General features: G+C 40.2%; 53 protein-coding genes and 2 riboswitches. Of the genes, 28 read left to right on the forward strand and 25 right to left on the reverse strand.

Annotation, left to right across the window (positions count from 1 at the left end; translation table 11 throughout):
- Positions 1-674 precede the first annotated feature (674 nt).
- Both KO525_RS14875 and KO525_RS14880 read left to right on the forward strand, forming a co-directional pair.
- Positions 675-2552, forward strand: coding sequence for a tetratricopeptide repeat-containing diguanylate cyclase (locus tag KO525_RS14875; protein ID WP_215964630.1), 1878 nt, complete (start codon positions 675-677; stop codon positions 2550-2552).
- Positions 2553-2630: 78 nt separating this feature from the next.
- The gene (locus KO525_RS14880) at positions 2631-3035 is read left to right on the forward strand and encodes an HIT domain-containing protein (protein ID WP_215964631.1); all 405 of its coding nucleotides are present in this window, start codon (positions 2631-2633) and stop codon (positions 3033-3035) included.
- 3 nt (positions 3036-3038) lie between these two features.
- Here KO525_RS14880 and trxA read toward each other — a convergent pair whose 3' ends face one another.
- On the reverse strand, positions 3039-3359 hold the full coding sequence (gene trxA, locus KO525_RS14885; RefSeq protein ID WP_215964632.1) for a thioredoxin TrxA: 321 nt from the start codon (positions 3357-3359) through the stop codon (positions 3039-3041).
- Between the two features lie 87 nt (positions 3360-3446).
- Between trxA and rhlB the strand changes: the two genes are divergently transcribed.
- Together rhlB and gppA are read left to right on the forward strand one after the other, a co-directional pair.
- A complete protein-coding gene (rhlB, locus tag KO525_RS14890; RefSeq protein ID WP_215964633.1) occupies positions 3447-4664 on the forward strand; it encodes an ATP-dependent RNA helicase RhlB in 1218 nt (405 codons plus the stop codon).
- Positions 4665-4683: 19 nt separating this feature from the next.
- Entirely contained in the window at positions 4684-6168 is a 1485-nt protein-coding gene (gene gppA, locus KO525_RS14895) for a guanosine-5'-triphosphate,3'-diphosphate diphosphatase (protein ID WP_215964634.1), read from the forward strand.
- A gap of 172 nt (positions 6169-6340) precedes the next feature.
- Here the strand turns inward: gppA and hemB are convergent, their stop codons facing one another.
- From hemB to tatA, 6 genes are all read right to left on the reverse strand, one after another.
- Positions 6341-7348: a porphobilinogen synthase gene (gene hemB, locus KO525_RS14900; protein ID WP_215964635.1), complete on the reverse strand. Its 1008-nt coding sequence runs from the start codon at positions 7346-7348 to the stop codon at positions 6341-6343.
- Positions 7335-8627: a GGDEF domain-containing protein gene (locus KO525_RS14905; RefSeq protein ID WP_215964636.1), complete on the reverse strand. Its 1293-nt coding sequence runs from the start codon at positions 8625-8627 to the stop codon at positions 7335-7337. The genes hemB and KO525_RS14905 overlap by 14 nt, the downstream gene beginning before the upstream one ends.
- Positions 8628-8803: 176 nt before the next feature.
- Positions 8804-9307, reverse strand: a complete 504-nt coding sequence (locus tag KO525_RS14910) for a hypothetical protein (protein WP_215964637.1) — start codon at positions 9305-9307, stop codon at positions 8804-8806.
- Positions 9294-10040 (reverse strand): twin-arginine translocase subunit TatC, encoded by a 747-nt coding sequence (gene tatC / locus KO525_RS14915; protein ID WP_215964638.1) that lies wholly within the window; start codon positions 10038-10040, stop codon positions 9294-9296. Before tatC ends, KO525_RS14910 begins: the two co-directional genes overlap by 14 nt.
- The gene (gene tatB, locus KO525_RS14920) at positions 10021-10347 is read right to left on the reverse strand and encodes a Sec-independent protein translocase protein TatB (RefSeq protein WP_215964639.1); all 327 of its coding nucleotides are present in this window, start codon (positions 10345-10347) and stop codon (positions 10021-10023) included. Before tatB ends, tatC begins: the two co-directional genes overlap by 20 nt.
- Positions 10347-10568 (reverse strand): twin-arginine translocase TatA/TatE family subunit, encoded by a 222-nt coding sequence (gene tatA, locus KO525_RS14925; protein WP_215964640.1) that lies wholly within the window; start codon positions 10566-10568, stop codon positions 10347-10349. The genes tatB and tatA overlap by 1 nt, the downstream gene beginning before the upstream one ends.
- A 113-nt stretch (positions 10569-10681) precedes the next feature.
- Between tatA and KO525_RS14930 the strand changes: the two genes are divergently transcribed.
- Positions 10682-11839 carry a hypothetical protein gene (locus tag KO525_RS14930; protein WP_215964641.1) on the forward strand — a complete coding sequence of 386 codons (1158 nt, stop codon included), beginning with the start codon at positions 10682-10684 and terminating at the stop codon, positions 11837-11839.
- A gap of 17 nt (positions 11840-11856) precedes the next feature.
- Here the strand turns inward: KO525_RS14930 and ubiB are convergent, their stop codons facing one another.
- Genes ubiB through ubiE form a run of 3 tightly spaced genes read right to left on the reverse strand, consistent with a single transcriptional unit; the run spans position 11857 to position 14878 of the window.
- Entirely contained in the window at positions 11857-13515 is a 1659-nt protein-coding gene (gene ubiB, locus KO525_RS14935; RefSeq protein ID WP_252736540.1) for a ubiquinone biosynthesis regulatory protein kinase UbiB, read from the reverse strand.
- Positions 13512-14114, reverse strand: coding sequence for an SCP2 domain-containing protein (locus KO525_RS14940; protein WP_215964642.1), 603 nt, complete (start codon positions 14112-14114; stop codon positions 13512-13514). The genes ubiB and KO525_RS14940 overlap by 4 nt, the downstream gene beginning before the upstream one ends.
- A gap of 2 nt (positions 14115-14116) precedes the next feature.
- Positions 14117-14878 (reverse strand): bifunctional demethylmenaquinone methyltransferase/2-methoxy-6-polyprenyl-1,4-benzoquinol methylase UbiE, encoded by a 762-nt coding sequence (gene ubiE / locus KO525_RS14945; RefSeq protein WP_215964643.1) that lies wholly within the window; start codon positions 14876-14878, stop codon positions 14117-14119.
- 156 nt (positions 14879-15034) lie between these two features.
- Between ubiE and KO525_RS14950 the strand changes: the two genes are divergently transcribed.
- Both KO525_RS14950 and KO525_RS14955 read left to right on the forward strand, forming a co-directional pair.
- Positions 15035-15538, forward strand: coding sequence for a hypothetical protein (locus tag KO525_RS14950; protein WP_215964644.1), 504 nt, complete (start codon positions 15035-15037; stop codon positions 15536-15538).
- Between the two features lie 48 nt (positions 15539-15586).
- Positions 15587-17527 (forward strand): EAL domain-containing protein, encoded by a 1941-nt coding sequence (locus KO525_RS14955; protein ID WP_215964645.1) that lies wholly within the window; start codon positions 15587-15589, stop codon positions 17525-17527.
- Between the two features lie 97 nt (positions 17528-17624).
- On the opposite strand, the gene KO525_RS14960 is transcribed toward KO525_RS14955, so the two are convergent.
- Complete coding sequence (locus KO525_RS14960; RefSeq protein ID WP_215964646.1) at positions 17625-18632, reverse strand: GGDEF domain-containing protein; 1008 nt, start codon at positions 18630-18632, stop codon at positions 17625-17627.
- Positions 18633-18881: 249 nt separating this feature from the next.
- On the opposite strand from KO525_RS14960, the gene KO525_RS14965 reads away from it, so the two are divergent.
- From KO525_RS14965 to tesB, 4 genes are read left to right on the forward strand one after another with little or no spacing between them, the layout of a single operon-like run.
- Entirely contained in the window at positions 18882-19550 is a 669-nt protein-coding gene (locus KO525_RS14965) for a TetR/AcrR family transcriptional regulator (RefSeq protein WP_215964647.1), read from the forward strand.
- Between the two features lie 5 nt (positions 19551-19555).
- On the forward strand, positions 19556-21313 hold the full coding sequence (locus KO525_RS14970; protein WP_215964648.1) for a DUF885 family protein: 1758 nt from the start codon (positions 19556-19558) through the stop codon (positions 21311-21313).
- Positions 21314-22387, forward strand: a complete 1074-nt coding sequence (locus KO525_RS14975; protein ID WP_215964649.1) for a potassium channel family protein — start codon at positions 21314-21316, stop codon at positions 22385-22387.
- Complete coding sequence (tesB, locus tag KO525_RS14980; RefSeq protein ID WP_215964650.1) at positions 22387-23259, forward strand: acyl-CoA thioesterase II; 873 nt, start codon at positions 22387-22389, stop codon at positions 23257-23259. The genes KO525_RS14975 and tesB overlap by 1 nt, the downstream gene beginning before the upstream one ends.
- Before the next feature lie 97 nt (positions 23260-23356).
- Here the strand turns inward: tesB and plsB are convergent, their stop codons facing one another.
- Positions 23357-25801 (reverse strand): glycerol-3-phosphate 1-O-acyltransferase PlsB, encoded by a 2445-nt coding sequence (plsB, locus tag KO525_RS14985; RefSeq protein ID WP_215964651.1) that lies wholly within the window; start codon positions 25799-25801, stop codon positions 23357-23359.
- A 151-nt stretch (positions 25802-25952) separates the two neighbouring features.
- On the opposite strand from plsB, the gene lexA reads away from it, so the two are divergent.
- A complete protein-coding gene (lexA, locus tag KO525_RS14990; RefSeq protein WP_215964652.1) occupies positions 25953-26570 on the forward strand; it encodes a transcriptional repressor LexA in 618 nt (205 codons plus the stop codon).
- 242 nt (positions 26571-26812) lie between these two features.
- Here the strand turns inward: lexA and maoP are convergent, their stop codons facing one another.
- From maoP to KO525_RS15010, 4 genes are all read right to left on the reverse strand, one after another.
- Entirely contained in the window at positions 26813-27157 is a 345-nt protein-coding gene (maoP, locus tag KO525_RS14995; RefSeq protein WP_215964653.1) for a DUF413 domain-containing protein, read from the reverse strand.
- Between the two features lie 631 nt (positions 27158-27788).
- Complete coding sequence (locus tag KO525_RS15000) at positions 27789-28109, reverse strand: gamma-glutamyltransferase (RefSeq protein WP_215964654.1); 321 nt, start codon at positions 28107-28109, stop codon at positions 27789-27791.
- A 21-nt stretch (positions 28110-28130) separates the two neighbouring features.
- Positions 28131-30017, reverse strand: coding sequence for a hypothetical protein (locus KO525_RS15005; protein ID WP_215964655.1), 1887 nt, complete (start codon positions 30015-30017; stop codon positions 28131-28133).
- Between the two features lie 272 nt (positions 30018-30289).
- Positions 30290-30682, reverse strand: a complete 393-nt coding sequence (locus KO525_RS15010) for an MmcQ/YjbR family DNA-binding protein (protein ID WP_368668240.1) — start codon at positions 30680-30682, stop codon at positions 30290-30292.
- A 298-nt stretch (positions 30683-30980) separates the two neighbouring features.
- On the opposite strand from KO525_RS15010, the gene KO525_RS15015 reads away from it, so the two are divergent.
- The gene (locus tag KO525_RS15015) at positions 30981-32342 is read left to right on the forward strand and encodes a DUF5610 domain-containing protein (RefSeq protein ID WP_215964656.1); all 1362 of its coding nucleotides are present in this window, start codon (positions 30981-30983) and stop codon (positions 32340-32342) included.
- A gap of 126 nt (positions 32343-32468) precedes the next feature.
- Here the strand turns inward: KO525_RS15015 and KO525_RS15020 are convergent, their stop codons facing one another.
- The 6 genes from KO525_RS15020 to fusA all read right to left on the reverse strand — a co-directional run bounded on the left by KO525_RS15020 (position 32469) and on the right by fusA (position 40484).
- Positions 32469-34691 (reverse strand): CHASE2 domain-containing protein, encoded by a 2223-nt coding sequence (locus tag KO525_RS15020; protein WP_215964657.1) that lies wholly within the window; start codon positions 34689-34691, stop codon positions 32469-32471.
- Positions 34692-34955: 264 nt separating this feature from the next.
- On the reverse strand, positions 34956-35180 hold the full coding sequence (locus KO525_RS15025) for a PGPGW domain-containing protein (RefSeq protein ID WP_215964658.1): 225 nt from the start codon (positions 35178-35180) through the stop codon (positions 34956-34958).
- Between the two features lie 11 nt (positions 35181-35191).
- Entirely contained in the window at positions 35192-35968 is a 777-nt protein-coding gene (locus tag KO525_RS15030) for a DUF4097 family beta strand repeat-containing protein (RefSeq protein ID WP_215964659.1), read from the reverse strand.
- Positions 35969-36158: 190 nt separating this feature from the next.
- Positions 36159-36899, reverse strand: a complete 741-nt coding sequence (gene rluF, locus KO525_RS15035; RefSeq protein ID WP_215964660.1) for a 23S rRNA pseudouridine(2604) synthase RluF — start codon at positions 36897-36899, stop codon at positions 36159-36161.
- 65 nt (positions 36900-36964) lie between these two features.
- Positions 36965-38170 carry an EAL and HDOD domain-containing protein gene (locus KO525_RS15040; protein ID WP_215964661.1) on the reverse strand — a complete coding sequence of 402 codons (1206 nt, stop codon included), beginning with the start codon at positions 38168-38170 and terminating at the stop codon, positions 36965-36967.
- A gap of 223 nt (positions 38171-38393) precedes the next feature.
- Positions 38394-40484 (reverse strand): elongation factor G, encoded by a 2091-nt coding sequence (gene fusA, locus KO525_RS15045; protein ID WP_215964662.1) that lies wholly within the window; start codon positions 40482-40484, stop codon positions 38394-38396.
- A gap of 172 nt (positions 40485-40656) precedes the next feature.
- Between fusA and KO525_RS15050 the strand changes: the two genes are divergently transcribed.
- From KO525_RS15050 to KO525_RS15090, 9 genes are all read left to right on the forward strand, one after another.
- Complete coding sequence (locus tag KO525_RS15050) at positions 40657-41250, forward strand: histidine phosphatase family protein (protein ID WP_215964663.1); 594 nt, start codon at positions 40657-40659, stop codon at positions 41248-41250.
- Between the two features lie 113 nt (positions 41251-41363).
- Positions 41364-41549, forward strand: a riboswitch (cobalamin riboswitch).
- Positions 41550-41652: 103 nt separating this feature from the next.
- Positions 41653-42471 (forward strand): ABC transporter ATP-binding protein, encoded by an 819-nt coding sequence (locus KO525_RS15055; RefSeq protein WP_215964664.1) that lies wholly within the window; start codon positions 41653-41655, stop codon positions 42469-42471.
- Complete coding sequence (locus KO525_RS15060) at positions 42461-43480, forward strand: FecCD family ABC transporter permease (protein ID WP_371744423.1); 1020 nt, start codon at positions 42461-42463, stop codon at positions 43478-43480. Before KO525_RS15055 ends, KO525_RS15060 begins: the two co-directional genes overlap by 11 nt.
- A 1-nt stretch (position 43481) precedes the next feature.
- Positions 43482-44552 carry a nicotinate-nucleotide--dimethylbenzimidazole phosphoribosyltransferase gene (cobT, locus tag KO525_RS15065; protein WP_215964665.1) on the forward strand — a complete coding sequence of 357 codons (1071 nt, stop codon included), beginning with the start codon at positions 43482-43484 and terminating at the stop codon, positions 44550-44552.
- On the forward strand, positions 44549-45376 hold the full coding sequence (locus tag KO525_RS15070; RefSeq protein WP_215964666.1) for an adenosylcobinamide-GDP ribazoletransferase: 828 nt from the start codon (positions 44549-44551) through the stop codon (positions 45374-45376). The genes cobT and KO525_RS15070 overlap by 4 nt, the downstream gene beginning before the upstream one ends.
- On the forward strand, positions 45376-45927 hold the full coding sequence (gene cobU / locus KO525_RS15075; protein ID WP_215964667.1) for a bifunctional adenosylcobinamide kinase/adenosylcobinamide-phosphate guanylyltransferase: 552 nt from the start codon (positions 45376-45378) through the stop codon (positions 45925-45927). The genes KO525_RS15070 and cobU overlap by 1 nt, the downstream gene beginning before the upstream one ends.
- Positions 45924-47417, forward strand: coding sequence for a cobyric acid synthase (locus KO525_RS15080; protein WP_215964668.1), 1494 nt, complete (start codon positions 45924-45926; stop codon positions 47415-47417). The genes cobU and KO525_RS15080 overlap by 4 nt, the downstream gene beginning before the upstream one ends.
- Positions 47404-48018: a cob(I)yrinic acid a,c-diamide adenosyltransferase gene (gene cobO / locus KO525_RS15085; RefSeq protein ID WP_215964669.1), complete on the forward strand. Its 615-nt coding sequence runs from the start codon at positions 47404-47406 to the stop codon at positions 48016-48018. Before KO525_RS15080 ends, cobO begins: the two co-directional genes overlap by 14 nt.
- Before the next feature lie 3 nt (positions 48019-48021).
- The gene (locus KO525_RS15090; protein ID WP_215964670.1) at positions 48022-48882 is read left to right on the forward strand and encodes a cobalamin-binding protein; all 861 of its coding nucleotides are present in this window, start codon (positions 48022-48024) and stop codon (positions 48880-48882) included.
- A gap of 175 nt (positions 48883-49057) precedes the next feature.
- Here KO525_RS15090 and KO525_RS15095 read toward each other — a convergent pair whose 3' ends face one another.
- Positions 49058-50275, reverse strand: a complete 1218-nt coding sequence (locus KO525_RS15095) for a cadherin repeat domain-containing protein (RefSeq protein ID WP_215964671.1) — start codon at positions 50273-50275, stop codon at positions 49058-49060.
- The gene (locus tag KO525_RS15100; RefSeq protein ID WP_215964672.1) at positions 50275-52272 is read right to left on the reverse strand and encodes a TonB-dependent receptor; all 1998 of its coding nucleotides are present in this window, start codon (positions 52270-52272) and stop codon (positions 50275-50277) included. The genes KO525_RS15095 and KO525_RS15100 overlap by 1 nt, the downstream gene beginning before the upstream one ends.
- Positions 52273-52371: 99 nt before the next feature.
- A riboswitch (cobalamin riboswitch) is annotated at positions 52372-52500 on the reverse strand.
- A 188-nt stretch (positions 52501-52688) separates the two neighbouring features.
- On the opposite strand from KO525_RS15100, the gene KO525_RS15105 reads away from it, so the two are divergent.
- Together KO525_RS15105 and KO525_RS15110 are read left to right on the forward strand one after the other, a co-directional pair.
- Positions 52689-53192 (forward strand): DUF6491 family protein, encoded by a 504-nt coding sequence (locus KO525_RS15105; protein ID WP_215964673.1) that lies wholly within the window; start codon positions 52689-52691, stop codon positions 53190-53192.
- A gap of 234 nt (positions 53193-53426) precedes the next feature.
- Positions 53427-54695, forward strand: a complete 1269-nt coding sequence (locus KO525_RS15110; RefSeq protein WP_215964674.1) for an amidohydrolase family protein — start codon at positions 53427-53429, stop codon at positions 54693-54695.
- Positions 54696-54818: 123 nt separating this feature from the next.
- Here KO525_RS15110 and KO525_RS15115 read toward each other — a convergent pair whose 3' ends face one another.
- On the reverse strand, positions 54819-55952 hold the full coding sequence (locus KO525_RS15115; protein ID WP_215964675.1) for a GGDEF domain-containing protein: 1134 nt from the start codon (positions 55950-55952) through the stop codon (positions 54819-54821).
- Between the two features lie 318 nt (positions 55953-56270).
- Between KO525_RS15115 and rpsF the strand changes: the two genes are divergently transcribed.
- From rpsF to rplI, 4 genes are read left to right on the forward strand one after another with little or no spacing between them, the layout of a single operon-like run.
- A complete protein-coding gene (rpsF, locus tag KO525_RS15120) occupies positions 56271-56606 on the forward strand; it encodes a 30S ribosomal protein S6 (RefSeq protein WP_215964676.1) in 336 nt (111 codons plus the stop codon).
- Between the two features lie 15 nt (positions 56607-56621).
- On the forward strand, positions 56622-56927 hold the full coding sequence (gene priB, locus KO525_RS15125; protein WP_215964677.1) for a primosomal replication protein N: 306 nt from the start codon (positions 56622-56624) through the stop codon (positions 56925-56927).
- A gap of 9 nt (positions 56928-56936) precedes the next feature.
- A complete protein-coding gene (gene rpsR, locus KO525_RS15130) occupies positions 56937-57164 on the forward strand; it encodes a 30S ribosomal protein S18 (protein ID WP_215964678.1) in 228 nt (75 codons plus the stop codon).
- A gap of 27 nt (positions 57165-57191) precedes the next feature.
- Positions 57192-57644 carry a 50S ribosomal protein L9 gene (gene rplI, locus KO525_RS15135; RefSeq protein ID WP_215964679.1) on the forward strand — a complete coding sequence of 151 codons (453 nt, stop codon included), beginning with the start codon at positions 57192-57194 and terminating at the stop codon, positions 57642-57644.
- The last annotated feature ends 27 nt before the right edge of the window (positions 57645-57671 follow it).

Genomic DNA, 57671 nt, shown 5'->3' on the forward strand with positions numbered 1-57671 from the left:
TAGTGACTGGGATGTATGAGCCAATTTTCGAATATTCCTCTATGATGAACCTAGCCATATTAGATCAGATATTTAACCAAAATGGTTTAACATGATTTGTATAGGTAAGGACTAGAATCAGTAGGTGGTTTTTCGTAGCTAATATTTACTAGGCTTTTGTTTACAAAGCTAATATTTACAAAGCTTTGTAAACAAAAGCTATGATTATAAAAAGCTGAGGTTTAAGTATTGGTGTTTTACGTTAAACGTTAGTTAAGAAATTTAGGCACTTTTTTGGCACAAGTAGAAGACACCGCCTTTGTTAATTAGGGTTTGTTAGTCAGAATTATTAAGCTGTTCAAACAAATAAAGTATTTTGACTTTTTATGCAAAATTGAATAAACGGACTAAGATTAGTGCGGTAGTAAAAGTGCGATTAGTTTGCCGTGATTATTAACTCAATAAATTCGACATTATTCCAAAGATTTACAATAGTACTAAAAATACTCTTATTGCTTATTATATTAGATAGTTGCGTCTTACCAGAAAGTTGGTAAATTGAGCATCTTGAATTACAGATAGAAGTATTTTTGCCGACTTCTAACGTGTAAGAGTTTAAATTTCATTTATGGCGAACTAGGTTATTTGGCTCTAAAATGAGAGAGACCGAAAATTTTGGAAGATGTAAGGGATAGATGTTTCATTTTTTAAAGCTGAGTTGGATTATTGCAGTTTTGCTATTTGCCAGTTGCGGCGTGACGGCTGATACGTATTCAAAAGATAAACTAATTTCGGAACTCGATAATTTAAAAATCAGCAAGATCGCTGTACTCGGTGTCGCCCTTGATAAATCAAAAGATCTGTTGGCTTCAGCCCAACTACATGCTGATAAACAATCGATAGTAAAAGCCGTATTAATACAAGCTGAGATTCTTAAAAAACTAGAAAGGTATCAAGAGGCGCAAGAATTACTTGATACCTACAGTAACAGAATTGAATCGCTAGATGATCCAACCTTTAACCTTAGAGCAGACTTGCTCCGCCTTGCTTTATTAGACAATGCAGCAGAGTTTGACAAGTCTAAGCAGTTAACTCAAAAAATTATTTCTAAAATTAAGAGAGCTTCACAAAATGAGCTTGTTGCTAGATCTTACCTTGAAGTTGGTTATAGTTATTATCTAGATACTGGAATGGACAAAGCGATAGAATTTTATAATAAGGCCTATGAGATATATTTTAGACTTAATGAAGAATCGGGCTTGGCTGACGTTTTTAATTCCTTATCATTGGTTTATGGCGAGCAAGGCGATAAAAATTTAGCGGTTAATTATTTGAAAAAAGCCCTCGCTATATACAGCAAGCTTGGTTACCGCCATGCAGCATCGTTAGCGCATTATAATTTAGGGTTTACCTACGTAGACATGGGGCTTCTAGAGGAAGCAAAGTCGCAGTTTAGTGCTTCAATTGAAATTAGCCTAGACATCGATGACAAGTTAAATTTGGCGTATTCGAAATCGGCACTAGCACGGATTTTTATTAAGCAATCACAATTTGTTAATGCGGCAAATCTTTACAAAGAATCCATAGCTATTTTCAAATATTTTGACGATGAAGTCACTTCATTCCGTATGAAGGTTGGCCTGCTAGAGTCGTATATCGGAAGCAAAGATAAAATTGCTGCCGGTAAGTTATTTAATAAGCTTCAAATAGATTACGCCAAATATGGGCAACCGGGTTACCCAAGTAAGTTCCTGTTAATCTCTGCGCGATATCACGAACTAATGATGGACTATAAACGCGCCTTTGAAACACAATTGGATTATAGCCAGCGACTACTAAAAAACTTTGACCGGGTTCAAGAACAGGACGTAGAGAAGCTAATGGTTGAGTTTGATAGTAAAATTAAGGAATCTGAAAACTTATTACTACTCAAAGACAATGAAGTAAAAAAACTTAGGTTAGAGCAACAAAATAGTCGGCTTTTCTTTTTAATCTTAGTGGCAGTTATGGCGATTTTAATAGTGGTTGTTATTGGCTTCTTGTTATATCGACAAACTCTACACCGGACTCGGTTTCAGAAAATGGCCTTACGTGATCATTTAACTAACGCCCCTAATCGACGTGCGGTTCTACAATATGCAAAAGAACGTTTCTCTGAAGCACGACAAACAAATATGAACTTTACCATTGCTTTAGTTGACTTAGATCACTTCAAAACCTTTAACGACCAATATGGCCATGACGTTGGCGACGAAGTTTTAAAATCTTTCTCTAATGCCTGTGCATCTGCGCTAAGAAAGCAAGACCGATATGGACGTTATGGTGGAGAAGAGTGGTTATTAGTGTTGGGTGATACAGATAAAAACGAAGTCACCCAGATATTTAACAGACTAAAAGCTAACTTAGAGAAAATAAGCATCAACGGTGTTGAAAAGCCTCTTACGGTTTTGTTTAGTATGGGTGTCGCTCAATATGATCCTGACACCGATAAAAACGTCCAAGACATGATCCGTCGCGCTGATAGTAACCTTTATGAAGCAAAAGGCATGGGAAGAGACCGAGTAATTCAATAACTGTCTTTTTGCCAGGCTCCTTTTTGCTTTAGGGCCAAATGTCTGCCTTCAATACTCATATAAGAAGTTAACTACACTATGTTTAAACTAAATCATCGATTCGAAGAAGACTCTATTTTTGTCACTAAACTCGAACTTTGCCAAGTTCGATTGCAAAACGATGCTCGCTTTCCCTGGTTTATTTTAATCCCCGAGGTTGAGGGGGTTGAAGAAGTTGATGCGTTGAGCGTTTCTCAACAGCACGTACTAATTGATGAAAGTTCTAAAGTGTCAGCTGCACTTAGGACCGTAGTTTCTGCTGATAAAATAAATGTCGCTAATCTTGGGAACATTGTTCGTCAACTGCATTGGCATGTGGTTGCGAGAACAGAAAATGACGTTGCCTGGCCAGGCCCTATTTGGGGGGTTGGTACAGCAGAAAAATATGAAGACAAAAAAAGAGTCGAATTAATCGACTCTTTTCTAACTGCATTAAACAAGTAAATGTTAAACGTTTTCGTTTAAAAACTCGACTAATTGCGTTTTGCTTAGTGCGCCAACTTTAGTAGCTGCAACTTCACCATTTTTAAACAACAATAGTGTTGGAATACCACGAACGCCAAATTTAGGTGGCGTGTTAGGGTTTTGGTCAATGTTCAATTTTGCAATTGTAACGCTGTCCATTTCTTCAGCTACTTCGTTCAAAATCGGAGCAATCATCTTACAAGGCCCGCACCATTCTGCCCAAAAATCTACTAATACAGGTTTGTCGCCGTTTACGACAGAGTCAAAGCTGTCATCGGTTACTGCAACTATTTTATCGCTCATTTTAAACTCCGAAATTATATAAAATTTATACGTCTATTTTGAATAATATGTTTCTTATTGCAAGTGTTAAGGTTATGCTTATCAGCTATGACTAAGACACATTTAACTGAAACAAAATTTACCGACTTTGATGTACATGAAAATGTACTAAAAGCCCTTTCTAAACTTGGCTTCGAGAATTGTACGCCTATCCAGGCTATGTGTATGCCGCTTATCGAAAAAGGTTCCGATATAGCAGGGCAAGCACAAACTGGTACGGGTAAAACGATAGCGTTTTTAACCGCTACATTTAACCGTCTTCTCAAGTCTGACACTAAACCTGGCCAGCCGAAAGCTATTATTTTGGCACCTACTCGCGAATTAGCAATACAAATTCATAAAGACGCTGTGGTATTCGCTGAGACAACTGGGTTATCTCTTGGACTTGTTTATGGGGGCGAAGGTTATGAATCTCAACGCCAACTTTTACAATCAGGAGTTGATGTAGTAATTGGCACGACTGGACGTGTAATTGATTACTTAAAACAAGACGTATATTCGCTTGAAAATATTCAAGCCGTGGTACTAGATGAAGCAGACAGAATGTTTGATTTAGGCTTTATTAAAGACATCCGTTATTTATTTAATAAAATGCCACCTAGTGACCAACGTCTAAACCTAATATTTTCTGCGACAATGAGCTTTAAAGTAAAAGAACTTGCTTTTGAACACATGAATGAACCAACTCATGTTCAAACTGAGCCTGAACAAATGACAGGCCACCGCATAGTAGAAGAGTTATTTTATCCTCAATCTGACCAGAAATTTTTATTGTTACTTTCACTAATCGAAGACGATTGGCCAGATAAAGCAATTATTTTTGCCAATACTAAACACGTTTGTGAAAAAATATATAACTGGATGAAAGCGGATAAACACCGTGTAGGTCTACTAACGGGTGACGTGAATCAGCGTAAACGCTTAAGTATTTTAGATGCGTTTGCAAAAGGTGATTTAGATTTCCTCGTTGCTACTGACGTAGCCGCTCGTGGACTTCATATCCCTGCGGTAACACACGTTTATAACTTTGATTTACCAGATGACCGTGAAGATTACGTGCATCGTATTGGTCGTACCGGCCGAGCGGGTGCTAGCGGGCATGCAATTAGTTTTGCATGTGAATCATATGTTTATAATCTACCAGCTATTGAAGAATATACTGGCCATGCGATACCTGTTTCGCATTATGACGAATCTGCGTTGTTGGACGATGTCCAAAAACCTCGTTATCAGAAACGACGTCATCATCAAAGACGCCGGAGTTAATTGGTAAGGTCAGATGTAAATGGAAAAAAACAGTAGTTATGCCGTAATTGACTTAGGGTCAAATAGCTTTCATATGATGATAGCTCAGGTGGTTGCTGGTAGTGTTCAGATTATTGGCCGGGTGAAACGTAAAGTTCGCCTAGCCTCTGGTCTAGACGAAAATCTCATTTTGTCTGACGAAGCAATGCTAAGAGGTTGGGAATGTCTCGACCTTTTTGCTGAGCGACTTCAAGATATCCCCATTAATAATATCCGCATTGCCGGAACTGCTACACTTAGACTCGCTACAAATGTTTCTGTTTTTTTAGATAAAGCCGAACAAATTTTAGGTTTGCCAATAGAAATTATATCTGGTGAACGCGAAGCGCAAATTATTTACAAAGGTGTTGCTTACACATCAAGTCGAAAAATACGCCGTTTGGTTATTGATATTGGTGGTGCTAGCACTGAGTTAATCGCAGGCGATGGAGATACTCCTGTAATATGTAAAAGTTTGAATGTCGGGTGTGTCACCTATTTAGAGCGTTACTTCCCGGGTGGTTACCTTTCAGAAACGAATTACACTAATGCTATTGCAGCGGCTGAATTAGAAATTTCGACGATTCGCGACCTCTATAAAGATTTTAACTGGAACGAAGAAGTTGGCGCGTCGGGTACGGTGCAAGCCATTCAAGAAATTCTAATCCATCAGGGGCACGACGAAATCATTACGCTGGAAAGGCTTGTGGCTATCATGCAGCAGTCTATCACCTACGGAATTATTGATAATCTGACGATCCCCGGTTTAGTTAAAGACCGTCGCATGGTATTTCCAAGTGGTGTATCGATATTGATCGCAATCTTTAGACAACTGAACTTGACCGGGATGACACTGGCCGGTGGGGCGTTGCGCGAAGGTCAATTGTATTCGATGTTACCTGAACTGACAAAAATGAATGTTCGCAATAGGACAATCGAAAGTGTCATGACACGTTATCATGTCGATAAAGAGCATGCTAAACGAGTTGCAGAGTTGTCGATAAATTTGGCTAAACAAACCGAACCCAGTTGGGATCTGCAACAATTCGAAGCGCTAGACATATTGCGAGCAGCAGCTATGGTCCATGAAGTGGGATTACAAGTCGCCTATAAAGGTCAACAACTGCACTCAAGTTACATACTGGCAAACACCAATTTACCAGGCTTTACCGAAGCGCAGAAAAAATTACTCACTTCTTTGGTGTTAAACCACAGGGAAGACATAGATAAAGACTCGCTTTATAAGCAAAGTTCAACGTCAGTGTTACTTGCATGTCGTTTAGCTCGTATATTGAGGTTAGCGGTTATTTTGGCGCTCAGACGAGCAGACGAAGTTTTACCTGCAGTTGAAATTGTTGTAACCAATGAAGATATCGCGCTCAAATTGCCTAAAAACTGGTTGGATAACAATCCACTAAGTAAAGCAGAACTGAACCAAGAAGCGGGTTCACAAGCTGAACTAGGATGGAAATTATTTCTGGATTAAAGACATATACATAAATGAGTACAAAAAAACCGAAATCAAATTTCTGACTTCGGTTTTTTTTTGGTTTTTAATTTGTTCTTAATAAACAGGATAAGCCCTAAATCGCACGTCCTTTTTGTTTAAGTGCATTGATTGAAGGCTAATCAATCAGGAATTAGGCTTATTGCCGAACTTATTCGTTTAACCAAATCGCGGCTCTTTTGGCAAAGTAGGTTAATATCCCGTCTGCGCCGGCGCGTTTAAATGCTAGTAAGGATTCCATCACAGTTTCTCGTTCAGACAACCAGCCATTTTGAATTGCCGCCATGTGCATGGCATATTCACCACTTACTTGATAAGCATAAGTTGGTACTTGGTACGTGTCTTTTACGGCTTTTACGATATCAAGATAAGGCATGCCCGGTTTAACCATAACCATATCAGCACCTTCTTCAAGGTCTTGGGCGACTTCACGCAAAGCTTCATTAGAATTAGCAGGGTCCATTTGATAGGTCTTTTTATCTGCACCTTTGAGATTACCAGCAGAACCTACGGCGTCTCTAAAGGGCCCGTAATAATTAGATGCGTATTTTGCCGAATACGCCAAAATAGAGGTGTTGTGATATCCGGCAATTTCTAATGCGTCTCTTATTTCCCCTATTCGACCATCCATCATATCGCTTGGTGCAACTACATCCGCTCCAGCTTCAGCATGCGACAGTGCTTGTTTGACTAAAATTTCAGTAGTAATGTCGTTAAGGACATAACCGTTGTCGTCGATGATGCCGTCTTGGCCATGGATTGTGAATGGATCTAATGCAACGTCGGTAATAACGCCTAGTTCAGGGCAGGCCGCTTTGACAGCGCGAACCGCTTTTTGAGCCAAACCCTCTGGATTATATGCCTCTTCAGCCATAACTGATTTTATAGATTGCGGTGTTACCGGAAAAATCGCAATGGCCGGTATGCCCAACGAAACTAATTCTTTTGCTTCATTAACGAGATGATCAATGGTCATGCGTTCTATGCCAGGCATCGAATCGATAGTTTCTTTTTTGTCTGTCCCATCCAATATAAACATCGGATATATTAAGTCATTTGTAGTTAATACGTGTTCACGCATAAGTCGACGTGAAAAATCATTTTTACGCATTCTGCGCATTCGCGTAAATGGAAATGCACCTAAATCATTGTGTGGCATTAATATTTTCCTCTGAATTAAATATGATAACTCGATTTCGCCCCGTTTCTTTGGCCTGATATAAGGCGTCATCGGCTTGACCAATAATATCCTTTGGGCTCATCGAATGAGTTGCATCGGTAAAACCTACGCCAAAACTTGCATTACAACTTACGGGGCCTTTTTCACTATTAATCGCAAGTTGAGAAATCTTTATTCTGATTTTTTCTGCAAGGGCAAATGCTCCCAGCTTTTCAGTATTTGGCAAAATGAGTGCAAACTCTTCGCCACCGTAGCGGAATACTTCGTCGGTTGAGCGCTGCAAGGTTTCTGCGGCGGTGAGCGCAACGCTTCTAATAACTTCATCGCCGATCAAATGCCCGTAGGTGTCGTTAACTTTTTTAAAGTGGTCTATGTCAAACATAACTAAAGATAGCGGCAGTTGTTCACGTCTGGAACGGCGTAGTTCCGCTAAAATGCGTTTATCAAAATGCCTGCGATTATGGATATTGGATAAAGCATCTAATGTATTTAGTTTTTCTAATTCGTGATTTTTCTCTTTCAGTTCACGTAGGGTAACTTGCATCTCAAAATTTTGGTCGGCTAGTGTTTTATTTAGTTGATCAACCGTTTCTTCATCCGGACCAGAGCCGTTTGAGGTTGTTTGCTGCCAGTAGTTTTCAACTACATAATAAATGATGGCAAACATCCAAAGAGTTTGCGGCGTTAAATTCGATTGCAGGTTTGCAGCGAGAAAAATAACCGTATAAAGCACAGAAACAATGAGTAAAGAAAGTGGAATGTAATGTGTTTTTGGTGTTTCAAAATGGATGTTGGCATTTTCAAAAGCAAATAAAAGATAGCTTAATAGAGACGTTAAAAAGACAAAGGTTAGTATCAACAGAAATACGCTTGGCGGCGCAATAAAAGTAGTAAGCGGAGTTAATATGGTAAAACTACAGGAAAGCTTAAGAAGCAAAGTTATGCGGGGGGAAATGTCCTGACCTAAAGATAAGTAGCAATACAAAGTAATTAAGTTAAATGCGAATAACGCCAAGGATGCATAAATAGTAATGACTTGAGCAATGGTATCAGACCCTAAACTCAGGGAATTATCGAGGTTCAAACTTAAAGTCATCAGCATTAGAGAAAGTAAAAAGCCGCTTTGTAAGCCATTTACTATTGATTTTTTCTGGATGGCGATGATGCCGTTAAATAACATGGAGCCGATGATAAGCCCCATCCAAATATACGCTAAAGGAGATAACTGATAAATTTCAAATATCGGGTTATTGAACATAAATTAAATTTGGTTCATTAAATTAGCTGAATTCCCTATGGATCCAAGTTGAGTCTACAGCGCAAAATATAAATATAACGCTAAACCGAATAACTTCCATCCCAATATTTTTGTTATCTTTTAACCTAACGCAAATTTTAACGATACGTCGACGCCACCAAGCATTTTATTTAATACTATTTTAGGCGTTTTATCTTGTATTGATTATTTGAATTTGCTTTTTTAAGGGTGAATGAGCCCAATATTGCACGTTCTATAACAATGACTTCGTTTGCCTTTAGCTTAAGCCTGTCCGTTGTGGTCTGTTTCCAAATTTGACCATTATCTAAATAAATCTTTAAATGGCCATATGCCGTTTTTTTGACTTTAGTTACGGTAGCGGTAATTTGTTCTGCAGATTGTTCGTCCAAATATTGCTTGTGTTCGAGGCCAAATTTACTGTTAGCTGACTTTTTAGGCGCTTGTTTTACTGCCTCGTCGCTGTGAGCTACTTTGCCTTTGCTAGAAAAAACACGATCTGCCAATTTGTCGTAACAATTGAGTCGTTTGATATCTGCTTTGATGCTGTTGCATGCGGCATAGTCTTTATTAGAAATACCCGCAGCATTAGCAGAAAATACTGAAGTTACTGCTATTAATGTGAGTAGGAAAATGAAAAACTGCGTTTTACTTGTTGTCATCTTGTTCTCGCTTTTTATTTACAATCGTCGCCATAATTAGCCCAAGCTCGAATAACATCCACATTGGAATTGCCAGTAATGTTTGGCTAATAACATCCGGAGGAGTGAGCAACATTCCAAGTATAAAGGCACCTACTACAACATAAGGTCGTTTTGTTTTTAGTGTTTCTACATCGGTGATCCCAGCCCAACAAAGGACAAAAACAACGATTGGAACTTCAAATGCAAAACCAAATGCGATAAATATTTTAAGAATAAAATCCAAGTAACTGCTTATATCGGTCGCTATCGTAATACCTTCTGGGGCTACACTGGTAAAGAATGCAAAGGCGAGCGGAAAGACAATAAAATAGGCAAATGCAATACCACTGTAAAAAAGAAAAACAGAGGAAAATAAGATAGGCGCAGCGAGTTTTTTTTCGTGACTATATAAACCCGGCGCAATAAATCCCCACATTTGATGCAGCAAATACGGGAACGCCGCAACGATGGATAACATGAAAGCAAGTTTAAATGGCGTTAAAAATGGTGCAGCAACATCGGTTGCAATCATGCTTGCACCCTCAGGCAAAACATCAATTAATGGCGCCGCTATTTGGGTATATATCTCGTTTGCAAACACAGCCAATACGGCAAAACACAAAAGAACGGCAACAACGCTGCGAATTAACCGTTGTCGAATTTCTATTAAGTGCTCAATGATTGGGGGTTTTTCAGTCTTTTCTGTTGTCATCAGACTTATCTTTTTGGTGCTCAACATTAAGCGGTTGGTTTACGCTTTCTGCCGCTTTGGTAAGCTCATCTACAGATTTCTGTAGCTCGGGGGATAGGCTTTCCAATCCTTGTTGTTCAGCCTTTTTGAGGTTTTCATGGAGCTCGTGCACTCGTAATTGCTCGTTTACTTCCGCACTAAAGCTCTGTGTCATCTGTGACAACTGCCGTTTGAACTGCACTACTTTACGCATAGCAGCTGGCAAGCGATCAGGCCCTAACACAATTGTGCCAACAACCGCGATGAGAATCAGCTCCCAGAATCCCACTAGTCTTTTTTCACTTTTTCTTTGTTGGTTTCAACAAACTCAGCATCTTTCTTTTCGTCAGTTTTATCTTCAACTACGGGTTCGTCAGAAACAGAATTTTTAAATCCTTTAACGGCAGAGCCAAGATCGCTTCCTAATGATTTCAATCTCTTAGTGCCAAATAATAAAATTACAATTACCAAAACGATCAGTAATTGCCAAATGCTAATTCCACCAAACATGTAACGCCCCTTTTTAAACAATTACTGCTATTATAAAGTCATAAGTGCTCAAATTCATACCCTTATATCACATTAAAACGATGCAATCGGTCGAGGAACAGGATGCCTACAAAATGTACGGGAAATTAATCACTAATATTTTAATATTTGTGAGTTTGATATTCGAAGTTATGGCTACGGAATTGCCTTCAAGTCCACAACAAGATATCTGCAAAGGCAGTGATGATACGGTCTCGTCGGTAAAAACTGAATCGAAAGAAAATACTAACGCTCCCAGTCCTCAATGCGTCAATCAATCACTACCTCCGCCGGTCGAAAATAAAACAGATAAAGATATAACCGAATTAGAAAAAGAGCTCGAAGAAAAACGACTAAAAGTATTGTTTGTCGATGTTAATACGGTGATGGAAACTGTCGGCGATACTATGGATTGGACGGCAAACTGGGTTGATGGTTATTTTGCAAATGGTAAGCCCGGTAGCGACAAAGCAAAAGCCTGGGGTCATGTTGTTATGGGCTGGGAACCACGTGATGGTGAGTGGGGAAATTTTCCCGTTAAATTTAAAGTAAGAGCCAAACTTCCTAATCTAAAGGATCGTGTCGAACTAATTTTAACTGACGATGAGCAAGATGATTTTAAAAATTTACCCTACGAATCTGTTCGTCCCGATGCGTACAAATCGAGTGAGCGTTCTTTAGGTGCCGCGATTCGTTTTCTACATTCAGTATCGGAGGATATCAGTACATCTTCTAGATTAGGGTGGGGTGACAACCAACTTTACGCCCGTTCGCAAATGTCCTATCGTAAGAAGTTTTTTAATGACAAAGTGTCATTAACGCTGCAACCCTCTTTAGAATATTATGTGAGTGACGGTTGGGGTAGTCGCTTTCTAATCGACACTGGATTAGAAGTCAGTCCCATTAATGAACTACGTTTAAACTATTCTATCCGTGACTTACAAACCTATGAAAGCCCAGAATGGCGTTCGGGTTTGTATTCAATTACGGCAGTGAGTGACAAGTCTGTCGTGATCGTTGGCTTATCTTCGGTTGGTGTTGTAAAGCCCAAATACGCTCCGGAGTTTTACAAATTTAGTGTTCGTTACCGCAGAAAAGCTATCCGGAGTTGGATATTTTTTGAAGTCGAACCGTTCCTAGAGTTTAGTCGTGAACCGGATGTTGATAGTTTAGTCTCTAAGCATGGTTATACCGAATTCCAACGAGACATCGGCATAACCCTTAGATTTGAAGTGCATTATGGATTTTTGTAATGAATGATCTGCAATGACTAGCGGTTTTTAATGAAAACCCGATAAGCAAAGTAGATAACTGCAAGGCCCAAAAATCCACTTAACCCAAACCACAGTTGATTGTCGAATTTGGCAAACAACGCTGTGAGTAACAAAGATAAACTCGATAGTGAAAATAACGTGAGGTCTTTCACAAATTGTTTGTGTCCATTTTGCGCTATCTGATATTCGCTAATGAGTTGTTGCTGTAATGTGGGTAACTGCTTAATGCTAGTTAAACTTGCGTGTACTAAATCTGGTAAACCTGGGGCCTTTTCAATCCAATAAGGCGCATTTGATTTAATTTGTTTCCACGCTGATTTAAAGCCAATTTGCTGATTAACCCAGTCTTCTAAAAATGGTTTTGCGGTTTGCCACAAATCAAGTTGCGGATAAAGTTGTCTTCCTAGCCCTTCAACATACAACAGTGTTTTTTGCAGCAATACGAGTTGTGGTTGTACTTCCATTTCAAACTGTCTTGCGGTGTCGAATAAACCGATTAACACTTGAGCAAAAGATATTTGGTCCAGAGGTTTATTAAAGATAGGTTCGCAAACCGTGCGTATTGCCATCTCAAATTGTTCGACATTCACATGCGCTGGAACCCAGCCAGATTCAACATGCAATTGAGCAACTTTTAGATAATCACGGTTAAAAAATGCGACAAAATTTTCAGCAAGATAGCGTTTGTCACCAGAATTTAAGGTGCCCATGATCCCAAAGTCGATTCCGATGTATTGTGGATTTTCAGGAGTTGTCTCAGCAACAAAAATATTACCAGGGTGCATATCGGCATGGAAAAAACTGTCCCGAAACACCTGAGTAAAAAATACGCTCACGCCTTTTTCTGCAAGTCGTTTTAAATCTGTATTTTGGCTTTTTAGTCGCTCAACATCAGAGACAGGGATGCCATAAATACGCTCCATAACCAGCATGTTTTTACGGCAATGTTCACTGTAAATTTCTGGAATATAGAGGTCATCAGATTGTTCAAAATTTCGTTTTAATTGCTGACCATTTGCGGCTTCTTGCGCGAGGTTTAATTCACTATGTATGGTTTTTTCGTATTCTTCTATGACTTCTAAAGGGCGTAAACGAACGCCGTCTTTTAAATAACGTTTAACAAGACCCGCAGCGAGTTTCATTAAGCTAATATCGGCTTCAATTTGCTGCGTAATACCGGGTCTAATGACCTTTATTACAATATCTTTTGGCTGTTGGTCAACGAGTAGTGTTGCGGCATGAACCTGAGCAATAGACGCTGTTGCTAACGGTGTGGTTTCAAAGGTTTCAAAGCGTTGGTGGATATCGTCGATGCCAAGTGCCTGACAAATGATGTGTTTTGCTTGTTCGCCGTCAAAGGGAGCGATTTGATCCTGCAGTTTTGATAACTCAACACTAAATTCGTCAGACAATAAATCTTTGCGAGTGGATAACATTTGCCCAAGCTTAATCCAAACTGGGCCAAGAGATTCAAGGGCCAGTCTAATATTGTATGCGTTGGCTGATTTTTGTTTGGTTTTTGGATACCAGAAAAACACCAAAAGAATTAGCTTGATATACCAAGGACGGAGATGCTTTGGAATGCCGCTAAACAAGCGATAGTACAAAGCGGTATGGAATATAAATGCCAAGCGGCTTAAGTTCGAGAGTTTCAAACTGACTTCCTAAATTGAGTGAACATTGAGAATAAACGCTCAGTTTGAGCATGCAAGTTGTCGACGTCTTCAATAAATTGGTTTATTTCAATGTTATCTGGCGTGACTTTGAGTTCGTCGGTCAAGGCGGAAGCAACTGTGTAATCAATATCGGCAAGCTTGCGGGCAAGTAATTGGTTTAATTTTATGATGACGCTTGCAATACGGTGTGCAAGTGCATCACCTAAATACGTCGACAACCACTCTTGCCAATCTATGTTGCTTTCAATTAACAAATTTGAATAGGCCTGTGCAATTCCAAGGTCGCCCTCAAGTTCGAGTTCATCCGATTTGATGAGTTTGGTCAGCACCGAGGCATCGGATAACGATTTTAATTTATCGAATTTTGTACGGACGGTGCAGTCGCTACCTTCAGCATTGGTCATTAACTTAATTTGGTTATTAATGACCAACAAACTCAGTGACAGTTTTAAATCGGTTAACGTGACAGTGAATTTTTTGTTTTCTAACTTAGCCAGTTTTTGCTTTGCATTGTAGTCGTAACCGAGTGCTTCGTTCAGCGCCGGTTCAATAATCATAAAGGCAGCATTTAACAGCATAGTTAGAATTTAAATCCTTTGTGTAACGCGACAATACCGCCGGTTAGGTTAGAATAGTTAACTTGGTCAAAGCCCGCGCTCTGCATCATCGTTTTAAGTGTTTCTTGATCCGGGTGCATTCGAATCGACTCAGATAGGTACAAATAGCTTTCTTTGTCATTGGCAATTAATTGGCCAACGTTAGGTAATATGTTAAACGAATAAAAGTCATATACCTTGCTTAACCACTCTTGGTTTGGCTTAGAGAACTCAAGTACTAATAATCGTCCACCAGGCTTTAATACGCGATAAATCGATTTAAGCGCTGCGTCTTTGTCAGTTACGTTACGTAAACCAAATGCAATAGTAACAATGTCGAATGTATTGTCGGCGAATGGTAATGCCTCTGCATTTGCTTGAATGTATTCTACGTTGCCAACAACGCCTAAGTTTTCAAGCTTTTCACGACCTACTTTTATCATTGAGTCGTTTATGTCGGCTAAAACGACTTGACCGTTTTCACCAACGATTTCGCTAAATTTACGCGTTAAGTCACCAGTACCACCGGCTAAATCGAGTACCTTGTTTCCGGGGCGCACTGCACTAGCATCAATTGTAAAGCGCTTCCAAACCCGATGAATTCCCATCGACATTAAATCGTTCATAATGTCGTATTTCGCCGCGACAGAATGAAAAACATTTGCGACTAGGTTTTGTTTGTCATTTTTGTCTACAGTTTGGTAACCAAAATGGGTTTTTTCTTCGGATTTAAATTCTGAGGTCATTGATTTTTGCGTACTGTTTTAATTGAATGAAGCTAGTTTACTGAATTGTGTAGGCGAAACCAAAGAAAAAATCAGAATATCGAATTGTAGAATACTTAACCAAATCTAATTTCTTTGCTAGACTGACAAAATAATAACAATAAAAAAAAGCACCTTATGCGCATACTTATTTTTATCGTGTCATTGATTTACACCATGAACCTTGCCGATGCCAGTCAGCAAGCGCTTTTGCGTGTTCAGTGGCAACAATTAGAATTGCAAAAACACACTTTAGATAAAAATCAAAAACTCAGTCGAGTTCAGGCGCTGACTGCTCAAATTCAATCCAATAACTTAAATGCTACTCATGTTTCGCAACTCTATAACGATGTTTTTGAAACGGGAACGGCGAATGACGCTGAATTAGCATTTATGAAATGGTCGATGTTATCTCAACTAGGCTTTGACTCATCTGCTTTTCGGTTGGTCTATTTAAATCAAAATAATCATAATCAAGTAGCCTTATTATTTAACAGTAGTGATGGCGCTCGTATTTTGCTTCGTGACCAAGTATTAGATAAAGCTGAATTTAATGAACATTTAAATTTACAACACTTGTCGGTGGTATCTGTAATCGACCCTGCGTCGGTGCATTTTAGTCGTGCTGGAACTCGAATTTAATAGTGAATTGTCGCTGAATTGTTATTTGTGATCTTTTGAGGTGTTGAATTGAAACTTTCCCGTCAGCTGTTTGTAATCCACAGTTTAATTATTACCCTCTTAGTCGCCGGATACGCGTGGCTTTCTTTGTTAAACGTAAGGCAACTTACGGTGCAAGAGTTAGTGAATCAATCGAATACTGCTGCCCAATATTTATCTGACCCCCTCCATTTGGCGTTAATGTCTGCAAACCAAGAACTCTATCAAGCCAAAATAGACAGTTTTTATGATGCGGGGAATTATTCACGTATTAGTTTGTTTGCAGCGGATGCCACTAAATCCGTTTTATATCAACGTACTGATCTCAGCGCTACCGCGGGGGTGCCGCTTTGGTTCCAAACGATATTGCCACTAGAAGTTATAATGGGAAGCCAAGAACTGTATCGCGGTATTGATAAAATTGGCGAGTTGGAAGTTGAAATACATCCATATGCGTTTTATCAGTTTATTTGGCGACAGTTTACCGACATGTTATCTATTACTATTTTTGTCGGACTTATCGCATGGGCTTTAGGGCTCGCTCTTTTTAATATTGTATTGCGCCCCATTAGCGCGGTTCAACGCCAGGCGGCAGCTGTTGCTAATAAACATTATCCACAAATAGAAACTCGGTCAGGTATTGCTGAGTTTGAGCAGTTGATTCAAGCCCACAATGATATGACCAAACAAATTAAAATTTTGTTTGATACGCAACAGGAACGGATGGATGAACTCAAACATAGCGTTTATCACGATACCGTGTCGGGATTACCTAACCGCGAATACTTTAACTCTGCCATAACCGATGTGATTAACACAGAAAATGACAAGGTTCATTGCGGCTTGGTGGTCGTGCATTTAACTAATTTGGGTAAGTTGAAACTCGAACAGGGTTTTCCTACCTATAAAACGGTACTTGAATTTGTAAAAAATAGCGTCGAACGAACCCATGGTTTAGGCAAAAACATTCAATTATTTCAATTGAACGAACAAGAAATGGGCGTTTTGTTATTGCATTTTGGGGCGCAGGAAATTGTTGATTTTACCAAAGACATTGCAAAGCAGATGGTCGATTGCACGCCTTTAAAAATATACGGCGGTGCCGTTTTAGGTGCAGTTGAGCTCTTAGAAACGGATACCAACAAATCACTGTTAAAACGAGTTGATACTGCGCTTAAACATGCGATTACCCAAGGTAAACGGTTTTATGTTGATAGCTCCGTTGTTAATGAGGCGGGCTCAACGGTTTATGGTTCTAAAGGAGAGTTATTAGCAGCGATGGAAACAGCACGAGTTGAGTTCTTTCTTCAACCTGTAGTTTCCACCAGTCAAAATACCTTGTTGTTTACCGAGCTATATACGAAGTTGACGGTCAACGATCAGCCTGTTTCACTTGGTACTGTTATTACAATGGCTGAAAAATTTGATGTAACTGCAGTGCTTGACCAACGGATCTTAGAAGAACTTCATAAACATTTTTTATTTGGCGCTGTCGCGGGCAAAATTTCTATCAATGTATCGGCATTTTCACTTAAGTCCGAAGAGTTTATGAAATGGTTAGTGGAAATGTTAGAAAGCTCACCGGGGTTGGCTAATAATTTGATCATGGAATTTGATGAAATAGATTTGTCTCACTGCCAAACTGCGCGCGAAGCCAGTTTTAGAATCGCCAATATGGGGGTGCAAATTGCAATCGACCACTTTGGTCGTGGCTCAAGTAGTTTGGCGAGATTTTCTGATATGAAAGTTCATTGGCTAAAACTCGATAGCCGGTATATTAACCATGAAGACTCGTCGGCAAACAAAGACTACTTAAGTATGATTTGTGATCTCGTTGATAAACTAGGTGTTAATGCGGTTATTCCTAATATAGAAACTCATACACAGCTAGACTTAGCAAAAGAAGTAGGTGCATACGGCGTTCAAGGATTCTTAATAGCAAAACCACTGTCAATTTATGAGCAAATCTAATTTGCAAGGTTTAGTAACCTGTATCCCATTTTGAGAAGGGGAGACAATAATTTAGTGCAGCAGTACTCTTAGGGCTATAAAATCGCTGTGTCGTTTACTAGCTGTCGGTAAATACTCGATTTCGTCCGGTTGCCTTAGCCATTCTCATTGCCGATGTGGCTTTTTGTAACGTACCTTCAATTCCGATTTTAGGATTATATGATGTTACACCGAGGGAAACGGTAACTTTGGGTAATCGTTGACGGTTTTTAGCATTAACAAATTGTAATTTTTCTACGCCTTGGCGCACTTTTTCGGCAATCTCACCTGCAGTATGTACATCAGCCTCAGGGATCATGATCAAAAATTCTTCACCACCGGTGCGAACCGGCAAGCCGCTATCCGCGACGTAACTTTTAACTTTCTGAGCAACTTTAGATAAAATTACGTTTCCTATCGTGACACCGTAGTTATCATTAAATTGTTTAAAGTGATCGAGGTTTATGGCAATCGCCGCGATGTTTTGAACATCGTTACTGACCCACATGTCGACAGTTTGGTTTAAAACCGAGCGATTAAATAGTCCAGTAAGTTGGTCGATTTGTTTACTTTCTTCATACTCATCTATTTGTTGTTGAAGTTCCGCTGTTTTCGCCTGTGCTTGGCGTAACGCTTTCAACAATACGGTCTGAGAATTTTTCATCGAGGAAGAAATCTTAATGAGTCGGTCGATGACCTGTTTCGACAACGTTGTGTCTTCACGGTCTAACATCGACATGCCTTCATCTAATATAGAGATATAGTTCGACGTGTCTTTATGTGCTTTTGTTGCATGTTTTTGCGTGGTGGATACGACATTGTGAACATCATCAACAATGGCTTCTTGCTTGGCGTCTTGTTGTAAAATGAAGTCTTTGTACAATGACTCCATCAAAAATGAATCTATGGTTTTGCCGGCCTTTAAATCACGGTCTAATGTTTTTGAAATGTCCTTATTTGTTTCAGCCATATACTCATATACAACCCCATAATTTATGGGATTGGCTGGCAAACGATGTTGTTTCAAAAAACCTAACGTTTTTTGTAACATGCCGTCAGCTTGCTCTATGGTATCAAGGTATTTCATGCCGCACAGACTCCAGGGCGATTTTCAACGCAAATAAAACTTGGACACATTGTACTGCTGCGCTACGGATAAGCAACAAGAACAAAATGTGATTATCGTGTTGTAAATTCACAACAGGGTTAATGAACATTCCCTTATATTCATGTTATAAACTAAGATTCTTTTATTTTAAGGTCAAGAAAATACTGTAATATTTACTGATGGACAGCAAAAGTGAACGATTACAGTAAGTAAATTTAGGTCATACGAATGGAAATGAAAAAAGCAAAAAGCCAGCAGCAAAAACTTGATCGAACAAATAGCATCATTGATGCCGCCGAGCAGTTATTTAAAACTAACAAAGGTGAACTGCCTTCTGCCAGTCAAATCGCTACCGCTGCAGGCATTGCCAAAGGTACGGTCTATATCTATTTTACGAGTAAAGAAGCTATCTTTTTAACGCTTCTTGAGCGCCATATTCAAAAGTGGTTACAGGATATTGCTCGTAAAATGCAACAATTTGAAGAAAACAACTTAGATGATATTTGTCAATTTTTGTTGGAGTACTGGCAGCAAGAACCGACCCTAGGTCAGTTGTATCGAATTAGTGACGCTATGTTAGAGCCAAAGGTTGATGACAAATTTCATTTTGGATTTCAAACTCGTAAAGTAAATGAATTTAAACGCTTAGTCCCTACTTTTAAAGAACTCAATCCGGATGTCACGGCAAAAGAATGGAATGCCTTGTTGCAACGTAGCTTGGCATTAATTGCTACCGCTTGGGTTTTATCAAAACCTCATAGTGATCTTGGGGCTGATAAACATGACTTCACAAAACTTGCGACGAGTCTATTAACTCCGTTTTGGGATGCAACATTAAGTAAAGTAGTGACTCTGGAAAAACCAAAATCCGGATGGCGTAAACTATTAGGGAATTAAGTGAAATGAAATTACTTTTGTTGGTTTTACCAATTTGTCTGCTGGCTGGTTGTGCCGCCACTCCGGATGCATCTAAAAACTTTAATCGTGTGTCGGACACTATTTGGGAATACCGCCAAGCTCAGTTACCTTTTTCTGCGGATCCCAATAGTGATGATCCGCGGGCTGGGCAATTGCCAGATCTTTCTGCAGAAAAGCTTCACGAAGAGTACGAACAAACATTAAAACAGTTACAACTATTAGCGGATATTGATGTTGCTTCTCTATCGGAACAAGAACAAATAAACCACGTTGTACTGACCCATAGATTACAAAACATTGCTGATGAATATCGATTTAAAAGTCATCAAATGCCATTAACCGCAGAAGGCGGTTTTCATACCTCATTGGCTTTTTTACCAAGTGGTGTGAATGTTAAATCTAAACAAAGTCTATTCAACTATATTGCTCGATTAAAAGCCTTTCCAAAATACTTTGACCAGCAAATAAAGTGGATGAACGAAGGGCTAAAAAAGGGGAATAGTCAACCCAAAGCAGTGCTTGCTGGATACGATGGCACCATAAAAGCCTTTATTACAAAAGTGCCAACAGAAAGTGTCTATTACCGTCCGTTTACTCAGATAGGCGATTTATATTCAGAGCCTGAAATAGCAGAGCTACAAAATGCCGCTCAACTTGCGATTAGCGATTTTGTTGTACCTTCTTATAAGCGTTACCTTAACTTCTTCAATCAACAGTATTTTCCGCAAGCTCGTGACACCATCGGGGTTAAGTACACACCAAATGGTAGCGAGTTTTATCAAAACCGAGCGCTGCATTACACAACGACAAATATGTCTGTGGAAGAAATTCATCAGAAAGGATTGCAGGAGGTGGCTCGAATAAGAGCAGAAATGCAGTCGATTATTGAGCAGGTAAATTTTTCTGGTTCATTTAGTGAGTTTTTAGCGTTTCTGCGAACCGACCCGCAGTTTTATGCCAAGACACCAGAAGAGCTATTGATGCGAGCGGCTTATCTATCTAAAAAAATGGATGCCAAACTGCCCCAGTTATTTAAGCATTTACCAAGAACACCTTATGGGGTTGCGCCGGTGCCAGATCATATTGCGCCAAAGTACACAACTGGGCGATATGTGGGCGCGTCTAAAGATACAGACGCCGGCTATTATTGGGTTAATACCTATGCACTTGAACGTCGACCTTTGTACGAATTAGAAGCACTAACGTTACACGAAGCAGTTCCGGGTCATCATTTGCAAATTTCGTTGTCCCGTGAAATGACTGATACGCCAGCTTATCGCTCAAATTATTATATGTCGACCTTTGGTGAAGGGTGGGGCCTGTATGCCGAAAAACTGGGACTAGAAGCAGGGTTTTATGAAGACCCATACTCTAATTTTGGACGTTTAACCTATGAAATGTGGCGCGCTTGTCGATTAGTCGTCGATACCGGTATGCACATGAAGGATTGGACAAGGCAACAATCTATCGATTATATGAAAGCTAATACCGCGCTTTCAGAGCATAATATTGAAACTGAAATAGATCGTTATATTTCATGGCCTGCTCAGGCGTTGTCTTATAAAATAGGTGAACTTACGATATCACGATTACGACAAGAAGCTGAGCGACAACTTGGCGATAAATTTGATATCCGTGAATTCCATTATACTGTGCTTAAGAATGGTTCTGTGCCGCTGTTGGTACTAGAAAAACAAATTCAAAAGTACATTTCAAATACTAAACAAAAGGAGAGTCTCTAGTTGGTCGTTAATCAATTAATACGATTCCTGAAAATACAATTTAGTCAGGTTACTTGGAATACTATCTTCCTGCTATTTATTGCCCACGCGGCGATAAGTTGGTTAGCGCTGGTGGGTGCTGGAGAGTCGGCACTAACTCGTTGGGATGCGTTTGTCTATTACTACGTCGTGACAACAAGTACGGTTGGTTTTGGCGATATGAGTCCAACTACAGAGGCGGGTAAATGGATAGTCGCGCTGGTGCAAATCCCATTAGGATTGGCAATTTTTGGGGCACTATTAGGTAAATTAGGACAATCAGTAACAAAAGTATTAAGGCAAGTTATGACAGGCGAAAAAGATTTTAGTCACTTAGATACGCACATTTTAATTTTTGGCTGGCATGAAACTCGTACCGCAAAAATTATCGAACACATACTTGGCGACAAACGCCGCATGCAACGCACAATATTATTGTGTGTTTTTGAAGATATGGAGCATCCATTTTTAGATAATCCAATGGTTGAATTCGCTCGTCTTTCTTCGTTTACTGATGACGATGAATTGAAGCGGGTCAACGTGGCGGAAGCCGATCGGATAATAGTGGATTGCATTACCGACGACATGACATTTACGTGCGCTTTAAAACTCAGTCCTTTAGTGGCGGATGATTGCCATATAAGTGCTTACTTTGACGACGAGACGAAAGTTGAAATGTTAAATAAGTATACTGATAATGTTGAATGCAATAGCTCTAAAACGGCTGAGATACTTGTACGTTCAATGCAAGACCCAGGTAGCAGCCGATTACATGACGAATTGATGTCTACGCTTCAAGGTAATACTCAGTTTTCTACACAAGTACCAGAAGATATTGGTAACGTTCAGTTTGGTCAATTATTTTACTATTTTAAACAACATCATAATGCGATTTTACTTGCTGTCGCTAAAGATCGTATCGGTTTGGACATGACACTAAACCCGGCTAGTGACTCACTAATCACAACAGGTGATGTGCTGCATTATGTTGCGCTTGACCGTATTTTACACGAAGAAATTGACTGGACGCTTGTCCGTAAAGGAAAGGACGTATAATGAGTGAAGTACTCGACCAGCTATTAACGCACCTTAGTTTAGAAAAAATAGAAGAAGGTCTTTACCGTGGACAAAGCCAAAACTTAGGTTTTGGTCATGTATTTGGTGGACAAGTTATTGGTCAGGCGTTAAGTGCGGCCAAAGAGACTGTGGATGAACGTTTTGTGCATTCCTTTCATAGCTACTTCCTGCGTCCAGGGGATGACCGTAAACCGATAATTTATGACGTTGAAAATATTCGTGACGGTGGTTCCTTTAGCACACGTCGGATTAAAGCAATTCAATTTGGTAAGCCGATCTTTTATATGACAGCGTCATTTCAAAGTGAAGAACTTGGTTATGAGCATCAGGCTGCTAAACCTGACGTGCCAGGTCCTGATGGTTTACTTTCTGAATACGAGTTTTATCAGGAAAACATTGATAAAATTCCACCGCATTTACATGATATCGTTAGTTGTGAAAAGCCGATTGAAATTAGGCATGTACAGGTTAACAACCCATTTAATCCGAAGGTGATGAATTCACGTCGCCAAGTTTGGATTAAAGCGAACGGCATTTTACCTAGCGACCCGCGGGTTCATCGCTATTTACTCTCTTATGCATCGGACTTTAATTTTTTACCTACGGCTTTGTTTCCGCATGGAAAAAGCTTTTTACAACGAGACATGCAAGTTGCCACAATAGACCACTCGATGTGGTTCCATCGTCCGTTTCGGATGGATGAATGGATTTTATATGACATGGAAAGTACCAGTGCGAGTGGCGGCCGAGGGTTTGTTAAAGGGCAATTTTTTGACCAAGCAGGTAATTTAATTGCGTCGGCAACTCAAGAAGGTGTTATTCGCGACCGACAAAAGTTTCCTCGAAAATAAATTTGTCTCAAACGCAAGATTATCTAAAAGTTAGATAACAGATAAGTAAAAGGTCGACGTGTAAAGCGTCGACCTTTTTTATTGCATTATTTTTTGTCTAACCTAATGACTTTAACGACTGCAAAACTTCAGTACTTAACAAGCTGTTAATGTAGTTTGCGGTTTGTTCGCCTTCAGTTGATAGGTGCATTAAGCCCGCTTCATCTATTTTCACCAGCTTTTGCTCTCGAATACATGTTACTAATCCTGAGATGACTTTTTTATCAAAATACTCAGGTGCTTTTAGGTCGTGTAATTTGAGTAAACGTTTTGCTAGCTTCAAACAATCTCGTTCCAATTCGCCACGTTGTACGCCGTCAAGTTGCGCTACGCGATTAAACGTGAGTGCATATCGTTGTAGGGTATCTTTCATTATACGGGCCAATAGGTTCAGCTGAGAGTAACCATCACTTTGACGGTCAACCAAAAATTCGCCATCACTATTTAGTTGAATAACGTCATGGGACTCGAAGTATTCAATAGTATTATCGATATATAATTCCAAGTCGGTGATCGTCATGAAAAACTCGTCACGTAGAAGAGGAATAAGCGAAGATACAATTTCGACTACGTCTCGTTTTGTTGAGTTTCGGCGGGTTAATATGATCCCTGCGATTACAGACGGTACCGCAAAAAGGTGAACGACATTATTGCGGTAGTAGCTCATTAATATTGCATTGGTATCGTCAAGACGAATAATCGTGCCGTATTCGTCGTTCTCAGATTCCACTTTCTCTAAACGGATGGCTTCATCAATGACTTCGCTACTGGTTAAACTAGGTAGTTTCACCTTGTCTGAATATGGAACCGCTTGCTGTAATTGTAAATAGAACTCAATTAATTCATCCATTTCGTCACGCGGCAAAGCGTGATTTTCTGACGTTAACAACGCCATCGCACAAAGGTTTACGGTATTGATAACGGCGGCGTCATTGATGTTTTCCATTACTAAATTTGCCGTGTGGTTTACAACAGGTGTTAACCATTTTGGTTTGACAACGTCGTCAACTGTTATGAGTGACCGCCAGTCAGGTTCTGTTTGGTTTAGGATCTCGTTTAAATTAATTGGCTTACCGAAGTTGACATCACCGTGGCCATAATTTTTAAGGTTACGAAGTGCCTTAAAGATCGCAAATACCGATTCTTTTTCTTTATTTTTACCCTGCAATTCTTTTAGGTAAGTATTTACTTCCATTACATGTTCATAGCCAATGTAAACAGGGACAAGCGTAATAGGTCGGTCTATACCACGTAACATGGCTTGGATTGTCATCGCCAACATACCTGTTTTGGGTGGTAACAAACGACCCGTACGAGAACGCCCACCTTCAGTGTAATATTTGACTGGGTAACCTTTAATAAACAGCTGGCTAAGGTACTCACGAAATACGGCCGAATATAACTTGTTGCCCTTAAAGCTGCGTCTTAAAAAGAATGCGCCGGCTTTTCTAAATATAGGCCCTGCAGGCCAAAAGTTGAGGTTAATACCCGCCGCAATGTGAGGCGGAACAAGCCCTTGATGATAGATTACATAGGTTAACAATAAGTAATCCATATGACTGCGGTGGCAAGGAACATAAACAATCTCGTGGCCTTTTTGCGCCAACTCACGTAACTCGTCAGAATTATGGACACGTATGCCGTTATAAATCTTGTTCCAAACCCAAGTTAATATTCGTGAGAAGAATCGGACGTAAGTCTCGTTATAATCACCTGCGATTTCGTGTAGCAGTTTGTTTGCGTTCTTTTTCGCTTCAACCAAAGAGATGTCTTTGGTTTTCATTTCATCTTGCAGCGCTCTTTTCAACGCAGGACTTGCCAGCATACTGTTAAAAAATGCCTGACGAGCCATGATTTTAGGGCCTGTTGCAACTAAACGCTGACGTTCGAAATGAATACGCGCAACACGCATTAGTTTATGAGCTGCATCCACAGAAGTACCGTGATTGGCGACCATTTTTTGCAGGGATACTGGCTTACTAATTCGCACAAAATTGTGGCGACCTGAAAATAATACGATAAAAAACTTTCGAAGTGGCGTGGCTTGAATCGTTGCAGCTACCAGATCCCAAATACCAATTTTGTTTTGGTCATCGGTTGCTTTGCGTTCAACCCCTGGCGAGCGACCCCAACAAATCATTACTGGCACAAAAAGGACATCTTGTTGGCTTAATTCAACTTGCTGCAGAATTTTTTGACCTTCTGCTAGCGTATCCCGCATATGTGTTTTTTCATTTTTGAATATCGACTTAATTGGTTTAACGCCAAAAGTACGGTTAAAACTCTTAAACTGAATTTTAAGTTTCGAAAACGGCGAGGCTAAGTTATGTTCACGACAAGCCTGCTCAAACGCAAGTTTGTCAGTAAATGAATCGGTGGTTAACACATAACTTATCTGTTGATTCTGACTCAACGTCGATAAATCGAGTGAATCATCGATAACAACTTTGGTACGAATAAATGGTCGAGTTAACCAATAAAATACAGATGCAATAATAGACATTTTTTCGCTTAATTAATGATTTTCAAAAAGACGAGGTTGATTTTAGCAAATCGGTTCGTAAATCCTACAAATGAATTTAGTTTTTCTATTTGCAGTTTATAAATGACTGTATATACTGACAGTTATCATTACTGTATGGAAAAACAGACTTATGCGCCCGTTAACAGAACGACAAGCTCAAATATTAGACTTAATTAAACAAAGCATCGTGAATACTGGTATGCCACCAACACGAGCCGAAATTGCCACAAGACTAGGATTTCGTTCTGCTAATGCGGCGGAAGACCATTTAAAAGCGCTAGCTAAAAAGGGCTTTATTGAAATATTGCCAGGTACATCCCGCGGTATTCGTTTGACTGAAGATATTTCGCAGATGGAAACTGGCCTACCGGTTATAGGTAAAGTTGCTGCGGGTTCGCCAATACTGGCGATGGAACACGTGGACAGCCACATAAATGTCGATCCAACTATGTTTAACCCTGCCGCTGACTTTTTATTGAAGGTTGAGGGTGAAAGTATGCGCGATATCGGCATAATGGATGGTGACTTTTTGGCGGTCCATAAAACTCAAACTGCTCGCGACGGACAGGTCGTTGTTGCTCGCGTAGAAGAAGATGTGACAGTTAAAAGGTTAGAACGCAACGGTAGCCAAGTTATCTTGCATGCAGAAAACAAAGAGTTTTCGCCTATTAAAGTGGATTTGAACTACCAAGACTTTGCAATTGAAGGGTTAGCCGTAGGTGTAATAAGAAATTCGTCGTTGATGTAATTTTCTGACGACAAGCTAGGAGATTATTAGCGCCGAAATTCTCACTGTACTCCGTTAGTCTTTTTTGGTAAATACGGGTGATATTAGGTTTAATTACTCTGTGAAAGATCGCTGAATACAAGATGTTCAGCGATTTTTTGTTTGTGCAGACTCGTGATCCCAATACATACACTAATGATTAAATTAGGCTACGTTGGAGTTTAGTCTAAGCAGCTGTCCAGTTTGCTTAGTCATTTACATCTTTATAAATCGTCATCGTCGACATCCGGATCGTCTTCCACATCTTCCGCTTTTGCCGTTAACGTATATTTGGGTTTACCCGTAGTAATGATATTTTCATACTTGGCCCAAACACGCTCAACAACACTTTCTGGTAGCAAGTTGTGTTCACACATTTCCAAAAAGTGCTTTTCTGCGTCGGTTTCTGCTGCAACTTTTTTCTGTTTAAGTTGCGCTAACCTAGAACCTAAAGATGACAATATCTCGGATTCCGCTATTGTAAAATCTCCAGATCGCTTAAACCCTTTTGGAAAGTTTTTGTCGTCGTAAAACTCACTAGACTGCATAAAACCATGAAATTCTGACATAGATGTTTTTACCTCAAAACCAATTTTACTAAATAATAATTTGCACTCCATTTAGTCAGAATATTAGCCGAGAAATTATCTGATGCAAGCCCCCTAAATCAATTTATTTTAGTTTGTTTATTGTCTGACTAGCTTTGCTTTATTAGGTCTTTGATTGTCTGCGAATTTTGTTCAATATAATCGGAATGTAACCGTTAGGTTTTGTGGCAATTTCAATTTAACCTAACGATGTATGACTTTAAGATACTGCAGACACTATGCACTAATTAAGGTTATTAAAAAATGAGTGCTTGTCGACTAGGATCTTAGCATTAAGCCGGCGCAAATCTGCAGAGCAATAATGGCTATTAAATCGCTACGACAATGATGAAATTGGTTGTGTAGTGATGTGGTGACCTGGGGTCACTTTTGTAAATGACTTTAGGTCATATAATGACCGTTGGGGTTCAATTATTGTTGAGCCTTTTTTAGTTCAGGTGTTCGGTGTTTGATGTGTGCTCAGAAAAAAGCTAGTTGTTGTCATTTCTAGAAGAGTTTTAAGTGAGATAAAATCAACGTGCGCTAATAATTAAACGCACGTTGTAGGTTAGGTAAAGTAAACAGATTTTAAATAAACGATGAGTTTACGTATTTATTGCTCTAGTACTTTAGCTACGCCTCGATTAAATTTGTTAGATTCAGAAGCTGCTTGCAGTTTATTACCTTGCTTAATCACAATTTGTAGATCGCCAAATGCGCCTTCTACCAAGTTGTAACCCATTTTTTCGAGTTTGTTTAATACATCATGAGCTATTCCAGAAAAATGCTTGATCTTATTTATTGGCCATAACTGATGGTGGAATCGCGGTGTATCAACAGCGGATTGTGCAGTTATTTTGATGATATAAACATAAACTCGGTAATGGGAACGGATAATTGAAAAATCAAAAAATAGTATTTTTTGATTTTTCAAAGATAGCTCATGAGAGATTAATTATCCTTTGTCGGTCGGATTAAGATCCTCTTCTTGTCGCAAATACCCCGCGGCTTCTTCATCTTGTTCTAACGCTGCCGTTGATGTTGGATTTGCTCTAGTTTGCTGGTTTAGCTGATAAAGTTGTGATGCATTCCCCAAATCTCGTTCACTGGTAATTGAAGCTATAGATTCACGGTCTTTTAAGAACGAAATGACATCCGCTTTAATGGCGGCTAATTGCTCATTATCTTTATGTAGCTCCATGATATGTCTTGGATGCTCCAGGTTTTTCATACCAGTCGCCGCAAATGTAGTAGAGACGATGCGGGAAACGATAATCCATGGCGTAATACTGCTTCGAACCAAAGTATTTTCAGAGCGAGTGCTATCGTGGATACCAGTACCAGTAGAAATTTTAGATTCAGTAAAGGTCCCTTCGCACTTGAAGTAGACCAACAGAGACTCGAATTGCATTTCAGCATAGAACAAATGAGCACAATTGGTCAGTAGCCTTGCAAATGCACGCAGTAAAAAGCCAATAAGCAAGATGTGAAAACTTGCGATTAATAACGTACTAAATTCCAATAGATGGTCAGAATTTATTATTTGCTCAATGTTGCCAATATTAACCGTGTCGATAAAGTGAATGATATCGATTGCGGAATAAGCAAATAGCACAGTAAAAGCAATGGCTAATAAATAAAGTGCATTACCACAAATAAGTGAAACTAGACGGGCAGTTTGAAAGGTTTTACCTAATGATAAAGGCTTAAATTTCGGCTGTATCTCTTGGATCATTTCGCCTTTAAAGCCACCTTTACCATCAACTTGTTCCTGCAGTTGTGGTTCAAGTTCCTTGTAAACTCGGTTTGGCACTTCTTTATAACGGCGGTTCGCCATGACTAAGTTATCGAGGTTAATAAAAATTTCCTCAGGGTGTACCGATTCCTGCCAATTTTCACGAAGTTCTGATACTTCAGCTACCGGATTAGAGTTACCTAGACGAGCTTTGATCATAATAAAAATTAAGGCACTGCAAATAAGTGCTAAAACGATAGTCGCAACAAGATAAAGCGCAGCATTAAAGTCAGGCAATTGAGTCAGTGCATTATCTATATCCACTTTGTTTAGGTTACCTTGTGCCATTAACCAAGAAACAAGAAGGCCAATGATGATAGGAAAGACAAATGACAACGAAATGATTTTGGCTAGTGTACCTGAGCCTAATGCTTCAATCTGAGTTTCTGCATCACGTTGGATTGGTTTACCAGCAGAACGCCATGAAAATAGGATATAAAACATTAATAGGGTGCTATAAATAGGGAATGCCAATTCACCTGCTTCACCGGCAAACCCGGCTAAAGAAACAAAAGCGATTAGACCATAGGATAGTAATGCTACTAATGTACTTACCCACGAACCAAATAAACGCTGGGCCATATTTCGTATAGGAAAAGGTAAAAATAATAATTTTGGAATTAAGCTATGTAAAAGACGAGATAGAAAACCGACGGGTTCAACGAAGGTGCTGTTTTTTCGACCAACCAGCATTTCTTCTAATGTTTTAGCATTATATGCAACATCATTTTTTTCTTCTTGTGCTGTAGATGTTTCTGACTTACTAAAATTATATGCAAGAGATGTGGGGTGATTTCTGCCGACAAAATAGCGTAATGTACTATAAATACCAGATGCTAATATTTTGATACCTAGTCCAAGCGAGATCATACCAAATATCATTAATATCCAGCCGATACGAGGGTCTTCTTTAACGGAGCCCGACGCGATGACAAGTAAACTTATCCCAACGATAGTTTGAATAATTCCTCTTAGAGCAGTGATTTTGCCCTCTAATTTAAAGGGGTTTTTTAGACCGAGATCTATAGAGCCATAATCAAAAGCCACGGAATTCTCCTTAATGTCTTATTCCATATAAGATGATGTTTTACAGTGTGTTATATCACTTCGCGGTAAATATTTCACGTCGCCGCTACTTTGCCTATACGGCACCTTTTTTACAATGAATTTTTGAGAATGACTGACAAAAAAGGCCAATATGTAGAACCACTCCAATTAAAAAATGATGTGCTAGCACGAGGGCGATGAGACGAAAATCGTTCGCGATTATTCATAAAGAGCGGTACGGCACAATATATTGAAAGTGAAAGTTCAGTACATTATAAATGTAATAAAATAGACGATTGATCTTTTTTAGCCATTTTATTTACGACGAGCATAAAAGAGTTATCTATCAATCGTTCTATTTCGCCTTTTGGAATGGGGTCTTCAAAATAAATAGAAATCCAATGTTTTTTATTCATGTGGTAGCCCGGTTTAATAGTTGGAAAAATTTCTCGAAGCATTATCGATTCGTCCGGATCACACTTTAGATTTAACATTAATTGGTCGTCACGCCATGCGAGCAATGCAAACATTTTGTTTTTGACCTTATAGACAGAAACGTCGTCTCCAAATGGAAATGTCTCTAATGTTTCAGGCTTATTGATTAGGTAGGTTTTGAGCTGGTCAAGTTCCATTAATTCCACAGTATTGAGCTTATTAAGTTGCATAGATAAGGCCACAGACTCAACTTTAATTCAAACATTGAATTAAAGTTGAGTCTTTTTAACTAAAGCTAAACTAGATTAAAACGACTCAAAATACCCATTAGGGTCTATTGTTAATTAATAATTTTTATTCTTTATTATTTTTTTAAGACAAAACATCAGTCTAACTAGCTGGAAAACAATATGTTTTTGGGATATATGTTTTTGTTCGTTATTTATACAAAAAAGATATAATAAAAAATGTTAACTAATGGGGGTTATGGCCGATAACAATCTTGGGTAGATATAGGTAGAAATTTATATGATTAGATTAGACACAAATTTGATGAGTAACTTAGGGCCGAGTTCGTCAAATAACAAAACAAGGTCAATGGAAGAATCTAGTTCGACAGGTGTGAAAGCACACGAACAAATTACATTCTATCAATACAATAGTAGCGATAAAAAAAGCTTTTCGATGTTTCAGCAAACGGTTCATCGTCGACTTGAAGACTCGCTGCAGGCAAAATTTCCTTCGGCAAATTCATCTTTAGAAGAACTCGAAGTTAAAGAACGCGAAGAACGAGCTAATCTTGCGGCAAACAATATCTTAAAGTTTGTTGAATTGCGGTTGAAACATGATGTGGCCGATGGCGCAACTTCTGAGCAACTCGAGTCAAGATTAAAAGCTGCTTTAGAAGGTTTTGAGAAGGGATACGACGAAGCCAACGATGTTCTAAAAGATATGAACTTGTTAAGCCCCGAAGTTGATGAAGATATATCGTTAACCAAAGAAAAGGTGCTTGCAGGATTAGAACTTTTAAAAGAAAAGTATCTACCAGAAACAGCAGTTGAAAATTCTGACAACGACGTAAATGACTTGGCCAATAGCGCTGTTAGCAGTAATGACGTTGTTGCTAAAGCTTCTAAGTCTGAAGTAAGACAAAATATTGGTAAGACGCTCGCTGAGTACAGCGCTGTTCAAGTGGGTGAAGCTCGAGATTTTAGTTTTGAATTGCAAACAAAAGATGGAGATGTCGTTACGATCAACGCATCTTCATTAATGGCCTATCAGGCAGAGTCAGCGAGTGGCTCAACAAAAACACAGTTCGGCGAATCTCAGCTTAATTATTTGTCAGCGGATAGTTTAGAAGAAAACAACTTTGCGTTTTCAGTAACCGGTGAACTCGACGATGACGAGTTAAAAGCGATAAACGATATTCTAAATAGCGTTAATGATTTAGCGACTGACTTTTATGGTGGTGATGTAAACAAGGCATTTGAGAAAGCGATGAATATGGGATTTGATTCAAATGAGATCAGTTCCTTTGCATTCTCCATGACTCGAGTAAGAAGTGTTAAAGCAATACAGGCTTATCAACCAGAACAAGAAATACTTAAACCGAGTGTATTAAGCGAGTTAAAACCGATTGGTAAATTTGCGTCTGAGTTAGCTCGTAGCCTGACCATTGCCAAGGAGCATTTTACTCATCCGCAACAATTGATAAGCTCAATACTTGAACAGGTCGACTTACCAGATTCTTCGGGTAATGAAGCCTCTAATAGTGACGGTAAAGGCAAAATGAGCTTTTTCGAATTTGCTCAATCGCTATTGGAAAAGTTTGACGAATTAGATGCAATGACGGCAATGCCAGACGCTAAGGGTAAAGAAACAGGGTTATAACCTCAGTACTTTTATTTTGTTTGGGGTGAATTTCAAAATACATAGTTGAAACGGGCATTGCTTTAAAATCTAACAATGCCCAATAACGAATGCTCTGGTCGTTCACTCTATTTCGAGCATTTCGAGCTATTTCGAAGTGTGAGTAAACGAGCCATCCCAATCACTTGCTAAGTCTTCATGCCTGAGCTGTTCAATGCGTTCCAAATACATTTTGTAAAGGTATCGTTCTGGGAATTGCTCTAGCAAAGTGGTGTACTTTTGATCCGCGCTATCCCATTTTTGATCAAGGTAGTCTTGATAAGCCGATTCTAAATCGGTGATTTCCACTTTAGTGACATCGTCCAAATCGTCTAACATGCAAACGGGCTCAAAGATGGCGACGGCCAAATCTTTACCTTTTACTTTTACTTTGTCCACGGGCCTAAATGCGATATTAGGGCATTGCGCTCGGGTGAATTCACTAACAAGAAACTCCAAACCATAAAACTTTGTTAACCCTTCAAGACGAGCACCTAAATTCACTGCGTCGCCAAGCACCGTATATGCCCGACGATATTCTGATCCCATGTCACCGACGTTCATTTCACCGGTATTTATCCCAATACCAACGCGCACAGCCGGCCAGTCCTTTTTCGCAAACTCTTCCCGTAAGTAGGCGGTGATTTTTAACATGTCAAAGCCACCTATGACCGATAACTCAGCATGTCTAGGGTTGTCGATAGGGGCCCCCCAAAAGGCCATAACCATGTCACCAACGTATTTGTCGATTGTACCTTCATGCTCAAATATGCTCTTGGTAATTGGAGAAAAGTATTCATTTAACATGTCTTTTAAATCATTAGCGGAGAGTTTTTCAGAGATGCTGGTAAAGCTGCGGATATCTGAAAACAGCACCGACATTTCTTTTCTTTCACCTTTTAATGATGCGCTTGATGGATCACTTAACATTTGGTCTATATGCGCTGGTGGTACATATTGGTCAAACATCGATTTGATCCGTTGTTTGTTTGCATTTTCACTAAAGAAGCCCTTTGCAATATTAAATATTGAAATCCCGATGGACACTATTAATGCATGGATTATGGGGAGGTCCATTTGATCAACTTGCCAGAGATAGAAATTAAACCCAACGATGCTTGCGATGGAAACAAGTCCCCAAACCGCCATCGACATAGGCCCGACGAAGGGTAAGACGAATGATAAAATCAGCCCCCAAATAACAATTTGCGCTGCTACGGCACCTTCCCAAAATATCGGACGGTACTTAAACAACTCGGGATTAAGCAAACCCTCAACCACATTGGCGTGTACTTCAACCCCTGGGTATTGAATACCGACTGAGGTTTCCCGTAAATCGGCAATGCCAACAGCCGATGTGCCCACTAACGCAACGCCACCTTCGAGTAATTCAGGGGCGATGCGTCCATGTAATATGTCAGTAGCAGAATAATATGGGAAAGATTTTTGTCCCCCACGATAAGGAATTAATACTCGACCAAATGAGTCAGTTTTTATCCGTCGTTTAGTGCCAAATTTGATGGCTGAAATATCATGAGCTCCTTCAAATGCCTCAGATGGTTTAGTCTCAACAAAGACTTCATCGGCGAGCTCATATACGCGAGCTATTTCTATAGATAAGGAAGGGTATAACACGCCATTATGTTCAAACACTAAAGCGGCTCGGCGGATTGCTCCGTCGAAATCCGGGACAGAATTGAAAAAGCCCTGCGAGATTGCCGCTTCTTGGAGGACCTCAACATTCGCAACTTTTCCGGCAAAGTGCATACTAGATATTCGAACGGCTTTAGGGTCCAACATGACAATAGGAGACGGTTTAAGCGTACCAACGTCAACTGACTTGTCATGTTGTAGCAGACCACCTAAAACAACGTCATAGTCCGCTATGGTTTGTGCAAACTGCGTATCGGCGTCGAGTTTAAGCCTTAATTCAGCGAGTTTAGATTTTGAGAGGTGACTTAAAGCATCAGCGTCGATTAAGGTATCCACGGGATTTATTTCTGGTTCAGAAAATACGACGTCGAATCCGACAACAACGACCCCAGCTTCTTTGAGTTGTTCAACCATTTGGCTTATAGTGGAACGGCTCCATGGCCAGCGACCAACTTCTTCTAACGCCTTTTCGTCAATGTCGACAATAAAGATATTGTGGCTACTTTTTCTTGGGGTATCCGGTAGAGTGGCGTTGAGCCTTAGGTCATAAATAATGCCTTCGATTTTTGAAATGTTTTCCTGCAGTAGTTTGTTTTGCGGGTTTATTAGTCCTATAGCCAAAAAGGTGATGATTAACCCAATCGCAATCGCATTTTTTTGTTTTCTTAAGCGCTTCATTTATCTGCAGATCCCTTGAAGTCAAAGTCGTAGATATAATGGCACGGCGAATGCGAGATAAAATCACATGGTTCGAATATGCCTATCTTTTATTGACCTAAGAGTACTTAACGATGAGGAAAATTGAAAGCTGACACTGAATTTGTTTAGGTTTTAATTTGTGATGTGTATTTTTTAACAATGTTGCGGTGGCATTGTGATTGTTTAGGAATAGGAATAGCAAAATCCAAAACGCCCAACAGGGTCGGGCGTTTTGCAGCTGAATTAATCGGAACGGCGGCGTTTGCTAATTTGAGCATCAAGCCAACGGGCACTCTTACTCAACATCTTTTGACATCGTTTTAGCCAAACCTTTGCCGCTGGGTATTCAAAGCTAAGTAGATACAAGCCTGGGATCAGTAGCAACAGCGACGGCCCAGGGACAATGACAAATATCAAACCTAAGAACACCAACAAACCACCTGTGATTGTATAAAGAAGCTTTTTCATTTTATACCCCATTAGTCGTCAATTGAGACGTTCCCTTTGATACCAGAAATAGCCAATCCGCCAGAACCCGATTCGATTATCGTTAAGCCGCCAGCGGTATTTATTGAGATGTCACCAGAACCATCGTCAATTGTCACCAAACCCGATATTTGAGTTACTGTTAGGTCGCCAGAGCCGTCTTCAATGTCCACATTACCTTTAATATTGGCGATATAGAGTTCACCTGAGCCGTCGTCAATCCAAACATTTCCGTCTGCGTTTTTAACGACGATGTCACCAGAACCATCATCGATGACAATGTCTTTGGCAACTTGATTGAGCAAAATGTTTCCAGAGCCGTCGTCAATCGCAATACCGTTGGTGACGTTTGATATAGAAATATCCCCAGAACCATCATCGATAGTTAAAGCGAGTTCAAGTGGCATGGTTATTTGTAAATGTATCCGCGGTGAAGAGCCAATCCAGTAGCCAGAACTACCGTCATGTTTTGCAACTAGCTCAGCGGATTTACCGTTTTTTCTTAGTGTGAGTTGATAATCTTTTTGTTTTGTTGTGAAGATTGAAGCTTCAACAATAATGTTGGTTTGTCCCTCAATACCTCTAATAGTAAGGTCGCCGGCACCCGCTTCGATTTCAAAATTACGTAATCCTGTGGCATCAAGCTCGAGTTTTTCAGTTAATTGCACGTTGGCTTTTTGGCCTTTGTTGCCCCCAACATGAATGACACAGGCTGAGATCGCAGTAGTAAACAGCGCAAGGATAGTGAATTTAACGAATAGCTTTTTCATATTTTTAAACGGTCCTAATTTTAACGTTATTAAGCTATAACAATCAAAATCGAGGCCATGTTTTAACTATATGATTTTAAAGGTTTAAAATATGCTTCTATAAAAAAGAAACGTTGCGTTTGGTTTAATAAACCACTATCTGGCAAAAATGCCAAAATTAGTGGTTTATTTAAGTCATTATTTGTATGGTTTAGTCGGCTGTTTTGGATGAGCCCTGCACTGCGTTATTTATTGTCGCCATTTCATTTTTGGTCAATTCACGCCATTGTCCTACAGCTAACCCTTTTAACGATACATTCATTATTCGTGTGCGTTTTAATTTCGTAACGTCATATCCCAAATATTCACACATGCGGCGAATTTGTCGATTGAGTCCTTGAGTTAAAATAATTGAAAATTGCTTTGGCCCAATAAGCTTAACTTTACAAGGTTTAGTTACGGTACCTAAGATTGGGATACCTTTTTCCATTCGAGATTTAAATCGGTCGTTTAATGGGGTGCTAACAGTAACTACATATTCTTTTTCATGGGCGTTTTCGGCACGAAGAATTTTATTAACAATATCGCCATCAGAGGTTAAAAATATGAGCCCTTCGGAAGGTTTGTCGAGGCGACCGATTGGGAAAATACGTTGCTTGTGATTGATCGCGTCTACGATATTGCCCCTAACATGTTTTTCAGTCGTACAGGTAATGCCAATTGGTTTATTGTAGGCAATATAGATCCTATCCGATTTATTTTCGGCACTCGCTTTAATCAATTTACCATCAACTGTTACAGTATCTCCTGGCAAAACTTTTGTGCCGAGCTCGGGAATTTGTTCGTTAATTTTTACGCGATTTTGCTCGATTAACTTGTCGGCTTCACGTCTAGAACAAAAGCCAGATTCGCTTATATATTTGTTTAGACGTTTGGATATGACTTCGCTCAAAATCAGGGCCTCTTTAATTAGAAATGTGGTACGGGGCGGAGTGTACCACAAAGCAAATCAGAGGATTAAATGATAGTTTTAGACCAATCCAGCGCAAACGCATAAGCGGCGTCAACTTTTTCCATTGGCGCGTCTAATTGTTCGGCGTATTTGACCACAAGTTCTTCGTTATTTTGCTCTTTTGCTTTAGCGATTTGGAGCGCAATTGAGCGGCGACATTCTATTTTTACCAATGCCGCTTTTATTTCTGGGTGCAATGGAATGAGTTGTAAAACGTCATCGAGTGGGTATCCTAAGATTAAATCTATCTGCGACAACATACCCGCTAAGAACGCTTTGTCATCAAATTTATTATCCGTTGCATTAGTCAGAACTATTTCACAAAATTTAGCTCGTTGAAGCGACTTTAGTACTAAATCGCTATTTTTCTCCGACGCTAAATTTGCGATTAACAGCAATGATAAATATTTTTTAACTTCGTGCTCACCTAAATATATAAGGGCGTGTCGGACACTTTCTATTTCTTTCTCAAGTTGCTTGTTTGCATTGTTTAAAAAGCGCAGTAATTTATACGTTAGCGTTATGTCTTTTAAGAATAGTTGTTCTAGTGTGTTGTAATTTAATTTAGGTTCGCTCACTAGGCTAATCAACTCGACAACTAGGTTTTGCGATAGGCTTACTTTGTTTTTCTTGATCATCTCAGGCGGAGAAAAATAGTATCCTTGAAAATAGGTGAAGCCGAGTGACAAATATTGAGCAAACTGTTTTTCTGTCTCAACCTTTTCCGCTAACCAAATAACATGTTTATATTCTTCACGTCTAATTTGCTTCATACATTGTAGAAGGCTTACCAGTTGAATATCGACTTTGACTATTTGGGCAAATGGCACAATAGGTAACCATTTTTCATCAAAGTTAAAGTCGTCTAGTGCAAAAACATAACCTTTTTTACTGAGTGTTTCTAACGCTGAGACTAATTTGTCGGAGACTTCTACATCCTCAAGGATTTCTATAACAACCGTACTTGGGTCGATAAAATCTGGAAAGTTATTAATTAGTGTATCGGTGGGGAAATTTATAAAGGCTAATTTATTGTCTGTTACTTTCTGCAAACCCATAGTGAGTTCATTTTCTGCAATAAGTGTTGTTGTCGCCGTGTCGGGGTGTATTTTTGGAAATGTGTTGTTTTCAGTATCTCGAAACAATAATTCATAGGCATATAAATTATTATGTTTATCAACGATAGGTTGGCGGGCAACGTAGGAATACATGCTGATAATAGGGTCTTCTAATTTTCTTACAATAAGTATTGGTAACAATAGTAGTAATGTCGGACTTTCACAATAGGGGAATATCTTATATTAGAAAATTTTAATATTGTGAACTTAAGACTGAGGCTGCTTTGTTGTTCCTTCTAGACGTACTTTGTTGATTTACATGCATAAAAAAACCGCTGAATAATCAGCGGTTTTTACAATAAATTTAGTTAAAAACTTATTTAGATTTTTTAGCTTCTTTAGCGGCAGCAATAACTTCTTCTGCAACACTGCTAGGACAAGGCATGTAGTTTTTGAATTCCATAGAGAATTGACCACGGCCTGAAGTCATAGTACGTAATGACCCGATATAACCAAACATTTCTGAAAGTGGTACATCAGCTTTAATACGTACGCCAGTCGCGCCCGCTTCTTGACCAGCGATCATGCCACGACGACGACTAAGGTCACCGATAACATCACCAACGTGATCTTCAGGAGTGAACACGTCTACTAACATTACTGGTTCAAGTAGTTGTGCACCTGCTTTTGGAATTGACTGACGGAATGCGCCACGTGCTGCTAATTCAAATGCTACAGCAGATGAATCGACTGCGTGGAAGCCACCATCGTATAGTTCGATTTCAACGTCAAGTACAGGGAATCCAGCAAGAACACCATTTTCCATCATACCAGCAAAACCTTTCTCGATAGCCGGGAAGAATTCTTTTGGTACGTTACCACCAACAACAGTTGATGCAAACGTGAAGCCAGAACCAGGTTCGCCAGGCTTGATACGGTAATCAATTTTACCGAATTGACCAGAACCACCAGATTGTTTCTTATGCGTGTATGAATCTTCAACTGCTTGCGTGATAGTTTCACGGTATGCAACTTGTGGTTCACCAACTTCTAATTCAACACCGTAAGTACGTTTTAAGATATCAACTTTGATGTCTAAGTGAAGCTCACCCATACCAGATAGGATTGTTTCGCCAGAATCTTGGTCAGTTTCAACGCGGAATGTTGGATCTTCAGCAACCATTTTACCGATGGCAATACCCATTTTCTCAGTTGAACCTTTATCTTTAGGCTTAACAGAGATTGAGATTACTGGCTCAGGGAATACCATTGCTTCTAGGATGATTGGGTCTTTAGGATCACATAATGTGTGACCAGTTTGAACGTTACTTTTCATACCAACGATAGCGATGATGTCGCCCGCTTGTGCTGAAGTAAGTTCTTTACGGTCATCTGCTTGCATCTCAACCATACGGCCAACACGCTCAGTTTTACCTGTAGCAGCATTCATGATCGTATCACCTTTGTTCAGTTTACCTGAATAGATACGTACGAACGTAAGGGCACCAAAACGGTCATCCATGATTTTGAATGCTAACGCTTTGAAAGATTCATCAGCAGAAACGATAGCGTGACGACCAGTAGGTTCGCCTTCTTCGTCAGTTAGTGGCTGAGGATCAACTTCTGTAGGTGAAGGCAAGTAATCAACAACAGCGTCAAGAACTAATTGAACACCTTTGTTTTTAAATGCAGAACCACAGTATGTTGGGAAGAAATCCATTGTACGAGTACCTTTACGGATACAACGCTTGATGTCTTCCATTGAAGGCTCTGTGCCTTCTTCTAAGTATGCTTCGAAAAGGTCATCGTCTTGCTCTAAAGCAGTTTCGATTAACGCTTCACGGTACTCTTCTACTTTGTCAACCATGTCCGCAGGAACATCAGTTACTTCGTAGTTTTCAGGAAGACCAGTGTCATCCCATACGTAAGCTTTGCGTGTAAGCAAGTCAACAACACCAGTGAAATCGTCTTCGATACCGATTGGAAGTACCATAACTAGTGGGTTAGCACCAAGTACGTCTTTAGTTTGTTTAACAACGCGGTAAAAGTCAGCACCTAAACGGTCTAATTTGTTTACGAAGATAATACGTGCAACTTCTGAGTCATTCGCGTAGCGCCAGTTAGTTTCTGATTGTGGTTCAACACCACCAGAACCACAGAATACACCAATACCGCCGTCCAATACTTTAAGAGAACGATATACTTCAACTGTGAAGTCAACGTGTCCTGGAGTATCGATAACGTTAAAACGGTGGTCTTTCCAAAAACAACTTACTGCTGCTGATTGGATAGTAATACCGCGCTCAGCTTCCTGTTCCATGAAGTCAGTCGTAGACTCACCGTCATGTACTTCACCGGTCTTATGAATTTGACCAGTTAATTTTAAAATACGCTCAGTTGTTGTGGTTTTACCAGCATCAACGTGAGCGAAGATACCTATGTTTCTGTATTTAGATAAGTCAGCCATATCGTACTCTATCTTCTCAAAATGGATTGGTTAAAAAAAGCCGCGGGATTCTACCATTAAAAGCATAAAACAGCACACTTTTAATCCAAAAAAGTTGGATTTGTTTATCGACTTAGTTCAATCTAGCTGGAATATAAGGTTGAAAAACGAACAAAAGTTCGTCGGAATGATTTTGAAAACCTGTTACTTTTATTTTTTACGGCATGGTGAATTAACCGGCAAAGGCCAGTTGGCAGGGCATACAGACATTCCGCTGTCAGTAGTGGGATTGCAACAAATGCGTACTTCCACTTATGGACTTGATATAAATCGCTGTATTTCTTCGCCATTAAAACGTTGCAAAGTATTTTCAAAAGAATTTTCAATTAATCAAAATTTGCCCCTAGATTTCTCTTCCGCAATCCAAGAAATGAACTTTGGCGAGTGGGATGGCGAAGCGTTTGATCAGCTTTGGCAGATGCCTAAGCCAAATATTGGCGACTTTTGGGAAACACCGGATACGGTAACGCCTCCGCGGGGGGAAACATTTGCTGATTTTTCGATTCGAGTCAAAGCATGGTGGGAACATCAAGTTGCACAGCATACAGAAGAAAACGTCTTGGTTGTAACCCACGCTGGTGTTATCAAACAAATCATTGGTTTGGTCACTGGGGTGTCGCCGTTGAGCAGTATTCACAGTCGATTAGAGGTTAAATATGGCGGTGTTATTTGCGTTAAAGTTTATTCCGACGACAATCATCCTCCTTGGGTAAGCCTTGTTTTTTAGCCTTGTTTTAAATCATGTTTTTTAAGTCAGGAGGCAAGTTTGACCTTGCTATTTATGTAGTCTTTTGGATAATAGCCATCCAGATGTCTGATTGTTCTTCATACTAATTGCTATTTTGCTGTATGATGGCGCTCAGAGACAACTTATTAAAACTGGGAATGTGGTTCGAATCCACAACTGTACCCGCAACTGTATTCAGAGCAATGTTTGAAACCACTGGCCAAAATTAAATTATGGTTGGGAAGGCAAACATCGAGTAGCTGAAAGTCAGGATACCAGAGTATTTTAATAAGAACATAATTGACCTAAACGAGCGGGCATACTCGTATTAGGGGAAACATCAGTTTACCTTTAAATTGATCTACCTCTTTACGCCCGCATTATTAGAGCTAAGCAAACGGCGTGACTTTGATATCTACACAGCAGCAAACTATTTTAGACGTTGACCAACTTTGTTGGCACGTTCAATCACGCGTTATTCTCGACAATATTTCTTGCTCCATAAATAAAGGAAGTTTTACCGGCGTATTAGGGCCTAATGGCGCTGGTAAGTCGACATTACTTCGTTGCTTTTATCGTTATATGAAACCAACTTCAGGTGTTGTGCGTTATATAGGTGATGACATTCAAACGTTGTCGCCAACAGAATACGCCAAACAAGTGGCTGTTGTATTGCAGCACACACCGCAAGACTTTCAGCTCAAAGTGGCCGATGTCGTCGCCTTGGGGCTGACGCCTCATAAGTCGTGGCTAAGTCGCTTAGATGCAAACGATCATGCAGCAGTGCAAGCGGCAATGACACAGGTTGGTGTTAGCGACAAACAAGCGGATAACTTTGAAACTTTATCTGGTGGTGAAAAACAGCGAGTGATGATCGCCAGAGCCATTGTACAAAAACCGCAGGTTCTCATCATGGACGAACCAACAAGTCATCTTGATGTCAAATATCAAATTCAAATTATGGAATTGGCTAAGTCTTTAGGTATTACCGTTATAGCGTCATTTCACGACCTCAATCTAGCGGCTTCGATGTGTGACAACATATTGCTATTAAAAGGGGGTAAGTTGGTGGCCAGTGGTTCACCTAAATCGGTTATTACAGAACATCAATTGTCTAAGGTATTTGATGTTTGCACAAAAGTGTCTGAGCATCCTCAGCATAGTGCACCATTAGTTACTTATTATTATGGCTATGTTGCGGGAGCCGACCATGAAGAATAACGCAACTAAACAAATGGTCTATTTTTCAGTAATCCTTTTGCTCATTTTAATCTTCAGTTTTGCATCAGCGTTATCTATTGGTGCCGCACCGTTGTCGTTTAGCCAAGTATTTGATTCAGTGTTTGGGCTATCGAATGATCAGTCTAGCTATATTAGTAGCATTGTATGGGACTTACGGATGCCACGCAGCTTATTGGCATTTGTCGCTGGATGTGGTTTGGCTTTAGCGGGTTTGATATTACAAAAAGTGACGAGAAATCCACTTGCAGATCCCTATTTATTTGGCATTTCCTCAGGCGCATCTTTAGGTGTTGTTGCCCTTATGTCTGTTACGTCGTTGGGATTTGGTTTTTATTTGTCGATAGGCGCATTTGTCGGTAGCTTGCTTGCCGTTGTGATGTTGTTAGTTATTGCAGGGCATTATGGCCCTAGACAAGTTGAAAATATGCTGTTGGCTGGCGTGGCGTTATCGTTTTTATTTAGCGCTTTTACCAGTTTAATGCTGTATTGGAGTGATCCACAAGCGGTCACCTCGATTATGTTTTGGACCTTAGGTAGTTTTGCCCGAGCGGATTGGCAAACCCTATGGATCCCCACCACAGTGGTTTCCATCTGTTTAGTTTTTATGTTTTTACATCAACGCCAACTCACCGCGTTGTTATTAGGCGATGAAAGCGCCACCACATTAGGGATTAATGTATCGCGACTACGTATCAATATGTTGCTGTTGAGTTCGTTATTGACGGCATCGATAGTTGCCCTATGCGGCGGGATAGGTTTTGTGGGGTTAATGATCCCGCATATTGTTCGTTATTTTGTGACTAACGGCAGTCGGTTTAGCTTTTTTGTCACCGCCTTTGTTGGCGGGATTTTTATGCTGTGGGTAGACATAGGCTCACGAATAATCTTGACCAATCAAGAACTACCTATTGGAATTATTACCTCAGCCATTGGCAGCGTATTTTTTCTGTCTCTCCTTTATTTACGAAAACGTAAGGCGCTTGATTAATATGTTTGAAATAGCCCCATTGTCGACTTCTTTTAGCGCTTTAATTACCAATAAAATTAACAATAAAACGAAACCACTTGGTGCCCTCGGTAAGCTTGAATTTCTTGCTGTAACATTGGCTGAAATTTATTCAGACAACGCAGGCGCATGGCAACAAACCTTAGAAATTACTCAGCCTAACCTAATTGTGTTTGCCGCTGATCACGGTATCGCAGCGCATGGGGTATCCATAGCGCCCAGTGAAGTGACGCAACAAATGGTGATGAATTTTGCCAACGGCGGAGCGGCCATTAACGTGTTTACTCGTCAGTGCCATTGGCAACTCACCGTCGTTGACGCGGGTATACTTGTTCCTGTTGCTGAATCCCTTGGTGTTTTAAACCAAAGATTAGGCGCGGGGACACAGGCCATTCATTTGCAAGATGCGATGACAACGGCGGAAGTTATCAAAGGTTTTGAGCTGGCTAAATCTCTTGTCGCTGAGAAACATCAACAAGGCTGTAACTTAATTGCATTTGGTGAAATGGGCATAGGCAATACGAGCAGTGCGTCGGCTTTGATGGCGGTTATATTAAATTTATCGGCGGCCGACGCCGTAGGTCGAGGTACCGGCATTAGCGATAATGTATTTAAGCATAAAATCAAACTAGTCCAACAGGCTGTCGACAGAATAAAGGTGTCACAATCGACTCCTAATGAGCCAATCACATTGTTAGCCCAATTAGGGGGCTTCGAAATTGTGCAAATTTGCGGTGCTATGTTAGCGGCGGCAGAGTTAAAAATACCCATTGTGGTCGATGGCTTTATTTGCAGCGCCGCGGCCATGGTAGCGAAACTCATCAATACACATGTCAGTGATTACTTAATTTTCTCCCATGCGTCCGGCGAGCAGGGTCATGCGGCTATGTTAGATTGGTTTGACGCGGAGCCACTACTGGATCTTGATTTGCGGTTAGGCGAAGGTACTGGCGCAGCATTAAGTTTGCCGCTCATTATGGCCGCTTGTGGCTTTTATAATGACATGGCCAGTTTTGAGTCAGCGCAGGTTGACGATGTTGTGACGAACCAATGAATTCAACTTCAAACTCACAAATGAGCAAGCGACAAAACCTTCAACAACATTGGTTTTATTTCCGTTTGGCACTGGTGTTTTTAACTCGTATTCCTATCGTGATCAAAGAGCAGGTCAATGACAGTGACATAAACCACACATCCGCTTATTTTGGATTTGTCGGTTTTGTTCTTGCCGCGATTTTAGCCATTGTTAGTTGGCCACTGTTATTGATACTTCCTCCGGAAATTGTTGTCGCGCTAAGTATGGCCGTTAGCTTAATGTTAACCGGTGCTTTTCACGAAGATGGTTTGGCTGATACCGCCGATGGTCTCGGTGGTGGTTGGACTCAAGAACAAAAGCTCAACATTATGAAGGATAGTCGTATTGGAACGTATGGCAGTTCGGCGTTGATTATTGTTTTGTTATTAAAATACCAACTGCTTGTTAGTCTTATTAATGTCGGCTTTATTGAGTTTGTTGTCGCTTTGTTCACAAGTCATAGCGTGAGTCGAGTTATCGCGGTGAGCCTAATTGGTGCGTTGCCCTACGTGCAACTTGATCAACAAAGCAAAACCAAGCCGATTGCACAGGAGTTACCTAGCGGCGCATGGCGATTATTAATGTGCTCTTTAGCTATTGTTGGCTTGATATTGTTATTCGTATTGGAGGTTGCCATAACCCATGTTTTATTGAGTATTGGCGTTATATTGGCATTACGGTTGGTATTTAAGAAATACATGAAATCACAACTTGGCGGGTACACCGGCGATATATTAGGCGCCACACAACAAGTGTTTGAAATACTGGTTTACGTCCTCTTAGTTGTTTGGCTGGTGGGATAATGATGGGACCCAACAGCATTCACTTTATTTTAGGGGGCGCACGGTCTGGCAAAAGCCGTTTTGCCGAAAACGCTGCTGCAAGATCAGGAAAAAACGTCATTTACATTGCGACTGCCGAAGGTCTCGATGATGAAATGATTGATCGCATCGCACATCATAAAAACCATCGCCCAGCAAGTTGGGCAGTAATAGAATCGCCACTTCAGTTAGCCGATACGATAGAGCAAAATGCAACTGAACACACCTGCATTATTGTTGATTGTTTAACTCTGTATTTAACTAATTGGCTTTGTAAAGACAATGACGCGGCGTGGCAAAATGAAAAGCAGCGGCTGCTCAGCGTGCTGGAAAACGCGGCACACAATAAATTTCTGGTTGTATTGGTCAGTAACGAAGTGGGTCAGGGCATAGTCCCTTTGGGTGAATTGTCTCGTACTTTTGTCGACCAAGCTGGGTGGCTACATCAGGATATCGCAAGACTTGCTGGTAAGGTTGATTTTATTGTCGCCGGTTTAAATATGAGGCTAAAACCGCAAAAGGGCGAACAATGAAAGTATTAATGGTGCAGGGTACTACGTCCGATGCAGGAAAAAGCACGTTAGTCGCTGGACTGTGTCGAGTCTTCTCAGATTTAAACGTAAAAACAGCCCCGTTTAAACCACAAAATATGGCACTTAATAGTGCCGTTACCGACGATGGTGGTGAAATTGGCCGGGCCCAAGCACTACAAGCCGTTGCGGCAAGACAAAAAACGCGAGTCGATTTTAATCCCATTTTATTAAAGCCAAACTCAGATACAGGCGCGCAGGTCATTATTCATGGAAAAGCCTTGAGTAACATGGAAGCGGATACTTACCACGACTACAAAAAAGTGGCGATGGACGCGGTACTGGTTTCGCATCAACGATTAGCCACTGAGTTTGACCTATTGTTAGTGGAAGGGGCGGGCAGTCCTGCTGAGATTAACCTTAGGGAAAATGATATTGCAAATATGGGGTATGCCGAAGCTGTCGACTGCCCGGTTATTATTATTGCCGATATCGATAAAGGTGGTGTATTCGCGCACCTAGTCGGTACATTGGCGCTGCTATCTGAAACAGAGCAGGCGCGGGTAAAAGGGTTTGTGATAAATCGGTTCCGTGGCGATATTGCATTATTACAATCGGGACTTGATTGGCTGGAAGATAAAACAAATAAGCCGGTTTTGGGGGTTTTGCCTTATATTCACGATTTAGCGTTAGATGCTGAAGATGCGATAAGCATTGAAAATAAGACCGGAACTGTGCAATTAAAAATTGCCGTAATTGTGCTTCCGCACATTAGCAATCATACGGACTTTGACGCACTTCGGTTACACCCAAATGTTGATTTACAATATGTTGGTATATTTGAATCTTTGCCTAATTGTGATCTGGTTATTTTACCCGGCAGTAAAAATGTCATTGGCGATTTGACTCACTTAAAAGACAACAAATGGCCGGCGCAAATTAATCGGCATTTGCGTTATGGCGGCAAATTACTGGGTATTTGTGGCGGATTTCAGATGTTAGGCCATACCATTTTTGATCCTAATGGTGTTGAGTCCAGTACGCCTAAAACCAAAGGGTTAGCATTAGCTGACTTTGAAACTGAGTTAACAGAATCGAAGATCTTAACTCAAATTTCTGGTACGAGTGCTCTGCACGCTGTTTCGTTTAACGGTTATGAAATTCATTGTGGCCATTCCACAGGAGCCGCATTACGTCAGCCAGCTTTTTATATTGACGACTATGATAAAGACAAGGGCATTGTGAAAAAACCTGACGGTTTTGTTTCAGACGATAATCAAATTATGGGAACTTACATCCACGGATTATTTGATAGCCCACAGATAAGCCATTTATTGTTTGACTGGATAAACCCTGCACACGGTATTAAAGCAGGATTTGACTTAAACCGTCATAGAGAAGAACAACTGGATCAATTAGCCAATTCATTACGCGCTAATTTAGATATGCAAAAAATACAACAAATAATAGGAATGACTCATGAGTCAAGATGAACTAAAAGCCCGCCGCGACGAGAAACACGCAGAACGTCAAAAACGGATAAAAAAAGAAGTCGACGAACGAGTCGCTAAAGCACAAACCGAACAAGGTGTATTCCAAGTGATAACCGGAAACGGTAAAGGAAAATCTACGTCTGGTTTTGGCACTGTTGCGCGTTGTGTTGGGCACGGTATGAGTGCCGCAGTGGTGCAATTCATTAAAGGCGGCTGGGAGTGTGGTGAACGCAATTTATTGCAAAAAGTTGGTGTTCCATTTACGTTTATGGAAACCGGCTTTACCTGGGAAACGCAAAATCGTGACTCAGATACGGCCGCAGCTCAGGAAGCTTGGGTTGTCGCTAAGCAGTACTTGGCAGATGAGAGTATCGATTTGGTTTTACTCGACGAATTAACGTATATGATCACCTACGATTACATCGAACTTGGAGATGTGCTCGAAGCGATAAAAAATAGACCAAAAATGCAATCAGTGATCTTAACCGGTCGCGGCGCGCACCGTGAATTAACTGAATTGGCCGACACGGTTAGTGAAGTTAGAAACGTCAAACACGCCTTTGATTCGGGTGTGAAAGCACAAAAAGGATTTGATTTCTAACCCATGAAAAATCTGATAACCGCGAGTATTTTAACGTGTCTAATTAGCTTCGGCCTAACGCTTTCGAGCTCTGGCATGGCTGCGTCCAAAGTGAACATAAAACCAGCGACGCGAATTATTGCGCTCGCACCGCATATCGTTGAGTCGTTATTTGATATTGGTGCGGGTGATAAAATTGTCGCCACCGTCGATTATGCCGACTACCCCGTGGAAGCGTTAGATATTCCAAGGGTTGGAGGCTATTACGGCATTCAAATGGAAAAGATTTTGGCCCTTAAACCTGATCTCATCATTGTCTGGAAAGGCGGGAATCAAGATGCTGATATTGCTCAATTAGAAAAGTTGGGGTTACCTGTGATTTACAGCGAGCCTACTTCATTGAGTGGCGTTGCGGCGGAACTTAGAATGTTTGGCGAGTTAACCGGCTTATCACATAATGCAGAGGTACTCGCGGATCAGTTTGAAGATGACTTGGAGATTATTCAACGACGTTACGGTAATCGCCATCCTGTTGACGTGTTTTATCAATTGTGGTCGGAACCGATGATGACAGTAAATAAAAATACATGGATCAATCAACTTATTGAAACGTGTGGTGGGGTCAATGTTTTTGCCAACAACCCAACTGAGTATCCCCAGATCAGTATTGAGAATGTCATTGTCGCTCAGCCTTCAATTATTATTATGCCGCAGGAAAAGTCAGATAAGCCTCAACCTAAAATCGATTGGCAAAAATGGACTGTTGTACCGGCGGTTAAAAACAATCAATTTATGGAAGTAGATGCTGATCTTATTCATCGCTTTAGTCGTCGAATGCTTATTGGCCTAGGTGACATGTGTAAAAAGATAGATGGGTTTCGTTAATTATTATTTGACGCTTTGAGAGGGGCAAGTGCTTAGCAAAGGGTTAACTATCAACGAACGCACAAATAAAAAGATAGGCAATAAAAAAGGGCGTTTTAACTATCCGCCCTTTTTAAATTTTGAAAACTAAACGTTTATAGTTTCTCGAACGCGCTCATTCAAGCGCATTAAAAACCTAATCTTCTAAGATTGCGATAACCGCAGGGTTTAAGTCTGTAAGTAATCGCTCACCATATAATTCGCCAGTTTCTAAGTCGAGAATGTCTAAACCTGGCGTGGTGTTTGAGCCTACTGCAATCCAAAGATATCCATTGGCATCATAAGCAATAGCATTGATTGCTTCTTCTCCAGAACCCGCAACAGTTTGATCGTTAATTTCACCGGTTGTTGGGTTAAATTGGTATACAGCAGAAACTTCGTGGTATGACGGTTCATAAACACTTTGGCTTACGTAGAAAAACCCAGTGTCAGCGTCAACAACCACTGAAGCTTTGATATTAGCCGCTGTATTGTCCGTAATATCCGAAGCGGTTAATACTTCACGTAATGCAAACGTGTCTGTATCAATTGCTTCAATCATGCTGCCACTTAAGTCAAAGCTAGAGTAGCTATCGCGTGATGTAATAAATACTTCATCACCAAATGCAACTAAGCTATTTTCAAGCGGATTAACGCCGTTAACTGGAATACCCATAACGCTATCGGTTGACGATGCATTGGTTTCAATTTCAGCGTCAGTTGCAGTATCAAACACGGCAACATAAGCTGATTGAGCGTTCCAACTATCGTCTATACGTTGCATGGCGATAAATAACTTTCCATCGGTGATCACTGCAGATGAAGGTGATGGGGTTTGAGCACTGTTATTTTCAGCATAAGCACTTAGGTCCAATTCACCAATTTTAAAGTCTTCAGCTTGAGTTGCTTGTGGATTAACAATCCAAACCGTTGGTGAGCCATAACGCAATAAATACGCTTTTTGATCAGAAGCAAATGCAATGGCATAAGGGTTACGAGATGTCGTGTCTAAGTCATCTTGAGTAGAGTAAGACCAAGTCGCCACATCGAGATTGTCAGAGGCAAACTTTTCAATAGTATCAATCCCAAAACGACCAATATGGAACACTTCGTTGTTATAGGCAGATACCGTAAAGTCTGACTTGTCTTTGACTTGATAACCTGTGCTGACTTGCGCGTCGTCGCCGGTAACCATAACTAATTCTGATGATGTATAGTCAGGTGCAATCGTTTGAACAACGGCATTGCTAGGTGTGGTTTCAACAATGATTTCGACATCAGTGTTGTCATCTTTAATGTCGTCATCGCTACTACAGGCAGAGATAAAAGTGACGGCGAATAGGGCCGCGAGAGTAAGTTTGTACTGTTGTTTCATTAGAACTCCTTCAAAGTAAATTTAAAATTGATGTTGCGACCGGCCGCTGGCCGATTGGCTAAGTCGTAATAGGATTGGTTAAAAATGTTGTTTATCGCCAACGAGGCACTGTACTTGGCGTGATGCCAAGACAATTGCAGCTGCGTGGTATTGTTGTCCGTTGGAAAACCAGAATGAGACGAGACTTTATTTGCTCGGTCAAAGTACAAGTCGTTTTCGATTCGAGTTTGGAGGCTTAGATACCAAGTTTGGTTAAACGAATATTGGGCCTGAACTTGATATTGTTGGTGGTAAATACCAGGCAGCTTTTTATTATCAAACACATGAATGTCAGATTGTGTATTTGAGTCAATGAGGTCGATGGTTGCGATAAGTTTAAAATTCGGCGTTACGGTGATATCCAATTGCGTCGATAGACCAAATAACGTTGATGACGCGACATTGGTGTAACTACCGATGCCACTTGAATTAAATATAGCGACGATTGAATTATCAATTTGTTGGGCATACAGCGTATTTTGAATATTGATATTTTGCCAACGGGCGAGCCAGTTAAGTGAAATTGAATTGGCAAGTTCAGCCTTTAAGTCTTCATTTCCTTTGAAAGAACCTCGGTCACCAAATAATTCGCTTAGCGTTGGGGTTCTTATCCCTTTAGCGATATGGGCTGAAATGCGATGATGGTTAAACCGATAACTCACATCAAATTCAGCTGAGTGGTGAGAATAACTGCTGTTTAAGCTCTTTGTATCTGGCTGGTAACGGGCGTCATTGGTGTTTTTAGCGTTCAAAAAATTCCACAGTAATGAATACTGTATAGCCGACTTTCCTGGCCAATTCAGTCGCGAGCCGAGGTTCATTAAACGTTGAGTTGCCTCAACATCACAGCTTTGAAAATTATTGCAAGCTGGGCGCTGTTGATTAACCCAACTATCTGAAACAAATGTTTGGTTATTGATATTAATGTAGGGCGTTACTTTTAGGGTGTTGAATTTTGTCGGAGCCGAAAACTGCACATAAAATTGATCTGTATCGTATTGGTAAATGTCGTTTTTACTTGCCTTTGGTCGGTCTGTATATGTTTCTTGTTGATTAAACCAATAGGCTTCCAAATTAACAGCGTAGTCGAGTTGCCACAAATCAAATGGTTGTATAGTCGCGTGTTCAAAACCAACTCTGTAGTTGGTATTTTCTAGCGTTGATGCCATTTCTGGAGAGTTATTTTGATAATTAGGAATGGCTTTGAGTTGCTCGTTATATTGAGCATTGATTGACGTTGTTGTGTTACTTGATGAAAACTCGTCACTTAAAAAATAAGTAGTTTTTCTAAAGTGGTTATTCCGCAGAGGTTCGGTTATTGACTCTTGACTATTGTTAAAGCTTTGCGGTACTAAGTACTCATAATCATTGTCTGTTTGCTGGTGGTTTACACTCATCGACAACTGATGCTGTTTATAAAGCAAATTCCCTTTCAAGTTAATTTCTTGGGTTTGCCAACTGCCTAACGTGGCAGACAAACTTGCATTGCTGCCATCGCCTTTGATTGTATTAATTCGAATTTCGCCACCAATAGGTGTGACTCCTGTAGATGTCGATTGATATTGACTGACTTCAATTGACTCTATTAGTGCCAACGGGATCTGGTCTAAATCGAACCCGCCAAATTGACCGGTATTAATGAGTTGACCATCGATGCGTAGATTAACTTGTTGACTGGTTGAACCTCGGATTGAAATTGCAATTGGGTTACCCAACCCTGCCACCTGTCGTATTTGCACCGAAGGTAAGCTGGCTAAAACAGAAGATAAGCTATTGGCTGTTTCTAATAAGGCTTGTTGGTCAATTAAATAGGTATTAAGTGAGGTATCCTCGCTATTATTTAGGACTTCTATTCGCTCTATTTTTTCTACAGTCTGATCTGATTTTTCACCGACGTCAGCAAATGCCTGCGTTGCAGTGATTAAAAAGAAGTAAGCTGTAAATAAGAACTGTTTCATGTCATCTCGTAGTTGAGCTTATATAAGCTCGATGAGACGAAAAGGGCACACAAGGTCGCGACGAATAGGCGAAGTTGGATGCCGTATTCGCCCACCGCAAATCGGTTATTTATCTTAGGTCGGTATCGGGCTTATTTTTTCAAAATAACCGTTGCGGGGGCAGCGTTGGATTTTCACCAATCTTCCCAGTTACCCTACAGAGTAGGCACCTAAAATAATGTAGTAAATATCGTGTTGTAAAACACGACATCAGAATTTGGCGCGATAATAACAGGAAGCAAGGTGTGACGAAAGTTCTTGTTGGCTATATCGTATGTCGTTATTACAAATGGTTTAGATAGATAGTTACAATTGATAACGATATTGTAGTAGATTCATGGTTATACTAAGTAAAACTAAAATAAGTAAGGGGTATTATGTTTAAGCTCATTTTATCAATAATTGTCGCTGGGTTTATATTGGTTGGTTGCGCCTCAAATAATACGCTCACGAAAGAAGAACGGACTGCCGCCTATGAACAGTTTGTGGTGGATAACAACCTTGAACGTACTGATAAAATCCCTGGATTCAAATTTGATCAGTGGTCCTCTTTAGGGGCGAAACACCTTATTTTATACCGTAATTTTCGCTCACCTTATTTAGTGACATTGCAACGGAACTGTTTTGATCTCGACTTTGCTCATCAATTAGCTATAGAACATCAAGGTGGGTCTTTGCGGGCTAAATTTGATTATGTGTTAGTGCCGAATACTATTCCTGTGAAATGTTTTATTTCGGCAATTCATAAGATCACGCCGGAGCAGAAGAAACAGCTAATGGCGATTGGAGAAGATCCTAAAACGTCCTCGCCAGATGATGCCGAGGATAATGATCAAGAAGCCGACGGTGAAGCGTCAGACAGTGACTTGGAGTCGGTATAACTCGACGATGTTATCGGAGCATAGGTCCGTAATAATTAGTGACTGACGCAATATTAAATCAAGGTGCTACGACGTAGTGCCTTTTTTTATGTAATTTACATATGGATTTGCGTCCATCCTCGATAAATACGATGAACAACAGGAACTTCGATATAAAAACCGATATTTGTTTAGGAAACTCTGCTTTAATAAGCAAAGGTATTAATAAGAAAAAACAAAAGTGGAAGGTAACATATGCGTTTGGTCCCGGTAGCAGCTTTATTGAGTATTTTATTCTGTTCCTCAAATTTACTAGCACAACAAACCCTCATTAACGCCGACGCCTATGTCGATGTGGAAAGTGGCGAAACGATTAATTACGTGTCGGTTTTAGTTGAAGATAACGTGATTATAGAGGTTGGCCGACAGGGCAAAGTCTCCGCTGATGCAGGCGCTGACATTATTAACCTACAGGGGAAAACCTTATTACCAGGCTTAATGGATATGCATGTTCATTTAACTGGTGATGCGGAAGAGAACTTTTTGGCATCAAAAGGAAACTCGGTTCCTAGGATGACGGTAAAAGCGGTAAAAAATGCTAAAAAAACTTTGATGGCTGGATTCACTACAGTTCGTAACTTGGGTGCAAAGGGTTACTCAGTCATTGGTGTACGAGACGGCATTAACGCTGGTGAAGTTGTCGGGCCTCGAATTTGGGCCGCAGGCCATTCTGTTAGTATTACAGGCGGTCATTGTGATGATAATTTCTCACCACCAGAAGCAGAAAGTATCAGTGGTGGTGTCGCAGATGGTCCGTGGGCGGTGCGAACTAAGGTGCGTGAAAACATCAAGTATGGCGCAAACACAATAAAAGTGTGTGCAACAGGTGGTGTGTTTTCAAAGGGCACTAAAGTTGGCATACAACAATTAACGGAAGAAGAAATCCGCTCGGCAGTCGAAGAAGCTCATATGCGCGGTCTAATTGCTGCGGCACATGCGCACGGGACTGAAGGTATTAAAGCCGCTATCCGTGCTGGTATCGACAGTGTTGAACACTGTAGCTTTATGGACCAAGAAGCAATCGATTTGGCACTAGAGCACGGTACATACTTGTCGTGTGATATTTATAATACGGAGTATACGTTGGCGTTTGGTGAAGCAAATGGTGTCCCAGAAGAAAACATCAACAAAGAAAAACTCGTATCAAAAGCACAACGTGATAGCTTTAGAATGGCCGTCGAAGCTGGTGTGAAAATGGTATTTGGCTCAGACGCGGCAATTTATCCACATGGCGATAACGGCAAACAGTTTTCTCGTATGGTACGGTTTGGGATGACACCTATGCAAGCGATTCAGGCGGCAACATTAAATAGTGCTGATCTTTTGCAACAGGATAACATTGGACAAATTAAAGCGGGTTATTTAGCGGATATCGTCGCTGTTGATGGCAATCCAATTAGCAATATTGATCTTATGGAAAATGTAACTTTTGTAATGAAAGACGGTGTTGTTTATAAGCAATAAGCCGCTATGAAAACCGTGTCTTGATATACGCCAATGCTGTTGCGTATTTCAAGGCACTTTTAATAGCAGATCGACAGTAAAACGATATCGCTATCGACTTCACAGCTTTAGATGAATTTAAAACTAGCCTGTGATGTTTTGAGTATGTTCGACCTGATCCGTCATGATGCAATTTCTGCCTGCATCTTTGGCTTGATAAAGTAAATTGTCAGCGCGGGCAAGGAGCAGAATGTCAGTGTCTTTGGGTTTAATTTGAGTTAATCCAAAACTTGCTGTTAGCGGCCAAGAAATTCCTTCAAATTGATTTTTCTCGATATTTTCCTTCATTCTTTCAATCACGGTAAGTGCAGCCGAAATTTTAGTACGTGGCATAACAATAACAAATTCTTCACCGCCAAATCGGATCAAAATATCCGTAGCTCGGCTACTTTGTTTTAATACTTCCGCGATTGCTATAAGGGCTTGGTCACCAGTTAAGTGACCTAATGTGTCATTAATTTTTTTGAAGTGATCTAAATCACATACAGCAATGCAAAAAGACTCATTTGAGCGTGCAAATTCTTTAATTTCGCGCTGTAAGAAGTCCGTTAAATAACGTCTGTTGTACAATTTTGTTAATGGATCTTGAATGGATTCTTCTTTGAGTTTTTCGTTGGTCTTTTTTAAGTCCATGGACAGTTTTAACATCAGTCTGCGGTTGCTCTCTAGCGAGTTGGCAATTAAAAATGAAACGACACAAATCGCAATGATGGGAAACAAAAATAGGACGCTAAAAGGCTGATCATAAAAATGGAAATAAACCACAGAGAATTGGGTTGTGGCAATTGCCATAATGATGACATATTTAAGAGAACAGGCTCGGTAGGCGGTTACTGTGCCTAAAATAGCAAAAGAGAATGCGGTGAAATTTGGCGTTAATAAGGACTGTAAAGCGGTAATAGACGCCGCAATAATACATACGATTACGGCGTAACTCATCATCAAGAAGTCCATGTTCTTAATGTTGTTATAGGCTTTCGCTGTAGGTAAAACAAAACGGAAAACGGCTGAGCTTAAAAATAAGCCAAACCAAATTATTAGGTATGGGCTACTGTATTCTCCATTAATGTCGTTGACTTGATGGTAAATGTTGCGGCAACAAAATAGCAATGCAATGATGCCTAACACGTAGGTCGCTACGACAAATCGAGAATAGTTGTCTTCGACCTGAGATTCTAAATATTTGATAGCAAAACTACATTGTTCAGCTTGAGCCATTTTTATTTTTCTTAATTAGCTTAATTACGGCACTGCTCTTAAATCACATTGCTCATTTGCTATACAGAATAAAGGTTGCGCTTTTTCTGTGCAACACTTTGTTACATTTTGGGTGAAATTTAAGCTTATGCGGTTGGTAAGTACTAACAAAATAGGCCTATCTAAACTAATTGTTTGAAAAGTCATCAAATCGATTGAGCCAAATCAAAAAGTAGGTATAATTGCGCCCCCAAATCAGCTATCAATTTTTGTTCCTTGCCTTTGTACAAGTTTGGCTGAGCTTGAGTTTAAGGCTACTAATCCAAAAGGAATCTAACGATGCGTCATTACGAAATCGTTTTTATGGTTCACCCTGACCAGAGTGAACAAGTAACTGGTATGATTGAACGTTATACTGGTTCTATTACTGAAGCCAATGGCCAAGTACACCGTCTTGAAGACTGGGGTCGCCGTCAATTAGCTTATCCAATTGAGAAATTACACAAAGCACACTACGTTCTTATGAATGTTGAAGCGCCGAGTGAAGTAATTGCTGAATTAGAAGAAACATTCCGCTACAACGATGCGGTATTGCGTTCTCTAACTATCCGTAAGGACCATGCAGTTACTGAACCTTCTCCTCTGGCTAAAGAAGAGAAGAAAGAAGCTGCTTAATTGAGGATAGCTTAGGTGTTTAATCAGGTGGTCTTAACGGGCCAAATTTGCAAATCACCCAAGTTTTCTGAAAGTCCTGCAGGCGTAGTTCATGGTCAATTTTCAATTGAACATCGTTCTATTCAACAGGAAGACGAGTTTAGCCGAAACGCTTATATTCGAATTCATGTTGTAACCTGTGGTGAACAACAAAGGCAGTTAATACAAAATTTTGTTGTAGGTGATGAAGTTAATGTGAGTGGTTTTTTAAACCGTCACGAAAGTAAAAATGGTCAACCCATTCTTGCACTTCACGCTCAACACATTGAAAAACTCAATTAGGAGACTCTAATGGCACGTTATTTTAGACGTCGTAAAGTTTGCCGTTTCAAAGCAGATGGCATCAAAGAGATAGATTATAAAGATCTAGCAACTCTACGTAACTATGTTACAGAAAGTGGAAAAATCGTACCTAGCCGTATCACAGGTACAAGTGCAAAGTATCAACGCCAACTAGCTCGTGCAATCAAACGCTCACGCTTTTTAGCATTGTTGCCTTATACAGATTTACATCAATAAGACTGGTAATTAAGAGGTTTAATACATATGAACGTAATCCTTTTAGATAAAGTTGCCAACTTAGGTTCACTTGGTGACAACGTAGTCGTTAAATCTGGCTACGCGCGTAACTACTTATTCCCACAGGGAAAAGCAGTTCCAGCGACTAAAGGCAATTTAGAGCAATTCGAAGCTCGTCGTGCAGAATTAGAAGCAAAAGTTGCTGAAGAATTAGCTGCCGCTGAAGCTCGCGCTGCTCAAGTTACTGAGCTTGCAGAAGTGACTATCGCTTCTAAAGCTGGTGACGAAGGTAAACTATTTGGTTCTATCGGAACTCGTGACATCGCTGACGTTATTTCAGAAGCTGGTGTTGCAGTCGTTAAAGCTGAAGTTAAAATGCCTGAAGGCGCAATCCGTGAAACTGGAGAGTTTGATATCGCTATCCAACTTCACCCAGAAGTAACTGCGTCTATCAAAATTAACGTTATTGCTGAAGCATAATTAGTTAGTTTTAAAAGTATGAATGCC

It is taken from the genome of Psychrosphaera sp. B3R10 (assembly GCF_018861025.1).
Taxonomy (GTDB): domain Bacteria; phylum Pseudomonadota; class Gammaproteobacteria; order Enterobacterales; family Alteromonadaceae; genus Psychrosphaera; species Psychrosphaera algicola.

Excerpts from the sequence above, each read along its gene's own strand:
- KO525_RS15040 (WP_215964661.1), bottom strand. The coding sequence starts at position 38,170 with ATGTATTCCTACGTTGCCCGCCAACCTATCGTTGATAAACATAATAAT.
- KO525_RS15090 (WP_215964670.1), top strand. The coding sequence starts at position 48,022 with ATGAAAAATCTGATAACCGCGAGTATTTTAACGTGTCTAATTAGCTTC.
- KO525_RS15060 (WP_371744423.1), top strand. The coding sequence starts at position 42,461 with ATGAAGAATAACGCAACTAAACAAATGGTCTATTTTTCAGTAATCCTT.
- KO525_RS15025 (WP_215964658.1), bottom strand. The coding sequence starts at position 35,180 with ATGAAAAAGCTTCTTTATACAATCACAGGTGGTTTGTTGGTGTTCTTA.
- KO525_RS15070 (WP_215964666.1), top strand. The coding sequence starts at position 44,549 with ATGAATTCAACTTCAAACTCACAAATGAGCAAGCGACAAAACCTTCAA.
- trxA (WP_215964632.1), bottom strand. The coding sequence starts at position 3,359 with ATGAGCGATAAAATAGTTGCAGTAACCGATGACAGCTTTGACTCTGTC.
- KO525_RS14880 (WP_215964631.1), top strand. The coding sequence starts at position 2,631 with ATGTTTAAACTAAATCATCGATTCGAAGAAGACTCTATTTTTGTCACT.
- rhlB (WP_215964633.1), top strand. The coding sequence starts at position 3,447 with ATGACTAAGACACATTTAACTGAAACAAAATTTACCGACTTTGATGTA.
- KO525_RS14960 (WP_215964646.1), bottom strand. The coding sequence starts at position 18,632 with ATGAAATACCTTGATACCATAGAGCAAGCTGACGGCATGTTACAAAAA.
- cobT (WP_215964665.1), top strand. The coding sequence starts at position 43,482 with ATGTTTGAAATAGCCCCATTGTCGACTTCTTTTAGCGCTTTAATTACC.
- KO525_RS14930 (WP_215964641.1), top strand. The coding sequence starts at position 10,682 with ATGTACGGGAAATTAATCACTAATATTTTAATATTTGTGAGTTTGATA.
- KO525_RS15015 (WP_215964656.1), top strand. The coding sequence starts at position 30,981 with ATGATTAGATTAGACACAAATTTGATGAGTAACTTAGGGCCGAGTTCG.
- KO525_RS14970 (WP_215964648.1), top strand. The coding sequence starts at position 19,556 with ATGAAATTACTTTTGTTGGTTTTACCAATTTGTCTGCTGGCTGGTTGT.
- cobO (WP_215964669.1), top strand. The coding sequence starts at position 47,404 with ATGAGTCAAGATGAACTAAAAGCCCGCCGCGACGAGAAACACGCAGAA.
- tatC (WP_215964638.1), bottom strand. The coding sequence starts at position 10,040 with ATGACAACAGAAAAGACTGAAAAACCCCCAATCATTGAGCACTTAATA.
- KO525_RS14965 (WP_215964647.1), top strand. The coding sequence starts at position 18,882 with ATGGAAATGAAAAAAGCAAAAAGCCAGCAGCAAAAACTTGATCGAACA.
- KO525_RS15100 (WP_215964672.1), bottom strand. The coding sequence starts at position 52,272 with ATGAAACAGTTCTTATTTACAGCTTACTTCTTTTTAATCACTGCAACG.
- gppA (WP_215964634.1), top strand. The coding sequence starts at position 4,684 with ATGGAAAAAAACAGTAGTTATGCCGTAATTGACTTAGGGTCAAATAGC.
- KO525_RS15110 (WP_215964674.1), top strand. The coding sequence starts at position 53,427 with ATGCGTTTGGTCCCGGTAGCAGCTTTATTGAGTATTTTATTCTGTTCC.
- fusA (WP_215964662.1), bottom strand. The coding sequence starts at position 40,484 with ATGGCTGACTTATCTAAATACAGAAACATAGGTATCTTCGCTCACGTT.
- KO525_RS15115 (WP_215964675.1), bottom strand. The coding sequence starts at position 55,952 with ATGGCTCAAGCTGAACAATGTAGTTTTGCTATCAAATATTTAGAATCT.
- rpsF (WP_215964676.1), top strand. The coding sequence starts at position 56,271 with ATGCGTCATTACGAAATCGTTTTTATGGTTCACCCTGACCAGAGTGAA.
- KO525_RS15095 (WP_215964671.1), bottom strand. The coding sequence starts at position 50,275 with ATGAAACAACAGTACAAACTTACTCTCGCGGCCCTATTCGCCGTCACT.
- KO525_RS14940 (WP_215964642.1), bottom strand. The coding sequence starts at position 14,114 with ATGCTGTTAAATGCTGCCTTTATGATTATTGAACCGGCGCTGAACGAA.
- hemB (WP_215964635.1), bottom strand. The coding sequence starts at position 7,348 with ATGCCACACAATGATTTAGGTGCATTTCCATTTACGCGAATGCGCAGA.
- KO525_RS14950 (WP_215964644.1), top strand. The coding sequence starts at position 15,035 with ATGCGCATACTTATTTTTATCGTGTCATTGATTTACACCATGAACCTT.
- rpsR (WP_215964678.1), top strand. The coding sequence starts at position 56,937 with ATGGCACGTTATTTTAGACGTCGTAAAGTTTGCCGTTTCAAAGCAGAT.
- KO525_RS15030 (WP_215964659.1), bottom strand. The coding sequence starts at position 35,968 with ATGAAAAAGCTATTCGTTAAATTCACTATCCTTGCGCTGTTTACTACT.
- KO525_RS14910 (WP_215964637.1), bottom strand. The coding sequence starts at position 9,307 with ATGACAACAAGTAAAACGCAGTTTTTCATTTTCCTACTCACATTAATA.
- KO525_RS15080 (WP_215964668.1), top strand. The coding sequence starts at position 45,924 with ATGAAAGTATTAATGGTGCAGGGTACTACGTCCGATGCAGGAAAAAGC.
- KO525_RS14875 (WP_215964630.1), top strand. The coding sequence starts at position 675 with ATGTTTCATTTTTTAAAGCTGAGTTGGATTATTGCAGTTTTGCTATTT.
- KO525_RS14905 (WP_215964636.1), bottom strand. The coding sequence starts at position 8,627 with ATGTTCAATAACCCGATATTTGAAATTTATCAGTTATCTCCTTTAGCG.
- cobU (WP_215964667.1), top strand. The coding sequence starts at position 45,376 with ATGATGGGACCCAACAGCATTCACTTTATTTTAGGGGGCGCACGGTCT.
- maoP (WP_215964653.1), bottom strand. The coding sequence starts at position 27,157 with ATGTCAGAATTTCATGGTTTTATGCAGTCTAGTGAGTTTTACGACGAC.
- tatA (WP_215964640.1), bottom strand. The coding sequence starts at position 10,568 with ATGTTTGGTGGAATTAGCATTTGGCAATTACTGATCGTTTTGGTAATT.
- KO525_RS15105 (WP_215964673.1), top strand. The coding sequence starts at position 52,689 with ATGTTTAAGCTCATTTTATCAATAATTGTCGCTGGGTTTATATTGGTT.
- tesB (WP_215964650.1), top strand. The coding sequence starts at position 22,387 with ATGAGTGAAGTACTCGACCAGCTATTAACGCACCTTAGTTTAGAAAAA.
- lexA (WP_215964652.1), top strand. The coding sequence starts at position 25,953 with ATGCGCCCGTTAACAGAACGACAAGCTCAAATATTAGACTTAATTAAA.
- KO525_RS15010 (WP_368668240.1), bottom strand. The coding sequence starts at position 30,682 with ATGCAACTTAATAAGCTCAATACTGTGGAATTAATGGAACTTGACCAG.
- rplI (WP_215964679.1), top strand. The coding sequence starts at position 57,192 with ATGAACGTAATCCTTTTAGATAAAGTTGCCAACTTAGGTTCACTTGGT.
- plsB (WP_215964651.1), bottom strand. The coding sequence starts at position 25,801 with ATGTCTATTATTGCATCTGTATTTTATTGGTTAACTCGACCATTTATT.
- ubiE (WP_215964643.1), bottom strand. The coding sequence starts at position 14,878 with ATGACCTCAGAATTTAAATCCGAAGAAAAAACCCATTTTGGTTACCAA.
- KO525_RS15020 (WP_215964657.1), bottom strand. The coding sequence starts at position 34,691 with ATGAAGCGCTTAAGAAAACAAAAAAATGCGATTGCGATTGGGTTAATC.